Raw genomic sequence first — 53,623 nt, 5'->3', positions numbered from 1 at the left:
TGGAGCGGGTAGAGGGAGTCGAACCCTCATCTGGTCCTTGGCAAGGACCCATAATAGCCGCTATACGATACCCGCAATATAAGTGATGAGTTTTAATAATGATACTGCTTGCCGTGCAGAATAGTCATCGCACGATAGAGCTGTTCTGCAAGCACTACTCTAGCAAGCTGATGAGGAAGCGTCAACTGGGATAAACTCAAACGCAGGGAAGCTTTTGCAAGAATAGCTGGAGAAAGCCCCAGGGGACCGCCGATAATAAACACTATCCTATCACCCATTTCACCAACCTGCTTAATGGCTTGTGCCAATCGCTCAGATGAGTATTGCGTACCTTCTCTGTCGAGCGCGACAACAAATGAATCGCGCGGAATCCTTTCCGCAATACGGCTCCCCTCAAGCCCAAGAACACGATTCTTCTCTGAAGGTTTTGCAAATGACTCTTCTTTTAATTCTATTATTTCCATACGCGAGAAAGGCCGCATGCGCTTGTTATATTCCTCGCATGCGGATTTCCATTGCTGCTCTTTGAGCTTTCCCACGACAATAAGCGTAATGCTATACATACTCTTTATCCTTTCTTTCCGAAATACTGCACAATAAGCCCTCCTGAAACAATAGCAAGCGCTGCGAGTGTTGCAAGTATATAATTGCCTTTTTTCTCTTGTTTTTCTGATTTTTCTGGCACTATGCCGAATAGCTCAGATTTGCGCTGTGCAGGAGTAATGCGTATATCTTCGGATGATCGTGGCAGGATTCTATATCCTGATGCTGTTTTATCGAGTATACCGGTAATATCTATGGTATCACCAACAATCGCTTCGGGTTTTTTTATCAGTGTTGTTTTGTATACATATGCTCGAAGTTCGTGCTCGGCACTCCCGATCCATACTGACGGCCACTGCATTCGCACAATACTGCCACCTACACGAGCAAGGGATCCCAAATTGCCATCCGTAATATCATTTATCTCAAGCTCTGATGCGAGTGCTTTCTCACCATGTCTTATAATGCTTATGTCCGCAGCATTCTTGAGTGTTATGAGGGTTTGTCCATTTGAGTGAGATACCTTCCCATTGCCTCGGATACGGTCACCTTCTTGCAATTTTTGGATGTTTTGAAACCCAAACCGTATGCGTACAAACGGATGGGCGCAATATGCAGTGTTCTTGCCCAATATTCCGGGAACAGCGGCAATAGTACATTCAATGCCCGGCTGTGTTTGTTTTTTTGTATCTGTTATTTTAGAAGGAACTTTTTTCTGCCCCGAAATATCATCTTCATTATCCCATTCATCATTCCGCTCATCATAGATACCATCAACATTATTTTCTACTCCCGGAGTTGCATGCTTTATCCAAAGCCAATCTCCTTTTGTCGTGCGCGCATAACTCATGCCCGATGGCGCGTCGTCAAAATCAATCGTATCAATTTCTTTCTCGGAAGGCGAGAGGAGGACAATACGGTCATACTCATTTGATTGGCTAAAGGGCAATTCTTTTTTCGAAACCACAAGCAGCGCCTGCGCATTAATCTTCGTACCCGGTACAAATACATAGCGCTTTGTGCTTTGTTCCGACAAGAGCATCCAACCGGAAATATCTGCCGATACCATGCCGATATTTTTGAGTTCAATGTATTCACTGCTATCAGAACCCTTGGGATTGGGCATAAGTTCATTCAAAACAATGGGGTAGACACCATCTTCTTGTATGAGCTGCTGTGGTTGCTCTTGTTTGAGAGCAGTAATGTTTTTTGATGCAGTAATTGATAAGCGTTTTTGTATCATTTCTTCATGCTCCTCATCTAGAGCTTTAGCTATAACCGTAACTAAGCCGCTCTGCAAAAAAACATGGGAAACATACAGGCCTTCTGCTTGTGTACCATCACCAAAATCCCATACAACGCGAAATGGATCATTATCAGGATCAAATGTATCGGTTGCATCAAAAACTGCTTTTTCTCCCTCAATAATATTTTTTGGCCACTCTATTGAGAGAGAGGGTGGTTGGTTTGGCGTGACAATAGCGTTTGTGGATCCCGGTGTCGCGCGAAGCGTCCACACATAACGTCCCTGCACATCGCGAGAATAGCTTAAGTTGTTTTTGGCATTGTCTGAATAACGCACCGAAAAATGCGCCTTCTGTGAACCCGGTTCATAGAGTTTTAGTGTTTCTCCTCCGATATTGTTTAATGCTATTCCAGAACTATCTCTGCCGATAACACCGTATTCTTTGGACTTAAGGATAATCTTACCTAATGTATTTTTGGAAAATATAAACTCTCGTTCATCTTCATCTACCAAACGCCAGCCAACTAGATTAATGTCTGTCGCACTATTGTTGTAAAGTTCAATAAATTCGTCTTTGGGGTCATGGGAAGATGGGTTTGGCAGAAGCTCTGAAATGATCACTGATAATTCTTGCCTTGATTGAACTTCCTTTGATGCCGGTTGTTCGGATTGAGTGTTTGGTTCTCGAGTAATTACATTTGCCGCTCCTCGAGTCGGTGTGGTTGTTATAATAAAATCATTGCTGTTCATGTGAGTATTGTACCCATCTGTTTTTCGCGCCAAGGAGTATGGGTTCACTGCGCGCAAAGCATTATCTCCCAGGATACCATCATCCCAACTTCCGTAGGAAACACTATCGATCACGTCTTTCTGCGAATCAAGAAGGGAGATTTTATCACCCAGATTTTTTTGCATTCCTCCCGATGTTTCTATGGCAAGATATTTTTGACTACCGCTTCCCTGGAGAATGCCTGCAAGTAAAATTGTTTTTCCTGAACCATTGGTAATACTCCATCCCGAAAGATCAATGGCCTGTGATGTCACGTTGTACAGTTCAATCCACTCTTTTTCTTCATCAGACGGATCAGAAACAAGCTCATTGATAACTACTGATCCCTTGCTTGGCTTTACTGAGGATTGCTGAGGTTGCGAGGGTTGTTGGCTTTGCAATGGTTGTGGCTGCTGTATATTTTCTTGTGCGAACGCCATTCCGATTGTGTTCCCTGTTGGATGCTCCTTCCAATTTGAAGCTGTATAGTTTGCTAATGTTGGATCAACTCGCTCTAAAGAGTGGTCAGATGCGCTGATGTAGGTAAATTGCTCAATGGTTGCACCGCTGGCGTTTTTTAATCCAATGATTTCTCCGCCTTCATTAAGCGTTGTCCATGAACTATCGATAAGTATGCCTTGGTACTGCGGGTAATCTGCCGCTGTGTTTACAGCACCATCCGCAATAACAGCATATACTTGCGGCTGTATGATAAGTCCTCCACGGAATGCCGCTAATCCATGATTTGTGTCGCCTTCAAAAAATTTCCAACCCGTCAGATCGACTGCGCTTGATCCTTTGTTATAGATTTCAATCCATTCGTGATCGGAAGATTCATACGCAGAAATTTCTGTAATCACAATATCCGAATCTGCTGCATAAAGTACATGGGGCATTAAAAAAGATGAAAGAAAAAAGAAGAAAAGAAAAAATTGTAAAACAATATTCATAAAAACGCATTAGGCACATAAAAGACAGTATATCACAAAAACACCTCCGCAGCGGGCGGAGGTGTTTTAATAAAACAACATTGCCTAAAACTATACCACTATTCCTGTTAGAATTTTTTGTTCGAGTGCGTCAAGAATGCCGCGCGCAGCGGTTAGATTTTTCTGCACTATCTTTTTGTCATTATCAGTAGGCAGTCCTTCAATACGTGCAATATGTTCCCTGCTGCGCTCAATAAACTTATTCGTTTGACTGATACTCGCATCAGTTTGAGTTTTTAACCATTCATTAAGTGCAGTATCAAATTTCGATACTGTAATGTTTTTTGCCGCAAAAGCCCCGGCGCCAATGCGCTCAAGAACGATTCCGCGAAGGTTATTGGGTTGAACAAGGAGATCTTCGCGACGTAATGCTTTTTGTGTTTTTGCTTCTACCGCCTCAGGTGTCCCACCATTTTCTGGCGGAGGTGGTGGTGGCAATAATTCTGGCATACTAGAAATACGTCGCAGTGATTCAAGCTTTACATCGCGAGGCTGTTTTGCCACAGGTTCATATGCAGTATATGCATCACGAATATATTGCCGCATTGTATCGCGCGTTTGCGCATCTGCATTGCGAAGCATTTCACCAAATCTTTCTGAAAAATCTTTGTACGTAAGTTTGGGGGGAATATTTTCCGCTCCTAAGCGCTCAAGAATAAGCCGAGCTAAGTCACTTGAATTAGCCGCATCACGGATTTCAGCTTGAGTCAATGGCGTAAAGCGTTCATTTCCTTCTGGACCAGAGGGCGCCGGTTCGGGACCGATTGGCTCTAGATATTGTGCACCTTCCTGAAGTGGCCCGATAGCTCTCTCGTATTGCTGTGTTGGAACAGGAGTAGGGGGTTCTTGTTCTCCTTCTCCAGCGCCTCCCTCACCCAAAGCACGCCTGCCGCCATAGATCCCTCGAGCACCCCCCTGTTCTTCGCTGTCAGTAGGAGGTGTTTCCGGTCGCTCGGCAATGCGCCGTTGCCCATAAATATCTCTTGCTTGTTCTGAAGGTGCTGTAGGCGCAGGCTCTGGGCCGATTGGATGTTCATACTGACGAGCATCTCGAGGTATTCGTTCTTCGTTCTCAGGGCGTGCCACAACACCATCCTCAATCCTCACATTCTCGCTCAACAATTCGCGGATGCGCGCGCGACTACCTTGAGCAAACGTACCGAATTCTCGAAATGTCTGCGCTGCCATACCAGCTGCCGCTACACCAAGCCCACCAAGTAGGTGTGAATATTCGGCTAAATTACCCGGAAAACCTGAGCCGACAAAAGCGCCTTCGCCAACTCCCGCCACAAGCCCATGCACTTCTCCAAAATTACCCATCAGGCTTTGTAGAGGGCTCATGACGGTATTGCCTGCCCAGCGAATACCATCAAATCGCGCTATCACAGAATGGGCTATACCATTCTTATCTAAGTCTTGAATGCCAAATGGAATACCCTGCAAGAGGCCTATGCCAAGTGTCGCGCCGGTACTTATGAATCCACGAACACGCTGATTACTTTTGCGAATATCTTCGTATTCACGATCGTTGCGTAAAATATCTTCTTCATTATCCTGCATGTCATGAACAAGTGTCATGGTGCGCTGCCGGAATTCTTCAGCATCAATCTCCCCCCGGTCAAAACGGTCGCGCAAATCCTGCCCAACCACCTCGAGGTTGCCGCGCATATTGCGCCCTGCTTCCATATCAAGGCGGCGTAAGCGTTCCTTGCCGCCAATCTGCGTTTGGATGCGCCCCGTATCAGGATCTCGCTCCCTTCTCATGCCTCCAAAATACTGAAACGCTTCGATCGCTCCGCTAATTGCCATTTTTTTACCCATCAATGCAAGCGCCGGGGAAAACGCAATACCGGGAGTTCCTGCCAGCATACCTGCACATGCCGCCATAGAAAGGCCTCCGACTACTTTTCCGGCAATTTTTACTGTTCGCCCCAAATCTGTTTCATGGAGCCATTGATTAAACCCTCGAAATGCACTCAACATTCCTCTGCCATAGCGGTTTTCCAGCACTTCCTGTTCCTTGGTGCGCATCTCTTGCAGCCCCCTCATTACGGCATCCATGTATTCCTTAGTTTCTGCAGCCTTCTGCGCATCTGAAAGTTCTGTGCTCGGCGGAGTAGCTGCGCGCGCTTCAAGTCTTCCCGGACGCTCCTGCGTAATACGACCTTCTTCTACACGATAACGCTCGGTAGCGGTTCGATCGACTTCGCGAGGTGCACGCACATCAGGCCGCGCTTGGGGTGGAGGCGGTGTTTCATATTCATTCGGTGCGCCTTTGATCGCGTTCCATATTCGTTCAAATGGATTTCTCCCTGCCATATATTTTTGAAATAGGGTTATTTAGAAGCCTTTACGCGGCCTTTGGCGCAAACATGGTAGCAAGCTGTACTTTGTAGAGCACTGTTTCTTCAGCGAGAAGCGTCATATAATCCGGCAGTTCCTTACCGGCAAGCATTTCATTCACTTTTTTCAAATCCTTCTTTTCGAGTCCTTTTTCAAGCTCTTTTTGCTCCTGAGGGTTAAAATTATCCAAAATGCGGGCAATGACACGATTGTAAATGGTATCCATGATGACCGTCATCATTTCTGCGCGGTCTTTGTCCGCTATATCCTTCAAACCGATGAGTTCAAAAATATCCCTATCGATAATTTCAGGTCCGAAGGGTAGCTGTGCCGGCAGTTGAAAGGTTGTTTGTTGCCCTTGAGTAGACTGTTGTTGGGCATTCTGTTGGGTTGCCATAATGATATCAAGATGAATAATGTTCGCTTGGTGTTGCGAATCTATACTAATTTTATCATATTTTTATTATTTTCACAAGGTTGTCGGATATTCGAGTTGTCTTTTGAATAAAAGATGGATACACTTGAAGTACTATGTTGTCCCCACGATTACAATTTTGTGGCGGCGCCGGAGGGGTAACCGGCGCATGCTACCTTCTCGAGCTTGGATCGGCAAGCGTTCTTGTAGACTGCGGCCTTTTTCAAGGAGGAAGGTTCGCGGAAGAAGAAAACCATAAGCCTTTTCCATTTGATCCTTCAAAAATTAATACGGTCTTTATCACTCATGCGCATGCGGACCATATCGGCAGACTGCCAAAGCTGTACAAAGAAGGTTTTAGAGGAACGATCATATCGACTCCGCCTACTCGGGACCTGGCGGAAGTCATGTCTCATGACGCGTATAAAGTCATGGGGCATGAATTGGAATACCAGCGTGGCGAACTGCTATACGGGAAAGAAGATGTCGAGGGAATGCTGAAGCTTTTTACACCGCATGAATACAATGCGCCTTTTTCCTTTGCACACGGGTGCACTGCCACACTGCGTGATTCAGCGCATGTTCTGGGTTCAGCAATGATTGAAATGGACTGCGACGGCACCAAAATCGTTTTTACCGGCGATCTTGGCAATTCCCCGTCACCACTTTTGAAAACCATTTATCCTATCGAGCATACCGACTACATGGTCATGGAATCTGTGTATGGTGACCGAATCCACGAACCGCATGAAGAACGGAAAAAAATCCTCGAACGAACAATTGAAGACGTGTATAGCCGAGGTGGAACCGTTATCATACCATCATTCGCCCTTGAACGAACCCAGGAAATCCTGTCTGAACTTGATGAACTGGTCGAACACAACCGAATTCCGCGCATACCCATTTTCCTCGACAGTCCGCTTGCGATTAATGCGACGAAAGTGTATGAAAAATACATGTCGTATTTCAACGAAACAGCGCGCCAAGAACTTTCCCATAACCACAATTTATTTGATTTTCCCGGCTTGAAGCTTACGGCTTCCCGTGAAGAATCACGCTCGATTAATAACGTTACAGGGCCCAAAATCATCATGGCAGGCAACCCTCATGGCGACGGCAGCCGCATTCTCTACCATTTCCAACGGTACCTTGATGATCCAAACTCTGCTATTGTATTCGTGGGATACGCGCGTGTCAGTAGTTTAGGCCGGCAGCTTGTGGATGGACAGCGAGAGGTCTCTATTATGGGTAAACGCATGCGGGTGCGCGCGCAGATTCGTAATATTGCCGGGTATTCAGCGCATGCCGATCAATCACAACTCAAAGAATTTGTCCGCCGGTTTCACAAGCCGATCAAAAATATTTTTGTTACCATGGGAGAGCCTGCGTCCTCGGAAAGCTTGCGCCGTGTGATTCGCGATGAACTGGGTATACAGGCAAGCGCACCTCTTCTTGGTGACACAGTTATTCTTAACGAAGAACAATAATTTTATTACGCTCATCATGCACGTCTATGCCCGATCAACAACTATCAAGTGAAGATATCATCAAACCGCTTGCACAAACGTATTTAAAATACAAAATTTGCGTATCCGGTTCGGCGGATACGACCTATTGCGGAGAAAAAGCCCTTGAATATGCTAAAGTCATCGGCACTGAAATTGTGAAACGCAACGGTGTACTTGTCACAGGCGCAACAACGGGCATACCCTACTGGGCAGCCATCGGCGCAAAAGAAGCGGGAGGTATTAGCATTGGCATCTCACCTGCCGGGTCTGAACTTGAGCATGTGAAAAAATATAAACTTCCCGTAGATTATTTCGATCTGATCATGTACACCGGGTTTGAGTATTCGGGACGCAATCTTCTTTTGGTACGTACCACGGATGCTGTGATTGAAATCTGCGGCCGCATCGGTACGCTTAATGAATTCACTATCGCATTCGAGGATCAGAAACCGATTGGCGTACTCGAAGGCTGCGGAGGCACATCGGAAATGATCCATGAAATCATCAAACAAGGACATCGCGGTTCAGGGAAAATCGTCTACGATACGGATCCGATCGCCCTTGTCGAGCGCCTCATTGAGCTTATCGACAAAGACAAAGTGGTTCCCATTTCAAAAGAAGACTATGCCCTGGCGAATAAAGCAGCGAAAAGAATAACGAAAAGGAAGGGGTAGGAGCTATAAGTATGAAAAAAATGTTGATTTACATCGGTGCGGACCATGCGGGATTTGAAAAAAAAGAAAAGCTTAAAGCCGCTTTGGAAAAGCTGCATTACAGCGTAGTTGACATGGGCGCAAAAGAAAAAAACGACTCGGATGATTATCCGATTATTGCAAAAAAAGTTGCATTGGCAATGAAAAAAAGCAAAGGCGCTCAAGGCATCCTTCTCTGTGGAAGCGGACAGGGAGTCTGCATTGCAGCAAATAGAATAAAAGGCATCCGTGCGGCAGTAGCGTGGAATCCGCAAAGCGCAGCCGCATCGCGCAACGACGATGATGCGAATATCCTTTGCTTGGGAGCGCGGTTTTTCACTTCTACACAATTACTCACTATAATACTTTGCTGGCTGAAGACTCCTTTTTCAAAACTCTCCCGCCACAAGCGCCGTATCCGCCTCATTGATACCTTTCCAGCGCGATAAAAGTAGAATCCTTGACAACAAACGCCTCCCTTGGCATTCCACCAAGAGAGGCGTTTATTTGCATTCAATTGTGGCAGTCCTCGGTTCGTTGCGCTATTGCTAGCACAACAGATCTCTAAACTGATACAAAGAGCGGTATGGTACTGAGGAGAGAGATTTGTGATACTACCCGGAGGCAGTATCAGTAATACCGTCCTACTCTTTGATTTAGATTCTTTCTTGTGGAAAGAGAAGACTGCCGCAGCTGCATGCAAAAGCTGCAACCTAACAATACTATCACGTTCAAGTTTCTGCTTCAATGTAACAATAAAACGACGAGAAATCTGTAGAGGGGTTCGAATAGCGCGATACAGAATATGCGTTATGCTTTTTGCATCGCTTTCGAGTCCGATGCGAATCGTGTTGGTTCCTCGCTCCTTATAAGGCCGTAGCCTCTATGGCGCGAAGAGATGCGATTCATCTCCCTCCTCTACATATTCCTCGCCGTTTTGACTGTGGCGAAGATTAACGAGACTGTTCAAGGTTTGTTAAGAGTTGCTCAGCTTGTGAAAGATCACCCTCAGATATGAGGTGTTCCGCTACATAGAGCTTGGTATGGGCATGCGTCTTAGTCCATGGCAGTAATGCCAGAAAACCTGCGCGTGCGCTGGCAAGATATGCATAGCTTACCGGGCCGCCAAGCGATACTTTCAACTCTTTGATGCGGTCAGTAATGGTTGCGGCTTCAGATGCGACGCCAGTTTCGGAAGCTTGTTCAACTGCTTCTGCGCTGCGAGATCGTAGTGACTCGCGTGCCTGTTCGATCTTATCTGTGCGTTCTGAACGCTCTGTTGCCTGAATGTTTTCTTGAGACCTGACAAACTCAGGGGTCTCAACGACATGTGCAAATACGCGCTTTTCAGCCCGTTTCCCCGGATCAAATGTGAGTTCAAATGCTTGTTCCATAACAATATCATTGAAGGATAAGGCCTCCTATTCCCATGTATAAGCATATGGTTATACTACGCTTATTGCTTGCAAGTATAGCACAAAAGAATGGTTTTGTCAAGTGGTAAGATGACGAAATCAACCTCATTGACAAAAACCCTCTTTTCTGCTAGGTTTCTATACGTAATGCCAGACATGAGTACCTTCACAACGCATATTTGTACATTATCGTTTTGCAAGCTCCGCCTTGAAGTAGACGGCGATACAATCCACATTCAATTCATTGAATTACCTGAAGAGCATTCAGGTGTGGCACTAACATCATTACTTACGCCTAGCGACGCAACCGATCTCGTTCACTTTGTTTTTCATCGCGAACGCTTGGGCGTGGATTTTGCATCACTCTTTTTTGAGTGGAAAGATACCATAGAATTGCGGCGTAAGTACTTCAATGTTGCCATCGTGCCGCAAACATGTCGAGCGAACTCTCCTACACTAGAGGGCCTACTGGGACATCTCCAAATTGTTTCGATGCGCTACCTCAAAATCATCGGATCGCATTGCAATTCGACCGATCGTGAGCTTCTTGCTTTTTTTGAGCTATTGGAAGAAGCAATCATTAAGCTCGCATGACCTCGCATGAGGTCTTTTTTTATTGCCGGTACGCTCCTTCCGCCCAACGTTCCTGTTTCTTACCTAGCGGCCCAGTAACACGCTTTGGAGCAACCGGAGGCGCAAGAAGAGAGTGAATCCTCGCTAAAATACCCTCAACGCGAGTCTCTAGAGTTTTAAGCTCTTCTTGTGAAATAACCTCGCTTGATCTCTCTGCCTGCAATTCAGGGTATATTTGGTTCAAAACGCTTTCTCCAAGTCCGGCAAGCTCCTGTTCAATTGCCTTGAGTTCAAATGTAGCCGCAACATCACCCCTTCTCGCTTCTTGGCGAGTTGTACCAAGTTGAACGCCAAGCTTTTCTTGTTTTCCGGATAATTCAGAAATCCATTGTTGCAATTTCTGCATCCGTTCCATTCGGAGTTGCGCAACCTGACGCAATTTCGCTTCTACCTCCCGAATAGTATCGCTGAAAAGCCTTAATGATTCATCTGAGTTATAAATATTAGCAATCTCTTGTATTGCCCGCTCCATGCGCGCCGCACGCCGCTTTGGGCCACCCTTAGCCCCTGCCGCCCGGTCAAGAGCATCCTCAACGCTTTCGTGGTCTTGTTCAATGCCCTTAGCAATGCGCTGTATAGGGTCCTTCAATGAACGAAGTGTCTTCACTTCAGCAACACCCATCCTATCAAGCTCGGGTCTGCATGTTTCCTCAATAGTAAGAAGCTCTGCGGGCTCTTTGAGTTCAATAGAAGGTTTCGGCATAGAGTATTAGTTACTTTGATTATTGAATAATTATAGCATAATTTTTTATCTTCTGCAAATCAGGGTATACTGAGATACACTATGCTTGTTCGCCATCCATTCCCTCCACACATACGAAAAAAAATCATTCCTGCAATTTTGGCGCATTCAAAAAAAGAATTTTTACATAAGCTTTTTTTAATTCAAAAATACTACCCGGCAAACAGGTTTCAGCTTGATGTTCTTGATGGAAAATTTATTCCCTATGAGGCATGGTGTTCTCTGTCTGAAATTAAAAAAATGAATCTGAAAGGCTTTGATGCACATCTGATGATTGCACATCCCCAACGATCGTTCAAAAAATGGAAAAACGCTGGCGCGGATAGAATCTTTTTTCACTATGAAGCCGTATCAAATCCACTACCGGTTCTGATGGAGTTAAAAAGACTTCGCATCAAAGCGGGGATTGCACTGAATCCGGAAACACCACCCGATATACTACCATTGCTTATACCCCTTCTTGATGCTATACTTCTCATGGGAGAACATCCCGGCTATGGCGGTCAACCATTCCGCAAAAGCATCTTAGGCAAGATTAAACACGTAAGAAAGCTAGCTCCAAAGATCCCTCTTATTATAGACGGCGGCGTCACCTCCCAAAGTGCCTCCCTTCTCTTGAAGGCAGGAGCAAACCAACTTGCATCGGGGCATACGGCACTCTCTCCATTTGAAAAACTATGAAAAAAATTTCAGTTATTATCCCTGCATTCAATGAAGAACGGTACATTCAAAAAACGCTTTCCGCGCTTCAACAACAAACATTTCCTCGCGAATTCGTAGAAATTATCGTAGTCAATAATGTGAGTACTGATCGAACGGAAGAATTTGCCCGCATGGGAGGGGCTGACATTGTCGTAGCTGAACCAACAAAAGGAACAAACCGCGCACGTCAAACAGGGCTCGAGCATGCAAGTGGAGATGTGATTGCATTTCTTGATGCGGATTGCATTCCTCCCCAATGGTGGCTCGAAAAAATCTACGAAAAACTACATCAGAACCGTGATTCATTCGTAGCACTCGCCGGCACGTACAAATTTGCCGAGGATATCACTGAGCCGCTCTATATCTATGAACAAATCTATACGTGGCTGGTGCTTCCAACGCTTAATTCCCTCATGGGCAAAGTATTTAAAAAAGGCGGGGTGATTATCGGCGGCAACTTTGCGGCATTCCGTGAGACATTTAATAAAATAAATGGTATCGATACGTCATTTACGTTTTTTGGCGATGATGCAAGTATTGCAAAAAATCTGGGAACGCTTGGTCTGGTAAACTTTGATCCAACGCTCTATGTCACCACATCCGCACGGCGTTTTGAACGCGAAGGGCTTGTCAAAACAAATTGGGAATACGCGAAAAACTATTTCAAAGTCATGTTGAGTTGATGTGCTCATCCACGATTCAAAAGTAAAACGCCTTGAGAAGATTGCGAATACGATCCGGCAGGATATTATTTTAATGCTTCTTGAAGCAGGATCGGGACACTCTGCAGGACCTTTAGGGATGGCGGACGTATTCACTGCGCTCTATTTTCATATCCTTCATCATAGACCAAAACAACCTGATTGGCCCAAGCGCGATCGACTTGTGCTTTCATGCGGACACATTTGTCCCGTACGTTATGCTGCAATGGCGCGTGCTGGCTATTTTTCCATCAAAACACTACAAACACTGCGTAAACTTGGTTCTCCCCTCCAAGGACATCCTGAACTCACCAAACTTCCCGGTGTCGAAAGCACCAGTGGCCCCCTGGGACAGGGGACGTCACTTGCTGTTGGCATGGCACTTGCAGCACGCATGGACAAAAAGGCGTATAGAGTGTACGGGATATTTTCCGACGGGGAACATGATGAAGGCCAAACATGGGAAGCAGTGTTGTTTGCCGGCAAAAACAAATTATCCAATTTCACTGCTATTGTCGACAGAAATAACATTCAAATAGATGGCGTAACAGAAGATATTATGCCGCTTGAACCACTGGCAGACAAATACAAAGCATTCAATTGGCATGTACTTGAAATTGATGGCAATAATATTCGAGAAATAGTTGATGCATGTGAACAAGCAAAGCGCATTACAGAAAAACCGACAGTCATCATCGCGCATACCATTCCCGGACGCGGTGTTGATTTTATGGAAAAGGATTACCGCTGGCATGGCATACCGCCAAACAAAGAACAGGCGACGGTCGCCCTCAAAGAACTGCGGTCATTGCGCGGAAGGATTATCAGTGAACATGAGTAATATATATGGTCAACAAGGCTCTATTATTAAATACCAATCTTTTCTCTAAAGATGTCGAACAGATTCCAACGCGCAATGGCTATGGGGATACTCTTCTTGAGCTTGGGAAAACAAATCCTAATGTGGTAGTGCTCACAGGCGATCTGGCAGAATCAACGCGTGTGCTGGAGTTTGCAAAACGCTATCCAGAACGTTTTGTTGAATGTGGTGTTGCAGAACAAAATATGACAGGTATTGCGGCTGGATTGGCTTTATCAGGGAAAATCCCCTTTATCTCAAGCTATGCGGTCTTTTCGCCTGGTAGAAGCTGGGATCAGGTGCGCGTGAGCGTTGCAATCAATAGAGCAAATGTTAAAATCGCCGGAGCTCACTCGGGCATTTCGGTGGGTCCGGATGGCGCAACTCACCAAGCATTAGAAGACATCGCCATTATGCGCGTCCTACCAAATATGATTGTTATTGTTCCGTGCGATTATGAAGAAACTCGAAAAGCAACGCTTGCGGCGGCGGCATTTCAAGGGCCTGTCTATTTCCGATTTGCGCGAGAAAAAACTCCTGTTATCACAACAACAAAAACTCCTTTTACAATCGGAAAAGCGGAACTATTTCGCAAAGGAAGGGATGTGAGTATTATTGCCTGCGGACCGCTGGTGTATCAATCACTTGTGGCTGCTCAAGAATTATCTCTGCAAGGTATCGATTGCGAAGTCATCAATAACCACACCATTAAACCGCTTGATGAAAAGACGCTAATGGCTTCCGTGCGCAAAACACAATGTGCCGTCACCGTCGAAGAACATCAAACGGTTGCCGGCGCAGGAAGTGCCGCGTGTGAGCTATTCTCTCAAAAGTATCCTATTCCTATAGAAATGATTGGCATGCCAAACACATTTGGCGAATCAGGACAGCCACATGAACTGCTTGAGAAATATGGGATGTCGGTCAAAGCAATCAAAGCGGCAGTAAGGAAGGTGCTAAGACGAGAGAAAATGGTATAAAATAAAAAGATAATGGTTGACGTAAATGTCACTATTTTCATTTCGTCTACCATATGCTATTATTGTTAGATGAGGAAAAGGAAATGGACAAAAGAACAGCTTTATGATGCAGTTATTCGATCTCGTAGCTATCGTCAAGTACTAACAGCGCTTGAATTGAGAGAGGCAGGAGGTAACTATTCTCAAGTTAAAAAATATATAAGTGAATACGGTATTAATATTAAGCATTTTACTGGGAAGTTATGGAGCAAAGGCCTTCATGGAATAAATAGACCTCAAATACCACTTGAACAAATTTTAGTAAAAGGTAGTCTATATCAGAGCTTTAAACTAAAAAAACGCCTCTTTAAAGAGGGTCTTAAAGTGCCTAAATGCGAAGAATGTGGCTGGGCTAATATTTCTAAAGATGGGAGGGTTCCTCTAGAATTAGACCACATCAATGGAAATAGAATTGATAACAGGTTCGAGAATTTAAGGATTTTGTGTCCAAATTGCCACAGTCTTAAGCCAACTCACAGAGGAAGAAATTGTAAAAAATACACGTCAAATTAATAGATGAGCTCGGGTGGAGAAATTGGTAAACTCACAACACTTAAAATGTTGCGCCGCAAGGCTTGCGGGTTCGAGTCCCGCCCCGAGCACCACAAACGAACTTTTTTTCAAAATCGTAATCACTAGCGTTCCCCGCGCGCTATCGTTCGATTTAAGGATTCTGGTCGCGGGTCGTGATGTTTGGGTTTACTTTTCCAAGCATTATCGCGCTTTTGATTTACATTTGGCTCGCGCCAAAAATCAGCGAAAAAATGCCCTATGATTATATGGTTCCACAAGACAGATACGCGGCTGGACCGTAAGTGTGCGGCATACAGCCCTGAAATGCGCCCCAAATATATTCGGACAACGTTTTAAATGTAACCAATTAGCTAAGGCAGACCGGAAGGTACTGATTGTCTAAAAAATGGGTACTTGATATCTCCTCTTCTTTATTCATTGAGATTAGTATATCCTGTCTCGTCTTTTTTATCGAGCTTTGAAGAAAGAAGAACAAACGTCTTTGATCGCTGATCATATTCAAACACCTCCTCAATATACGCATGTTCGCATGCCATACATTCATCGCCGTACTGCTCCCCGCGTACAATAATCTCGGGGATATGATTTCCGTTCTGATCGGAAAAAATAACATCTGCCCGAAGATAGTTGCGCTCGAATGCGTAAAGTAAGTGAAGCGCGTCTCTATCATATTGAAATATATATGCCTGAATATCTTGCCTTCCTCCGGTCGCGTACACAATAATCTCCGGAATTGTGTCGCCGGTCAGATCAACTGCGTGCGGAGTGCCGCCGATATAGGGTCGATCAATTTTTTGCTCACTATACTTCAACATCGATCCGCCTTGATCAACGATCATGATTCTAAGATATGCGTGGTTTAAGGGATCGTCAAGCATAACGATCAATTCATTAACCCGATCGTTATCAAAATCTCCGAGAATGGAGGTAGCGGGGGTTACGATATCAAATTGACTCATCGCTGACAAAAAATTCTTCATATTCTTCGATGCTGAAATAATATCCGTGAGATAAGAAGGAAAAATAAGATCCCAAAAGCATTCTTGTTCGTATTTTTTGCAGAGGGTGTACGGTTCCTGAAAAAAATCGCTGTAATAATAATGATCTTGCCGCTCGTAACTTACGAGCATGTCTTTTATCATGCCGTTGACGATATTCTCAATATCGACAGAACGCATATCGTTTGATTCCTGCAGATTGCCGACCTCCTTTCGTAGCGCAGCATCGCCGGGCTGTCGTAAAACAGCGCCAGCGCTGAACGCCGCAATGGCTACCAGGGGAAGGAACAACGTAAGAAATAAAAAAAGCTGAATCGGATGTTTCGTACTCTGCCGGTCAACACTTCGCTGATATGTGTCGTATACCTTTTCACTGTACGCTGGGTCTCCGCCGCCGTTGTAACGCGCTATTGCCTCTTTCCATGGTCTCCAAAAACGTGTCTTTTCATGGGTAATGCCTTGAGCAATATGATAGAGCCATCGGATACCCCACCGGATACTTTCTGCTGGCGAAGCGCCGTTTGCCTTTCCTCCATAGTTGACAACTGCGAACTTTCCCTTCTTCCACTCTTTCTCTTGCGCTAAAATACCTTTTTTACTGAGCCACCCGTCATTATTTAATGTGTGAATTGCCGGATTTCTTGGGTCGGCGACTTGCATCACGTCGGGATATGATGGATAGTCCGCTGCTTCGTAATACCCCATCTTGCTTTCTACATAGACCATCGCTTTCACAAGGTTTGGATGGAGGAATTCGGGAGGGGGATACGCATCGTTGAATTCCTTGTTCCATGTATTGACCGCATCAAGAATGTCGCTATCGAAACGATTATAATCGTGCGTGCCGTCTGGTCCGCGATAGGTATATCTTTGGACATCTTTTTTGCTGTAAATAATCATTTGTTTTTTTATACCAATCCGCAAAGCGGTGATCTTCGGTGCGCCGTCAGCATGAATATCAATGCGCGATACGAGCGCATGATCAGAAAACTCCTTTTGAAAAATCTTTTCGGCACCTTTCAGTATCTTTCCGCACCAATACCAATCCTTGTGCGCCGTGCGATCCGTGTTTTTTTCTAGAGTACCGTCAATCACAAGTTTTAGATCGTCATCATCATCATTTGCTTTTTCGGCTCTGGCAGCTATTGAAAGTGATGAAAATGCCGCTGTCGTATGCCCAAGAAAAAGAAGCCAGGGTGTACGATCTCGCTTCTCTGCCTTCAATGTTGTAAGTTCAAAAAACTGCTGATCAAGGGAAAAGATGGTAATATGATCAAGTAGCGGCTTGCTATGGGTAGTAAAAGATAATGAATGCGCGATCGCTTCAAAGTACATGACGACATATACAGTAAGCGTATTTCCCTTCAGCACGTTGCCGTTCCAAAGATCGTCAGCTCGCAATTTTTTCTTTTGTGGGGCTACTTCTTGATCATCAATACGGATAGTCAGACTGTCTTTTTTAAAAAACTTGCGCAGATCAAACGTATTCTGCCACCAACTCTTTGCGGATGCCGTTATTTCAATCACATAAAGACCCTCATGATCAACGGTGAAATGTTCCTCCATTGATGGAGTGACGATATCGTTTATTTTTTTTTGATAAATCGCTCTCATAATCATCGCTCTTTTTCAAAAAAGAAATGCCACTGTTTAAAAAAGTTCAGCGGGGAATAGGTGAATATCAATACCTCTATTTTATATTAAAATTTGAAGTTTTCAATACCAAATTAAAGTTGTCAAGAATACTAGGAATGACCGCAAAAAAGTGGTATACTTACAAAAGCTAGTTATTAGCAACCACTCTTCTATGACCAATACGACCAAAGATACGCTTTCTCTTACTCTGCAGATGGTTCTCTTTATCCTCCTTGTTCCCGTGCTCTATGCTACGGGGCTTAATTTTGATCGAGCCTTCGGTTGGGACATGGACACACCACTCCTCTTCCGAATATTGACGGTAGTGATTATTATCAGTGGCGCGGTGCTCTTTATGTGGACACTCCGAAGTCTTTTCATGGCAGGGCATCATATTCCCTCTTCGGATAATCCTGCACCGAAACTGGTTGTCACAGGACCCTTTCACTTTGTGCGCAACCCTCATGCGCTTGCCATTGGTATATGGCTTTTTGGATTTTCACTTTTTTTCAGCTCTGTTGGTTTCATGCTTACAACCTTTGTACTATTTGCTCTCATTCTGTATGTCATGAAGTTTGGTGAAGAAAAAGAACTTGAAGAACGTTTTGGCAAAGAATATTCCGAATACAAACAAAAAACACCGTTTATTATCCCACGCATTTCACAAAAATAAAACCACATACCAGCGCCATATAAAAGAATGCCTTGTTAAAAGGGCATTCTTTTATATACGCATTTTTTTAATCTGCAACGGAGAAAACCTCTTCAATAGAAGTAGTACCTGCCAACACTCTTAGCAATCCATCTTGGACCATCGTGATCATTCCATTTGCAACCGCTACCTCTTGAAGTTTATATTCTGAGACTGAACCCGAAAGAATAATTTCTTCGATTTCTTTTGTCATCGGCAATACTTCGTAAATACCTAAGCGCCCCTTATACCCAATGCCATGGCAGTCATTACAGCCCTTGGACGCATAAAACTTAGCGTTCGAAAGATCCGCTACAATACCGCTTGTTGGCGAAATGGCGCCAAGTAGCTGCTTAATTCGATCAAGCGTTTCGGTGTCCGGTTGTTGTTCAATTTTGCATGCCTGGCAGAGCTTTCTGATAAGGCGTTGCCCGATCATTGCATTCAGGGCGGGAGCAAGAAGAAAACCTTTCGCTCCCATGGCTATAAACCGTGGTATAGCGCCGGCAGCGCTATTAGTATGAATGGTTGAAAGCACCATGTGTCCCGTAAGCGCGGCATTAATGGCTATTTCTGCAGTTTCCAAATCACGAATTTCGCCAACCATGACAATGTCGGGGTCTTGGCGCAAAATAGCCCGCAAGCCGCCAGCAAATGTGTATCCCTTCTCCGTATCAATTTGGCTTTGACTGATGCCGCCAAGCTTGTATTCAACGGGGTCTTCAAGAGTAATAATTTTCAATTCCGGCGAATTAAGATAGTTCAAAATAGCATACAGCGTTGTTGTTTTGCCGGAACCTGTGGGGCCGGTCGTAATAACCATACCGTTCGGCTTATCGATTTCTTTTTTGAGCTGCTTATGCGCATATTCGGATAGGCCAAGCTGTTCAAAACCAAGGCCTGCGGAAGATGATCGAAGTAAGCGCATGACAACACTTTCGCCATAACTCGTAGGAAGCGTTGAAACACGAACATCAACCTTGTCATCCTTCAAAAAAATGGTAAATCGCCCATCTTGAGGCCTATCACTAACATTAATCTTTAAGCCTGAAAGCAGCTTCACTCGCGCAATAAGCTTGGCCCATACACCATGGGGAAGAAGTGCGATATCGTGCAGAATACCATCAATGCGCAATCGCGCTTTGACGTCTTTTTCTTCTGCTTCAATATGGATGTCTGATGATTTGGTATGAAATGCTACAGCTACAACAATTGTTATAATTTCCGACATGCTTGCTTTTGCAAGAAGATCGTTAAGCTTGCGAATATCCGAATATTCATCTCCGGCGTATTTACTGAGGTCTTCCTGGGTAATCTGCACACCGGCAACATGGGGTTTGATTTTAGGAATCTGCGCATAGAGCTTCATAACAGAATCAAAACTTGCCTGCGACATAAGAAAAAGTTCGACCTTACGATGCTGCACTTCGCTGAATGTCTGAATAAACTCCTTAAGGCCTTCTGCGGCAGGGTCGATTGTTGCAAGTTTTACACCATCTGCAGATTCCAAAAAACATACCAGAAAAAACTTTTTTGCGTCTTCTTCTGAGATTAATTCCATGCTGCTTGGCGGCACGGGCTTGCCATATAAATTAATATATGGCACGCCAAGTGCGAATGCCTGCATCTGTACTTGGCGTTCTTTCTCCTTGAGCGCTATTTCTCCCATTTTCTGCGTGAAAGACTCACCAGATTTTTTTGATGTAATCGTAAGATCGTTCTTGTGTGAATCGTCTGTCATACTGAACAAAAACCACCCCGGTAAAGGAGTGGCTTGTTTAAATACGTTATTCTACTATCGGCGCTTTATCAGATCCGACAGCTTGCTCAAATTCCTCTCGTTCAAGAGTCTCCTTTTCTAATAGTAATACTACTATATTTTCCATTTTTTCTCTAGAGGAGCTAATTATATCTTCGGCTTGTTTTCTGGCGGCTTCAATAAATCTCGATATTTCTTGGTCAATAAGCTCTGCTGTTTTATCGCTATAATCCCTGTGCTCTGTAAGTTCCTTGCCAAGGAAAATAAGGTCATCCCGTTCGCCAAATGTGCGCTGTCCCAGCTGCTCACTCATGCCATATTCCGTCACAAGCTTTCGTGCCAATCGAGTTGCTTTCTTCAAATCACTACTTGCTCCCGTAGTTACGTCGCCAAAGAAGATATGCTCTGCCATGTATCCGCCAAGAAGTACTGCCAATTCGCTGGTAAATTCTGTTTTTGTCTTAAAGTGCTTGTCTTCAGTAGGCATATTAAGCGTATAACCGGCCGCTTGCCCGCGAGAAATAATCGATACCTTTTGTACTGGCGGCGCACTTGGCAATGTATGGGAAACAAGCGCATGCCCCGCCTCATGATAGGCGGTAATCTTTTTTTCCTTTTCAGACATCATATGGCTTTTGCGCTCGGGACCCAGAAGTACCTTTTCAATACTGATAAGAATATCCTCAAGCGTTAATTCCTTCCTGTTTTGGCGCGCTACGAGAATGGCTGCTTCATTCAGAAGATTCGACAGATCTGCTCCGGAAAATCCCGGTGTTCGCTCAGCGACCCTGCGAAGTGAAACACCTTCCGCCAAAGGCTTATTGCTCGCGTGCACTACTAATATTTCCTCGCGCTCGCTAATATTAGGCAAGTCAATAACCACACGCCTATCAAAGCGTCCGGGGCGTAGCAATGCAGGATCGAGAACGTCCGGCCTGTTTGTTGCCGCAATCACGATAACATTTGCGTTCGGCTCAAATCCATCTAGCTCTACAAGAATTTGATTGAGTGTCTGCTCGCGTTCATCATGAGACCCTCCCAAGCCGGAACCGCGTTGTCGGCCGACGGCATCTATTTCATCGATGAAAATAATACTTGGCGCAGCTTTTTTTGCCTGAGCAAACAAGTCTCTCACGCGGCTTGCACCCACACCAACGAACATTTCTATAAATTCAGAGCCGGAAACATGAAAGAAGGGGGCTTCAGCTTCACCGGCAACTGCTTTTGCAAGCAATGTTTTGCCGGTTCCCGGCGCACCCACAAGCATAACCCCTTTTGGAATTCGCGCACCAAGATCTGTGAACTTTTTTGGATCCTTCAGAAATTCAATGATTTCCTGCAGCTCTTCTTTTGATTCTTTCGCGCCGGCAAAGTCCTTGAATGTGATGGTATTTTTTTGGTTTTTCGTGTCAAACCGCCGCGCCCTACTCGATCCAAACGTCATCGCGCGATTATTTGCGCCCTGCACTTGGCGCACCATTATATAGATGAAAAATGCGAGTATTGCAAATGGGAGCACAAATGTAACAAATGCATTGAACCAAAAGAGACTTGCCTGATCCTTCACTTCGACTGTTACTTTTTTTAACTTCTCGGTATCGACATTATAATTTTTGAGAAGCGTGCTAAGTGATTCGCTCGGCTCTTTGTGGAGAATTTCCCGCTTGGCATCCTTATTGAGGGTGATATGGATTGTGTCGCCTTCAATGATAATTTCTTTTATCTCTTCTTGTTGAATTTGCCGAACCATCGTTTCGATACCGATTTTTTCTTCTTTTTTGATCGAGCGCGATGAGTACAAGCTCAAAAAACTCCCTACTACAAAGATAGCAAGAAGAAATACAACAATATTTTTTACAATTCCCTTCATAACTCGTAATCCTTTTTACCAAATTATTCAGCGGGAGCACTTGTAGCATCTTCCTGTGCCGCCTCTGATGGTTGGGGATCAGCTTGTTCGATTTCGGATGCTTCTTTTTTGGCAACCTTCTCCTGTACAGGCTTAAGACTTAACCCAAGGCGGTGCTCCTGAGGATCGATTGAAATAATAGTAAATTCTATATTATCACCAGGCTTTGCAATACTCATTGGGTCAACGGGGCCTTTTGCAGAGAGTTCAGATGAATGTGCGAGTCCATGAATTTGCGGATCAAGCTCGACAAATAAACCGAATGGATTTACTTTAAGAACTTTACCCATTACTTTCTGGCCGATTGCATAGCGATCTTTTACGCGCATCCAAGGATCTTCGATAAGGCGCTTCATGGAAAGAAAAATCTTTGATCGTTCAATTTTAATAATCTGCGCTTTGATCTTTTGTCCCGAGTGCACAATATCTCTCGGGTCATCAATGCGCTGCCATGCAAGCTCTGAGATATGGATCAACCCCTCCAGTCCCTGACCGAATTGCACAAATGCGCCGAATTCTGTGATAACCGACACTGTTCCTTCGATAACATCGCCAACATTATAACTTCCCAATAAATCTTTCTGCTGTTCTTCCCATGCTGCTTTTTCTGAAACAATGAGCTTATCTTCTTCTTCGCCTACATCTATAATTTTTGCATCAAATAACTCTCCGATATATGATTTAAGCCGATCAAGAATTTTATTTTTATCGCCACCCTGTATGCGGGGATAATGTTCTGGAGAAAGCTGCGAAACAGGCATGAATCCTGATACATTGCCGCATGCAACGAGCAATCCTCCTTTATTTGCTTCAATAATTTTTACTTGAGTAATCGTACCAGCATCCATGAGCACGCGAAGCTTATCCCATGCCTTCTTATGTCCTGCTGAACGAAATGATAATTCAATTAACCCCTTTTCATTTTCAAGATCAATGACTGTTGCCGATACTTCGTCACCGGATCTGAGTGAAGAATACTCACCCGATTCATCAACAAGTTCAAATCCGCGTGCAACACCCGTTGCAACGCCCTGTAAATCTACAAGTACCTCATTTTTGGCAACACTTAAAACAGTACCTGTGACAAGATCGCCTTCTTTGGGGAGTTTTGCACTATGAGTCTCGAGAAGCTCTTTAAAACCACCTGCTTCTTTAGTTGCTGTAGTTGCTGTTTGAACCTGTACGTCCCGTACTGGAAGTTGAATATCCATATATTATGAATGAAATTAACTGCCTGCGAACTCTTCGCATGCAGTTCTTTTCTTCGTTAAAGAGAAGAAAAAAACGAGTAAAAGTTAGTTCCTCTTACGATATACTAATCCAATCTCAAAGTCAAGCCTATTTCGTCGTAAACATGACAATAAGCAAGGCGACAATATTAAGTATCTTAATCATTGGGTTAATTGCCGGGCCAGCCGTGTCCTTATAGGGGTCACCAACAGTATCGCCGGTAACAGCTGCCTGATGAGCAAAGGAACCTTTGCCGCCATAGGCGCCATCTTCAATATATTTTTTTGCATTGTCCCATGCACCCCCACCCGATGTCATAGAAAGAGCAACAAATACTCCTGTTACGATTGAGCCCACCAGCATGCCTCCAAGCCCCTCGGCGCCAATAAGAAACCATACAGCCAATGGTGCGAGTATGGGAATAAGTGCGGGTGCGATCATTTTCTGTAATGCCGTTTTTGTGACGATATCTACGGCGCGGCTGTAGTCCGGCAAAGCAGTGCCTTCCATAATTCCTTTGATCGTGCGGAATTGCCGGCGCACCTCTTCCACTACTTTTTGAGCTGCAGCACCTACTGCTTCCATTGAAAGCGCTGCAAAATAATAGGGCAGCAAACCTCCGATAAATAAACCGATAAGCACCCTATGATCGTCAATCAAGAATTGTGTAGCCCCGCCAAGACTATGCGTATAATCAGCAAAAAGCACAAGTGCTGCCAGAGCAGCTGATCCGATCGCATACCCCTTAGTAACCGCCTTCGTTGTATTGCCTACAGCATCAAGCGGATCGGTAACTTCACGCACCTCTTTTGGTAAGCCGGCCATTTCGGCAATACCGCCTGCATTATCGGTGATTGGACCATACGAATCAATTGCTACAATAATACCTGCCATGGAAAGCATCGCCATTGCCGCAATAGCAATACCGTAAAGCCCTCCAAGTGTAAATGCCGCATAGATTGCTACACATATCACAATAACCGGTGCAGCAGTCGCTTTCATGGAAACTGCAAGTCCGGCAATAATATTTGTTGCATGCCCTGCTTGAGAGCTTTGTGCAATCAGTTTGACCGGGGCAAAGCTTTGTGATGTATAATATTCGGTGATCGCGACAAAAAGCCCGGTAACAACAAGTCCAATCAGTGCGCAGAAATAAATATTCAGCGGTGAATAAATGCCATTCCCTTCAAGAAGTTTGAGTGTTACGGGATACAGCAGCACTGCTGCGAGTAATCCGGTCACAATCAAGCCCTTGTAGAGGGCTCCCATAATATTCTTTGACGATCCAAGTTTGATAAAAAAACTGCCGACGAACGAAGCAATAATTGCTATACCGCCAATAACAAGCGGAAATACAATTGCGTTATCAAACCGATAAAAAATATACGAGCCTAATAGCATAGTCGCAACAGCAGTCACGGCATAGGTTTCAAACAAATCAGCTGCCATACCCGCGCAGTCGCCGACGTTATCACCGACGTTATCAGCAATCACTGCCGGGTTTCGTGGATCGTCTTCTGGAATGCCGGCTTCTACTTTACCGACAAGATCAGCTCCCACATCAGCGGCCTTGGTAAAAATACCTCCGCCTAAGCGAGCGAAGACCGAGATAAGACTGCCACCAAAACCAAGCCCGATAAGCGCACTAATATCTTTTGTTACAGCATAGAATGCCGCAACACCAATAAGTCCCAAGCCTGCAACAAGCATTCCTGTTACCATGCCCCCTTTGACAGCTACATCAAGTGCTGCAGCCAAACCTTTTTTGGCAGCTTCTGCCGTGCGGACATTCGCCTGTACAGAAATAGTCATGCCGATATATCCTGCGGCACCAGACAACAACGCCCCAACCAAAAAACCAATAGCAAGCGTAGAGCCAAGTGTAAACCATAACAAAAGGCCAACAATACATGCTACAATGGCAATAGTACGGTATTGCCGATTTAAATAAGCTGAAGCGCCCTGCTGAATGGCGCGAGCAATTGATTGCATTTTTTCATCTCCTGCCGGACGTTTTAACACCCATGAAATGAGAAATGCTCCATAAACAATGGCAAGGACACCCATGCCAATTGAAAAATATAATGCTTGTTGCATATGTAATTTTTATGAATTATTCTTTGTTGGATTCTTCCGGTATTTGCTCTTCTGCCTGAGGTGCGCTCTCTTCTGACTCAATAACTTCTCCCCGATCCGTCTCTCCTCTCACTTCAATATTCCAACCGGTCAACTGCGATGCCAAGCGAACATTCTGTCCGCCCTTGCCAATTGCAAGTGAAAGCTGGTCATCTTTTACCAATACGCGAGCAACATTTCCTGCTTCATTAAGGGTAATGGATGATACTTTTGCTGGTGAAAGCGCGTTGGAAATATAGAGCGAAGGGTCTTCATCATAGAGAATGACATCTACTTTCTCGCCGCCGAGTTCCGAGATGATCGTCTGAATGCGGCTGCCTCTCTGGCCAATGCATGAGCCGATTGGATCGATAGTTTCTTGATGAGAATGCACAGCCACCTTTGATCGCTGCCCTGCCTCACGGCTAATGCCCTTGATTTCAATTGCTCCATTGCTAATCTCCGGTATTTCCGATTCAAACACCGACCGTACCATGCCTGGATGGGTGCGAGAAAGAATAATTTCAGGACCTTTTGAGGTTTTTTCTACGGATACAACATACACCTTAATACGATCTCCTTGATAATATCGCTCACGAGGATTTTGCTCCACATTCGGCAAGATAGCAGTAACCTTCCCCATATCCACAAGGACTCTATGCTCCTCTTTTCGCTGCACCGTACCAATAATAATAGTGCCTTCCTTATCTTTAAAACTTTGAAATAAATTACTTCTCTCAGATTCTAGAATTTTTTGAATGAGCACCTGCTTTGCCGTTTGTGCCGCCATACGGCCAAACTCGGCTGATGTTTCGAGTTTTGTTTTGATTTCATCTCCTATCTCGGCATCCGACTTCAACGACTCTCGAGCAGATGTAATGCCAATATCTGTTTTTGGATTAAAACGAGGCTTTAGCTCTTCACCTTCCGCAGGTTCCTGGGGTGCTTCATCTTTTTCGATTGGCTGGGGATTTAGCTCTTCTTCGGTCGGATCTTCAACGACCGTTTTCACATCATAGATATTCCATTCGCCGTTTTTGATGTCGAATTCTACTTTGACATTTTGCAGGGGTTCTGCAAAATCTTTGCGGTACGCAGACGCAAGCATGGACTCTACCGCTTCAATGACATCTTCCTGGGGCAAGCCCCTCTTATCACAGATTTCTTTGATTGCCGAAGCTATTGGGTTATTCATAATAAAAAATAAAAAGTAATAAAACAAAAAAGGATAGTATAACCATCCTTAATATTGTAATTATACAACAGTGGTTTTGTAACGTCAAGCTGCTGCGGATTGCGGCGTTGATGAAGGGGGTGATTTTTTTGGTGATGCAGATGAGCTGCTTTTGGGTATAAGAGGAACATTAATTTTTATATATCCCTTTTCTTTCTTAATTCGCATTGTCCCGCCACGATAGATATGGTGGTATTTTGGAATATTCATTGATTCGGGAATGGGGAATTGATAGGCATCTTTTGACACAAGAACGGAGTACATGCCGGGTGGCGTAAGAAAATTGAAACGTCCGTAATAATCAGTAAGTCGCGTACGTAATACTTTATTTTCTTTTGCATCGATAATGCTAATCGCCGCAAGCGGTACCGGTTCAAGTGTTGCTGCACTAAATACAATACCCCATGGTTTTTCTGTACGGCCCATAATCGTGAGCTGAAAAAACACATAGATGCCGTTCAGTACAAAAAGCGTCCCATTCACTACGCCCGGCGTGTAAAATGCAAGCGCTGCGCTTATCACAAGTCCAACAATAAGCGATCCGGACGAATGCTGTTTCAAAAACTGATTGACTTGTTGAACGGGTGTTAGCCCCTTGACTCGTTCGCGGCTTGGCGGATCGAGCGGAATACTCATACTCATCACTTGGTCGGGGTTGGAGATGGTAATATCCTGTTGGCGATAGATATTTGCATATTCGCCATCAACCGTTTTGGTAACAATGGTTGATGGAAATGTATAGGGCGGTTTTGCAATGGAAAGCGAATACGTGCCCGGTGTTGTAAGAAAACTAAAACGCCCATGCTTATCCGTGACTTGCGTTTCCACAAGTTTATTGGTTTTTTTATCGAACAGGCGGACGACTGCAAGGTCAATCGGTTCTTTTGCTGCGGCATCATACACCACTCCCCATGGCTTTCGGCGCTTACGGAAACCGAGTATTGAAAATAGCCATGAAAAGAGGTGATTAAGATAGTGGTACCAATTGACTGTGTTTGTCAAAACAGCCGGATTTGCTACGGCAACAACCGGAGCGGCGGCTACAGCTGTCGTTTGAAGCGCCGACTGCGCCACTTCAACCGTTTCTTTGACTTGTTCATTTACTGCTGCAATGATTTTTGAAACTTCGCTCACGGGCAATGCTATTTGATTAAGGATAATTGCTTGAAGTTTATTTGTAACAACAGTATTAAGTGTAATGATCTGCACTTGATCATCGATATATACAATTCGCATCTGTACTTTTTTTGCACCCTGATCGCTCGGCACGGTCAGTTTTCCTGAAAAACACAAACGCGATTGTTCATACGCCAGTGGATATGTTTTTGACCCGATGGAAACATTGATTCCTTTTACTTTTTTCAGAAACGCATTAGGTGAAATACAGAGCGATAACTGTGTTGATGGTGCAATATAAATATTGCCCGCCAGCTCAGAAGGGTTTACCGCTTCTTCTTGCTGGTGAATACCCAAATCGTCGCTATCAATAAGAGACTCTACGAGACGCAAGCGGACAGACGGCATGACAGTGATATCCACTTGCGGTTTTTGATCGAGAGATTCTTCCTGTTTTGCAGTACCGCTTTTACCGAAAAGTGCAAAAATTGAAACGCTGTCTACTTCTGTTGTCGCACATTTTGCTGCCATATCAAAGACGGCCTTCTCACATGTTCCCGTTCCTGTTAAGGGGTCAAAGTGGGCAATACACATACTTCTCGAGGGATTCATCGGATCAATAGAAATATTCATCGCATTCAGAATGGTATCATCCCAGCACATGGTCAGCTTCATGGGTGAAGGTAGTTTGATAAGACCGTTACTATTCTCATCCAGAACGCTCACTTCTTTAATTTGATTCGGTAGCGGTTTTGCTCCGGGAAAACCGGGAACAACAAGTTCTTGCTTAAGAAGCTTCTCTGCCTGACCCTGATTAAGCGGCGCAATGGTAATACTATCAGGGGTATGGAGAAGTTGAGAGAGGGTGGGTTGTTGGCCGGGAACAACCGGTTCCTCGTCTTGCACAGCTTCTGCCGCTGCGCCTGTCACCACTTGTTGCACTACGGTGCTTCGCGCAAGATCAATGAGCTGCTTTTGAACACTCGGATCTTTGAGGCGCTGAATGATGGTCTTTTGCAACGCATCATCAACATCCGAGGAAAGAGCAATTTCTTTAGCGTACCGCTTACGCAATGCAATCAATCCTTCAGCATATGCTTTTTGGGCAAGTTTATTGAATTCTTTTTGAATGGTTGTTATTTGCTCATTGCTCCGTTCTCGAAGATTGCTTGCAAAAAATATATCGCTCTTACTGATTGTTTCCGCAACTGCACCGGGCGCTATCTGTTGGGGAGCTATGATTTCAATAATGCGTCCGCCCAAACTTTTTTTGACAACCAAGACGCTACTGAAATCCGTTGCTCCAGTCACATCCCCCAACCGAGCACCATCAAAGGAATAGAGTTCTATTTTTTGCAATCCTGATTGAACAACGAGCTTGATTGCGGCAGATAATTTTACAAGCTGTTGAGGGGTTGCGCGTTTTACTTTTGCAGCTAACAATTTTTTCGATTCTGCTGCGAGCTGTTTTTCCAATGATGAACTAAGTGTACCCATAAGCCCTTGATCGATGTCCAAAGAAATTGCCTGCACTTGAGAAAGTGATTTCTTTTTAGTTGAGGTAAGGCTCACTTTTGACTGGTCGGTTCCAAGAGCAAGCCTCTTGAGGCCATACCATGCATCGCGGGCCGCAAGCTTTATGTGGTCAAACAAACCAAGTGGCTGACTCTGTGTCTGCCGATCAGCACTCGGACAGAACCACACAAACATTTCCGGAGCATGTTCTGCATTTTTTATTGCTACTTGCTGACAGAGAGACCCCGTCACGGGAGCAGACGTGGAAATGGTCAATCTTACTGAATTTTGAGAAACATTCGGAGCAGCCTCTGAAGCGCCGGCCGGAGGAGCGGGTACTATAGGTGCTATTTCCGGTGTGGAGCCACTTGAAGTTCCAACAAAAAGTGAGGATTGGGCTTGGTAGGCGGCAGGCGCTGCAGGCTGCGGGCCTTGAGCGCTTCCAGCTACTGCACTTGATCCTCCACTAGTGCCTCCGCTCACAGGAGTTACTGTTTCGGAAATTTGGTTTCCCGACTTAACAGGCGGTGCCGGCGGCGGTGCCGCTGCTTTAATCTCATCAATGGCTTTTGCTGCGGCAGTATTAACCGCCGTATCAATTTCTTTTTTCACCTCTTCTACGGATTGTTTCAATTCCTGTGCAAGCTCTACTTTAGCGACCCCAATAGTGGCCGTATTAGAACTCTGCCGTTTATCCTTATCTTGGACAGTGCATGTAATACTATATGTTCCGGCTTCGCTGAAGAGATACTCTTGCGACGCGCTTGAAGCCATGCCTGATAATTCCTTAATCTGTCTACCGGTTTCATCAAGTTGCACTGCCTTCCAGCTATATGTATAAGGCGTAACGCCGCCGCTTGCAGCACAGGAGAGGCTTGCCGGCAGGTCGGTGGTGATTGTTGTGCGGTCTTTAGGTGGAATGACAGCCGCTTTCACTCGCAATAATTCTTTAAGCGTAATGGTAAAGATCGGACTTGTGATAGATTTCCCTCGCGCATCAGAAATAGTACAGGATGCTTCTTTTGTGTAGAGCTTTCCTTCATCACGATAGGTATGGATTGGATTATTGACAGTAGAAGAGCTCGTGTCTCCAAAATTCCACAGATACGAATAGGGAGCAACACCACCTTTGGATGTACAACTGCCATAAATATCCAATCCCTTCCCCTCAACAGGGTAATCGGCAATCGCTCTTACAAGTGGAGTACCTGCGTCGCCGCTTAATTTAATGCCTGCATCAAGAAATGAAAGCGGTTCAACAATACCCACTTTAGCTGACGCAGTTGTTTTGTTCGCTTTGGCGTCTGCCACGGTACATAGAGCACTGTAAAGACCAGCTTTTGTATATGTGTGCTTTACGGTTGCATCTTTACCGGTTGCTCCATCGCCAAAATCCCATACGAATGCGTAGGGGGGATTGCCTCCACCGGCTGTGCAGATGAATGACGCATCAAGTTCAATGCCACTTGCCGTTGCACTTGCGCTTAGCAGCTCGCTCGCCTGCACCGGCACCGATCCACTTGCAGTTTTACCAACCGAATCTTTCACTGTACACAGAGCTGAGTAGCTGCCGGCAGATTTATAATTATGAGTTGTGCTTGATTCTGTACCTGTTGCGCCATCGCCAAAATCCCATGCATACGAAACGTAAGACGTTGTGCCGCCTGATGCGCTACATGTAAATGACGCTAAAAGATTTGTAGTTTTTGCAGTCGCGGTGACCGATAATTCCTGCACCGGTTGAACTGTTACCGAACCGCTTACTGACTTTCCTGTAGAATCCTTAAGTGTACAGGTAGACGTATAGCTTCCCGGTGCAGCATAAATATGGGTAACCACTATACCCGTACCGGTTGATTTATCACCAAATGACCACACATGAGAGCTATACGGCGATGCTCCACCGGAGCCGGTGCAAGAAAATTTAACGGATAAGTTTGTAACTTCCCCGCTTGCCGTTGCTGATAATTCAGCAGGAGGAGGTGGCGGAGATGCTGCTGGCTGCTGTGCTGCCGGAGCTGGTGCCGTGGATGCTGTTTGAGTTGATTGTGTGCCTGTTGTTGCGGTCGATGTGGTGCCAGACGTGCTTGTGCCAGTTCCGCTTGTGCCTGTGCTCGATGCAGTCCCTGTTCCACTACTTGTTGCTCCACTAGAGCTCGCGCCTGTTGATCCGCCTGTAATACCGCCGACAGAGGGCGTTCCTCCCGTTACGGCTGCTTGGGTCGTAGCCGACGACGTGGAAGATTGTCCCGTCTCAACACTTGCGATAATAGCCGTAACTCTATAGAAGTATGTGGTCGATGCTGTAAGAGCAGTATCCGAATATCCCGTCGTGGTGCCGCTCGATACGCTTGGATCGCTGCCAATGCGTGTATACGTACCATCCGTCGATGAGCTGCGGTACACATTGTATCCACTAGCCCCCGTTACTACATCCCATGCAATACTTACTTGCGATGAACTCCCCGCTGTCGCACTGACATTTTTCGGCGGAAACGATGAAGTAGCATAGGACAGGGCGCCGCCTCGCGCATACCCAATACCCACGTGTGCTGCTGCGCCACCTGTCGGTTGAGCAACGATCGAAAATGTACGCGTGGCGATATTTGAGCTATTTACCATTTGATTATTGCTGTTTCCCCCTGTGGCATTTTTTCCGATTTTTACCATGACATACTCTTGTGCGGCAATCTGTGTAGCCCCGCCTGTCGGGTAGGTAAATTGGATGGTTTTTGTTGTTGTGTTGATAGCAACTCCCCATTGGTTGTTTCCAGCGGCGGCAGCGAGTGTATAGTCAGTTTGGCTTGCAAGTGTTGCGCCATGTGAAAGATCAATATCTCCTACGACAAGTGCGTCCATACCTGTTGCCGCAACAACATTCCGCAAATAGAGCGTAAGTGTGCCGTTTGAAATCGTGGATGGCGTTTTGAACGTAATGGTGTGGTCTGATGGAATACTTGCCGTAGAAGGCTGGAGAGTATAGGTGACATTTATCAGTTCAGCAGCAGACGCAAAACGACCCGCAAGCGCAAGGCTTCCAAGGACGAGAAAAAATCCTGCTATCTTAAGCATTCTCATACATAGTAGTATACAACAACATTCTGATAGTTCAACTCTTTTTTCTTTTTCCTTTCAATACCTTTTGGTACACATCAAAGAAAACAAAAAATCCAATAATGACTATCAGGAGAGCAATGAGCCCCGCAATACGCGGAGTTCCCGCATATTCGCTGATGCGCAGCAATGGCGGCACGATTGCCACCTCGTGCCAAGAAGCAGCCATCAAAGAAAATGAATTGGTGCGAACACTATCATCGGCATTTTTCGATTTAATAGCTAGGTTAAATACACCGGGGAATTTCGGGACTACAAACGATGTTGCATAGCACTGCCGTGAAGAATCTTTGGCCAAAAAATATTGGTCTGACTGCAAGGCATCGGCAAGAGCAAGTGTAACAGTATCCGTGTTTTTATCGAAAAAAGAGACCGGAATGCAAATATCAAGAACGGATGAGGTCACGGCATAAAATGTCTGCCCTGCCGACGCAAGCTGTTTCCAACCGCCTCGAACCTGATCAAAAAAAGTCAAATGCAAATCATCTGTTCTGAACAAATAGCTCTCCGGTCGCTTGAATATTTTTGTTGATTGCGACACAACAATAAGATCTCTGCGTTTTTCTGAAGAAATATCCCTGCGCTGTTGTCCAAATACAGAAAAGAGTGTGGCGTGTGACACTTCTGCAATAATCACATTACTTGAAGTATCAATACTAGACTTCAATGCTATCCAGCTTTTGAGTGAGCTTTCCCAATAGTATACTTTGAGACTCTCTTCATTGATAGTTTGAATAAGTGAATCATTATAGCGAAATGTCAGCTTGACCGGCTTTTCAAATTTCTTTACCCGTTCGCCTTTGGCATTCTTCACCTGTATTTTATAGACAATACCCCCTACAGATTCGTATCCGGTTGGAGTTCGCGCATCCTCGTCTATAATCGCTGTTTGCGCAGCAGTGATAGGCGTAACAGCAACTTCAGCCTCTTCGGTAAATGTGTTCGATGGAATATCCACAGTAAATGCAGATGTGCCCCCCGATGAATCCTGCATGACTGCTGATGTGCGCTGCGCCTCATCCTGTTTGACAACAACTTTTGACTCCTCGGCAGGAATCGAAACAATAACCGCCGGCGCCACGGGCACTCCACCCACTGCCACAGGCGCTGAATAACTGCCAAACGCAGCCGAAGCCGCGGGGAGCATCCCTGATGAAGCAGGGGAAACAGGAATAATTTCCTGTACGATCGGTACCTGCGGAGCAGCCGCTTGAGTGGTGGGTGAGCTTGGTGGTAAAGATACCGGGACTTGTGGTAATTCTTTTACTGTTACTGCAATGAATGAACCAGAAGATACGCCTCCAGATTTTGTGAGCGTAAAAAATGTATAGTAATACACTTGTCCGGCAGCAAGCCCACTATCGGTAAATGTCTCTGCTCTGCCGTTAAAGACGTTTTGTCCATCTGTGACTGACTGTGGAAATAACGCGGTGCTTCGTTGAATTTTGACAGAAGCAAAATCAGTGACGGGAGGATTTTGCCATTGCAACGTAATGGAATTCACCGTTGAACTGCTGCGGATGCCGCTGATATTAGGGACCGGCTGTAGCGGTTTTTGCACTTCGGCTGGCGCAGGAGGTTTTTTCTCACTTGCTGTAGCCGAAACTTTCTCTTTTGGCGTTTCTTTTGGAATTTCTATCGGTGTTTTCGGTTGTGTTGGCGTAGGGGCGAAAGGTTTTGCCTCTGCAATAGGTGCAACTGGAGCTATCGCGGGCGCTAATGACATAACCGTGCCTGGCGGTGTTTTGACTGTCGCAACATTCGAATATCCGCTCAACCCGCAGGTGTTGTATGCCCGTACACGATACTGATAGGCTATGCCTGCTTGAATTTTATTATCTGCGGCCTGGATAGCGTTCTGCGCCCGCAGATCAAGGATTTGGTCAAAGGAAGAGTATCGCGTTGCAGTGGTGTCTCCGACAGCTACGGTAATTTCTTGATTTCTCTCGATAGTGAAGCCATTCTCATTGTCAGCTGCATCTTCCCATGTAAGCTTCACAATACCAGCACTGTTTTCCGCTTTTAGAGTAGTGGGAGTAGAAAGTGTGCTTTGACATACTAAACTTACCACATCATTCGATACAATCGGTACAACGACTGAGCTTGATGCTGAGCCTGCAATGATATCAATTACATGCCCTCTCGATACCGGCATGCCGTTTAGCGGCTGCTTCCATACTTGTTTGGATATTGGAATATCATGGAGTGCTTGTTTTCCTATGATCACAATTACACGCTCTCCGGGTAAAATAGGGGTTGCATTGGCAAGTGGATATGAAAATGTCACTGTTTTTTGTACGCTGCTAATAGCAGCTCCCCATGTATTTGTGCCAGGTGCACTATATACACCTTGTTGGACCTCTCTTCCAATTGGGCCGTAGAGCAAATCAATGTCGGTATAATCAACGGCATTGGTATTAGAAATTGCATCATTAAATGAAATTTGAATCACGCCCGAAGTAACACCAACTGAAGTAATAAATTGTACAACATGATCCGATGGTTCCAGTGTTTTAAGTCGTGAAAGCGCATCGCTCAAATTTGTAAGGCCAGATGCAAAAACACTGACTGGCATGAAAATTATTATTCCCAATACCAATCCAACATATAAAAGGAGTCTTTTTATTGTATTAAAAGACATAGACAACAATACGTAGCTGATAACATTTTACCATAGTAACTACGAATTGTATCTTTTTTTCCTTAAAACGTAGCGTACACGTTGTAATACACAGTATCGCTATAGGTTCCAGGACTCACGGAATAATCAACTTTTGCTTTGAATGTAATTGTAACAACATCATTTGTCGCCTCTGCTGTTTGTGTTACAACGTCGGTCCACGATGTTGAAACAGCCCCCCAGCCAGTGGTGGTTGCATTAGTATGACTATAGTTTGTTTCTACGGTTGTCGCTTCTCCTGTTCTTGTTGCGGACAGCCCATAGCCTGTTGCAGTACCTGCAACACTGCCATCTGCCACGGTAGCTGATGTAACAATACCCGTACCACCGGTTCCGGTAAGCGACGATGCATAAAGACCTCCTGTGCCATTGCCTGGAACACCCGTGCCATTGCCTGTTCCATGGATGCGGAATACATAGCCGGTTGGCGCATTCGTATCAATTGTCACCGACCCACCACTTGCAGTGCCGACTGTATCTTGAGTAAGTGTAAGTGAAGCGCTGGGCGCGGATATAGTAGCAGTGAGATAGGGACTCACAGTTCCTGAAGCTCCGGCAGTATCATCACTAACAGTAGTAAGAACCATACTGCCGGAATCTGTGGCTGCTACAGCAGCACCTTGGGTAATAGTGATCGTTTTAGATCCCGCTGATGGATTTGTGATAGTACCAGCAGTACCCGTACCACTGCCCATATGAGCTGCGGTGCCTCCGTAGATATAGAATATTTGAGCACCTACCGCATCGGTTGTAGCGCCTGTACACTTTCTAAAACCGATTTCTCTGACGCTACCAGTACTGTCGTTCACAGTTTGGGCTACTGCCACAATGACACCAGATCCGCATGTTGGAAAATCGCCAGTTTCCAATGCCGTATCGACAACTGCATTAACAGCCGTGACGGCAGAATCGGCCGTAGTAAAACCATCATACCTAAAATCATCAGTTGACCAAGTTGATGTTGCGCCACCTGCTAAAAAGCCTGCTTCGAACTTAAAAATAATCGTATTTGCAGCTGCTTCATTCCATGCGGTTGCAGTTGTTATGGTAAACGTATGGTCAGAGGTAACGGTTTCCTGAATGCGTGACATCTGATCCTTCATTGATGTAATGACGGCCGCATGCGCTGCCATAGGGGCAAGCGAGGAAAACACTAAGCCAGTCGATGCTGTGAACATCGCTGCTTTTGAAACAAACCGGAGGAATTTTTGTTTCATATTTTGGTTGACTAAAACTCTTAATCAAAGAAGAGTTCCTATAATTTAAGAACTCCTCCTTTTCTAATAAAACACCAGTAGACAAGTTTCTATTTTTTCAGTGCACTAGACGATGAAACTGCACGTTTAATAAGCAGTACAAGTATAACAATGATAATTAAGGCAATAATAAGCCAGAGAACAAGAAGTCCTGCGGGCATAACCCATAGTTCAATACTTGCTGCTTTTGTACCTGCACCACCAAGATCTGCACTGAACATTGCCGTATATTTCCCAAATGCAAATTCTCCTACCCAGTCAAAATCATACTGACGCGTACTGCCCGGTAAAATATTACCACCTGCATCTTGAGTTTTAATTGGCAATTCCGCAACGGTACTGCCAAACATATTTTTGATTACCACAGCACCCGTAGGCCTAAAGTGTCTATTGCCACCGTTATGCAATCGTGCAAAAAATTTCACCGGCAACTTATCGAAATTTGTTTTTCCACTCTCGGTCTTAAAACTTACAATATCTGCTTTTTCAATAGATTCACCTGCAATATCAAGCGCGACATTCACCGTCAACTGAGGAACAATTGCCGCACCGGAACCCGATGGTGTTGTTGCTGGCTGACTCAATGAAATCGCAGCATAGTGCCCGCCGGGCGGCGCATTTTGAGGAACAGTGACAATAAACCGTATATCTTTTTTTTCACCCGGTTGAAGCAAAATGGTTTCATCGAGCTTTATCCAATTTGCTAATGTAGAATTTTGTGTAGGTGCAACAATACTGGCAAAACCTTTTTCATCACTAACACTTGGAACGGCTTCATAGATTGTTGGTGTAAGAGTCAGAGGTGACTGTTCATTATTGACGACCTGAAAGAAACCTGCAACCGGCTCCCCGGGAAGAGTTGAAAGTTCAACAACAGTAGGGGCTATTCTTAGAGCAAGAGCTTGAGTAGCAAAGAGAAAACTAAACAACATTGAAACAAAAGCGAGACAAAGCAATCGAGTTAGTTTCATATTAAGCATGGGATTATAGGTTATGGTCTAAGGTGCTTTAATGCTTTAAAACGTAGCGTACACGTTGTAATACACAGTATCGCTATAGGTTCCAGGACTCACGGAATAATCAACTTTTGCTTTGAATGTAATTGTAACAACATCATTTGTCGCCTCTGCTGTTTGTGTTACAACGTCGGTCCACGATGTTGAAACAGCCCCCCAGCCAGTGGTGGTTGCATTAGTATGACTATAGTTTGTTTCTACGGTTGTCGCTTCTCCTGTTCTTGTTGCGGACAGCCCATAGCCTGTTGCAGTACCTGCAACACTGCCATCTGCCACGGTAGCTGATGTAACAATACCCGTACCACCGGTTCCGGTAAGCGACGATGCATAAAGACCTCCTGTGCCATTGCCTGGAACACCCGTGCCATTGCCTGTTCCATGGATGCGGAATACATAGCCGGTTGGCGCATTCGTATCAATTGTCACCGACCCACCACTTGCAGTGCCGACTGTATCTTGAGTAAGTGTAAGTGAAGCGCTGGGCGCGGATATAGTAGCAGTGAGATAGGGACTCACAGTTCCTGAAGCTCCGGCAGTATCATCACTAACAGTAGTAAGAACCATACTGCCGGAATCTGTGGCTGCTACAGCAGCACCTTGGGTAATAGTGATCGTTTTAGATCCCGCTGATGGATTTGTGATAGTACCAGCAGTACCCGTACCACTGCCCATATGAGCTGCGGTGCCTCCGTAGATATAGAATATTTGAGCACCTACCGCATCGGTTGTAGCGCCTGTACACTTTCTAAAACCGATTTCTCTGACGCTACCAGTACTGTCGTTCACAGTTTGGGCTACTGCCACAATGACACCAGATCCGCATGTTGGAAAATCGCCAGTTTCCAATGCCGTATCGACAACTGCATTAACAGCCGTGACGGCAGAATCGGCCGTAGTAAAACCATCATACCTAAAATCATCAGTTGACCAAGTTGATGTTGCGCCACCTGCTAAAAAGCCTGCTTCGAACTTAAAAATAATCGTATTTGCAGCTGCTTCATTCCATGCGGTTGCAGTTGTTATGGTAAACGTATGGTCAGAGGTAACGGTTTCCTGAATGCGTGACATCTGATCCTTCATTGATGTAATGACGGCCGCATGCGCTGCCATAGGGGCAAGCGAGGAAAACACTAAGCCAGTCGATGCTGTGAACATCGCTGCTTTTGAAACAAACCGGAGGAATTTTTGTTTCATATTTTGGTTGACTAAAATTAAATAACTAAATTAAAAATATTAAAAAATATGAGTTTTTAAAAAACTTCTCAATGCTTTTTCCACATAACAATATAATTATAGCACATAATTAAAAGGAATAAAAGTAGAGGTTGTTGATTAGTAGTAAAATCATAGGATCAACACACATCGTATGGCAGTTCAATATTTTCAATATGTCGTATGGTTGAAGCAGTATCCCGGTATTCGATAGCAATAATATCGAAACGTATATAGGGGGAATGCCTATGTCTATGATGTAAATAAGACTTAATTGCTTTCGCAATTCTTCGCAGTTTTTCACAACTCACCGCTTCTTCGGGATAGCCGAATCTCTTCGCGGTGCGTAACTTTACCTCAACAAAAACAATATCATTACCATCCTGTGCAATGATATCTATTTCGCCTCCACGAATCCTGTAGTTCTTTTCTAGAATTGAATAATTCTTTTGTTTCAAAAACTCACATGCAAGCTGCTCTCCGAAAGCACCCAGTGCATAGGCTGTTGCGACCATATAGGCGTCACATTATGCGCCGCTTTTTTTGGGCAAATATTTCTCCAAGCGTTGTCTTTCTGCAAGTTTCACCTTAAAATCGGTATATTCGATCATATAGAACCGAACTATAACGTATATCCAGATGATCAAACCCAATAGCCAGAGGAGAACCCACCCGCGAGCCGCAAGAATAGGGATACCTTCAAGTGCAAAGAATGTCCATATGATACCCAGTGATCCCATTGTTAAGAGGAGGCTTTGAATAAGATCATAGAGCTTTTTATCAGCCTTTGTGAGTTGGCGCTTATTCTGAGCTGCATACACGCGTAGGGCTATTTTAGAAGCAATCAAAAGGAGAAAAAACAGCAGAAACCCTAGAGCAAAGGCCTTGCTGAGGGGTGTTGGGCGTATCGACAGCCAAAAACCAATATCTGTAAGTTTAGTAACATTAATCATACTTTTTTGAATATAAGGGCATAGTGGTAGGGTCCCGCTTCAAAACCATTTACAAATTGTAAGCCGAGCGGTATTGCAAGTGTCATCACTGTATCTTGGGAAACGCGGTGCGTCAATGGTGGTCCAAAGGGGGTTGCAATCATTTTCCAATCGATAACAATAAACGATGCTCCGGATTTGAGTATGCGCGCTGATTCTTTCAAAATCGATTCATGATTAGTGTTTTGAAACAACACGTTAATGAGCATAGCAAAATCGCATGATGCGTCTGATATATCAGCCTTCCCTACTTTTTCAAGATCCGACCAAACAAGCGTAACATTATCTATATTTTGAAATTTCATGTTTGATTCTACTACCTGAAGCACGTTTTTCTGTATATCTACGGCAAATACCCTGCCATTCTTCCCAACTGCACGAGCAAGAGGGGCAATAAATAGTCCGGAACCGCCACAACCAAGGTCCGCCACTGTCCAACCCTCATGAATTGAAAGCTTTGATACGATACCCTGTGCATCCAGCACTGAGGTACCTCCTTTGAGCATGGGTTCAAACATATATACTGTAATTAGTTGTTATTATAAAATCTACTTAGTCTCGGATAATTATAGCACAGTTAAAATGCAATTATCACTAAAGAAATGCTTTAATAGGTCGGTACGATCGCCTATGCACAGGGGAAATTCCATATTCTGCTAGGGCTTTGACGTGGCGTGCGGTCCCATACCCCTTATGGAGATCAAAACCGTACTCTTGATACCTCTGACCCAGCTCTGTCATATATGCATCTCTCTCAACTTTAGCAACAATAGATGCAGCTGAAATAATCGGCATGATGCGGTCACCCTTGATGATATATTCATGTTCTACCCCTAACGTGCACATACGCCGACCATCAATCCAAAATTTAGAGGACTCTCCTATGGGCAAATCTCGCAGCACTTTTTTTACAAGACGCTGAATGGTTCTTGCAAATCCCCTTGATAACCCAAGCGAATCAATATCATCAGATGAAAGATACTCGACATGAATGATTGCGTTTTCTCGTATAACTGCTTCTGCTCGCTTTCGCTGGTCAGCAGTCATGAGTTTAGAATCTCTGATGACGATTTTTTTGAAGTCCTTCCTATCTACAGATGATGGAAAACCAACGGCTGCAAAAACAATTGGCCCAGCCCAAGAACCCCTTCCAACTTCATCAATTCCTATCTGAATCATTTTTGTATACAGTTCTATAACGAACGACTAAATTTTAGTGTTCCTTATGAGATAGTTTATCAGTAATTGCCTTGAAACCATCAACAAATTCGATTGGTAGTACAAATATCGTTGATTTTTCTGAAGCTTCTATTGTTGTAAGTGTACGAAGCGATAATCCACCACGAACTGATGTGAGATTTTCCGCCGCTTTTTTCATATTTTCTGATGCTGTAAGTTCACCTTCTGCTCGAATAATTACCGCCCTGCGTTCTCGTTCGGCCTCTGCCTGCTGTGCCATCAAACGCTTCATATCTGATGGGAGTTCTATGTCTTGAATTTTTATGGAACTCACCTTGATCCCCCAACCGGATATTTCCTTCTCCACAATCTGTTCAATTGCATCTGAGATCTTATCCCGCTCTGAAAGCAATACATCAAGCTCAACGCCACCGATCACATCACGAAGCGCTGCCTGAGCATACTGAGAAATTGCATATGTATAATTTTTAACTTCTAAGACGGCTTTTTCCGGCTGCAAGACGCTAAAGTAAACAACGCCATTAATATATGCCGGTACATTATCCTTGGTTATAACCTCTTGCTTAGGTATATCTATTGTCGTAAGACGTAGATCAACAACTAGCATGGTCTGAATGCCCGGAAATATCCAGGTAAGGCCGGCATTTCGCGTGCCTGAATATCGTCCAAGCGTTAAAATAATGCCCTTTTCATACTGATTAAGAACCCTAAAACCCATAATTATAAGGGCTATAACGGCCAGTATTCCCCAAAAAATGAAGCTTGCCATAGAACTAATGGTTATGACTAATAAGACATTTTTTCAAATGGGCCAGGAAGGATTCGCCTACAAGTCTCGCCTCGCCGTCGCTTCGGCGAGCTCGCAGGACGCCCCTCGCGGTTTGGCGTGCTCGCCAAACATCGCTGCGGTCTTCGAATCCTCACGCAGTCCGAAGCAGTTCGGACTGCTCTGTCCACTCGAATTACTCATGGGCCAGGAAGGATTCGAACCTTCGACCGTTCGGATATAAGCCGAATGCTCTAACCAGCTGAGCTACTGGCCCGTTAGACTAAATGTATTATCATTAGTATATTCAGTATAATGGATTGGGTCAAATATTGTGCGTTTGCTCCAATATGATAAAATGAAGATAAAGTAGCCTTAAAAAGTAGAGGTTAAGTTTTATTTACTATGCCTGATGAACTGCAAAAAACATATTCTCCACAAGACATAGAGGATACTATCTATAAGCGGTGGGAAGAGTCTGGTTTTTTTAATCCTGATGCATTACCAGACCGAGAGACCCCGTTTAGTATTATGATGCCTCCGCCTAATGCCACGGGTGTACTCCATACTGGGCATTCGCTTGGCCTTGTTCTTCAGGACTTAATGATTCGTTACCATAGAATGATTGGCGATAGAACGCTCTGGCTTCCCGGCACTGATCATGCATCAATTGCCACTCAAAATAAAGTGGAAAAACTACTCGCCGTAGAAGGCATAACCCGGCATGACTTAGGAAGGGAGGAATTTATCAAAAGAGTAACTGCTTATGTGGAACAATCCCGTTCAACCATAAGAAATCAGATACGTAAGATGGGAGCTAGTTGCGACTGGAGTAGGGAGCGCTATACCCTTGATGAAGGCCTTTCGCATGCAGTAAATGAGCTCTTTGTTCGAATGTATAACGATGGCCTTATTTACCGTGGATTTAGGATAGTCAATTGGTGCCCTCGATGCACATCAACACTCGCAGATGACGAGGTAAAGCACCGCGATGTCCAGGGAATGCTTTATTTTATCAAGTATCCCATGCATGATGGCGGTGATGCAATCACTATTGCGACCACCAGGCCGGAAACAATGCTTGGCGATACTGCTGTTGCTGTGAATCCTACTGATACCCGATGGTCGCAATTTGCCGGAAGAACAGTGCGCCTACCCCTTGTAGGCCGTGAAATTGTAGTCATTGCAGATCCTTATGTTGATAAGGATTTTGGGAGTGGTGCGCTCAAAGTGACACCAAGCCACGACCTCAATGACTTTGAACTTGGTAAAAAGTACCATCTGGAGTTTGTTAAGATTCTCGATGAACATGGGGCTATTACTCTTGTGGACATTCTCAAAGAGGGTCTTGATACGTCGCAAATCAACCAGTTTAAGGGTATGGATCGGTTTGATGCGCGCGAGCGTATTGTGACCGAACTTGAGGCACAGGGTTTACTCGAAAAAAAGGAGGAGTACCACCATGCTGTAGCCATCTGCTACCGATGTGACACTGTCATAGAACCGTTGATTTCCCACCAATGGTTTGTTGCTGTTGATAAAAAAATCCAACGATACAATGCCTCGCTCAAAGAGCTTGCTCTCGATACGGTTGCTTCCAAGAAAACTCAGATCGTGCCAAAGCGCTTCGAAAAAACTTACAATGCGTGGATTACCAACCTGAAGGACTGGTGTATCTCACGACAAATCTGGTTTGGACACCAACTCCCCGTGTGGTATTGCACCAAGCAGAAAGGTGGTTGTGGAGAAACAATCGTCTCAGTAACGCCAACTCAAGCATGTACAGCATGTAAAAAAGAAGTGCTTATTCGCGATGAAGACACACTTGATACGTGGTTTTCGGCAGGACAGTGGACTTTCGCGACGCTTGGCTGGCCGAATGCAATACATACTGATAAACATGGAATATCAAAAAAAACCGGCGACCTGGCCACATTCCACCCGACGTCAGTGCTTGAAACAGCATATGATATTATCTTTTTCTGGGTTGCTCGCATGATTATCCTCACGCGCTATGCCCTTGGAGAGCAGCCCTTTGATACCGTCTATCTTCATGGACTTGTGTTGGATGCGGAAGGGAAAAAGATGAGTAAATCAAAAGAAGAGCAGAGCATCGACCCTTTGAAATTCATAGTATCCCATGGCACTGACGCACTGCGCATGGCTCTTCTGATTGGTACCACTCCGGGAAACAATCTTAAGCTAGGAAAGGAAAAAATTGAACGGAATCGGAACCTTGTTAACAAGCTCTGGAATGTGAGCCGCTTCATTCTTACGCCAATACAGCAGGGAGAACATAAAAAGCACGACCATACAAACATTGCTTTGACGCTTGCTGATCGCTGGATTATCAGCAGACTCAACCGCACCATAGCTGACGTTACGGCAGATATCGACCAGTATCGTTTTGCACAGGCTGCACAGCGCCTTACCGATTTCACATGGAATGAGCTTGCCGATTGGTATATTGAGATATCTAAAATCGAACAAGGAAAACATGATCTCCTTGTGCATCTCCTTGAAACACTTCTTTCCCTCTGGCATCCGTTTATGCCCTATGTTACTGAGCATATCTATCAGCATCTCACGCCTGCAATCATTGAAATAGAAAGTAGATCGCGCTTTCATATCAAACGAGAACTCAAGTCAACTCTTCTCATGATCCATCCATGGCCAAGCGTGGACACAAAACATATTGACACCAAAAGCGAGGCTGCGTTTTCTGTACTAATGGCGATTGTCCAAGCAATCCGGAATGCTCGAGCAGAAAACACCATAGCTCCTGCACAAAAAATTCAGGCAGTCTTTTTTACGCCACTGACGAACTTTATTGAGTCGAATATTACCATAATCAAGTATCTTGCACGACTCGATATTGTTACTATACTTAGTGAAGGGGATCGCCCAACAAATGCTATTTACATAAAAGAGGGTGATATTGATATCTACTTACCACTTGGACTCTTAAAGCGTGAAGAAGAGCGGGAACGGCTCGAAAAAGACATCGCTTCACTTAATCCCGCAATTGAAAGACTTGAACAACAGCTTTCGAACAAGGATTTCCTCGTCCGCGCGCCAGAACATATCGTGAAACACGAACAGGTGAAACTCGAGGAATATAAGACAAAACGCGGCAAGATTGAAGAACAACTTCGCACGTTTGCATAAATATATGAAAAAACAAGATCAAATCAATGAACTCCTCTCGCGTGGCGTTGCTGAAGTTATCGGACGTGAAGAGCTCGAAAAAAAACTCAAGAGTAAAAAACTTCGCATAAAGCTTGGCATAGATCCCACGAGCCCCAATCTGCATATCGGACGCGCAGTTGCACTTCTTAAACTCCGTGACTTTCAGCAGCTTGGACATACGATTGTACTGATCATTGGAGATTTTACGGGTGTGATCGGCGACACATCAGATAAAGATAGTGAGCGTCCCATGCTTTCGCCTGCAGTGGTGAAAAAAAATCTCGCAACCTATAGAGAACAGGCATCAAAGATCCTTGATATGAGCAAGGTTGAATTTCAGTTTAATTCGAAGTGGCTGAAAAAACTTGGGTTCTGGGAAATTTGCGAACAGGCGGATGTATTTTCCTTGGCTGAATTTATCGCTCGCGAAAACGTTGCGAAACGCCTTAATAATGGGACGAGAATTTCTCTGCGTGAAGTGCTCTATCCGCTTATGCAAGGATACGACAGTGTTGTTGTCAAAAGCGACGTCGAAGTAGGTGGTACCGACCAGCGATTTAATATGCTTGCGGGCCGCGATCTGCAACGCCACTACGGCCAAGGAGCACAGAGTGTAGTAACTGTGAATCTTATTACCGGCACCGATGGACGAAAGATGAGTTCAAGTTGGGGTAATACCATCAATCTCACCGACACTCCCGATGACATGTATGGCAAAGTCATGAGTATTCCCGATGAACTCATTATTCCCTATCTCATTCATTGCACGCGTGTACCATTGAATGACGTAAGCGCTTTTGAAAAAAATATGCAATCCAACGCCGCCAACCCGCGCGATATTAAGATGATCTTGGCGCGCGAAATCGTAACGCTCTATCACGGAACAAGCAAGGCCCTACGTGCGGAAGAATCTTTTGTGCAGCTTTTTCAGAAAAAACAAATCCCTGAATCGCTGCCAACACTACGCATCAGCCATGCTCACATACCCCTTGCTGATCTTCTCATTGAAGCAAGATTAGCATCAAGCAAAACAGAGGCGCGCCGCCTTATCGGTCAGCGCTCGGTGAGTATTAATGATGTGTTGATTGACGATGTCCACCACGAGACCATAATTCCGCAAGATGGTATCATACTAAAAAAGGGGAAGCGGCACTTTGTAAAAGTCGTTACCAAATAACCATTATGCTTCTGATCATTATAGTAAGCACCTACGCCCTACTGCTCGCGGTATGGGCTCTGTTCAGCCTCATCATCATTTTCCATATACTGAAATATATTCCTATTTCACTAACGGGGTGGCTTATGATTATCATTTATTTCTTAGCAGCTACAAGCATCCTTGGGTGGACATGGGGCGCGGTAGCTCCACTTATTGATTTCAATGAGTTTTCCTTTCCTGTCTTTTCTACTCCCCAATCTTTTTAACCCTCTATGCTCCCCCTCCTATTTGAAAAAACAATTCTAAAAGTGCGGTCACATCCCATTGTGCTTTTTTTTGCAGTGCTGCCACATATCATTCTCCTGATTGCTCCCCCCGTCGCCATATTTCTTATGGGATTGTTCGGCATCAGTATTCAGCTGCCGGAAACGGAATACACACAGCTTATTACAGCACTCATCGGCAGCCTCTACTACCTCTATATCACACTCTTTATTTTCTATACGCTGTTTGATTATTTCCTTGATTTGTGGATCATTACCGACCATCACATCATTAACGTCGAACAACAATCCATGTTTATGCGAACAGTATCCAAAGAAGAACTCGATCGCATACAGGATGTTACATCGGAAATCAAAGGATTATTCGGTACGATTTTTAACTATGGCAATGTCATAGTCCAAACAGCCGGCGCACAAGAACATTTTGTATTTGAAAATGTACCTGCACCACAGACAATTGTTGATGTCATTTTGCGGAGCGTAAACAGCCGCAAACAAGAACTTATTGAACATCTTGGAACAGAAGCAAGCGCAAATACTCGGCAAGGGCTGTAGGTACGCTACGCTACGGATTTATTCATCTTGCCAATTTTTTGCTTCAAGGCCGGCGCGCGCTGCATCCATTTGCGCTTCTTGCTTACTCGACCCCTGCCCGCTTGCTACAAGCTCGTCGCCCAAAAACACACCGACTCGAAACCATTTTGCATGGTCAGGACCTTTTTCTTCGAGCACATCATAGCGTGGCGTCACGCGCATTCTTTCTTGTGCAAGTTCTTGGAATTTACTCTTAGGATCCACATCGAGCCGCTGCGCCAAAATATTCGGCAGCTGAACAAGTACGAATTTTTTAATAAATTTTTCTGCTGTTTTGTAGCCACGATCAAGATACATGGCACCAATAAGCGCCTCAAGTGCATTGGTAAGGATATAGCTCCTCGCTTTACTTGACGTATCTTTTGATTCTCCTTTGCTCAAGTAGAGCAGGGGTTCCACGTTCAGCTCGCGTGAAATCTTTGCAAGCATTTTGCTATTCACAAGGCTTGCGCGCCAGCTCGTCATATCGCCTTCGGTTGCATGGGGAAAGTTTACAAACAAAAAATCAGTAACGACCAATTCGAGCACTGCATCGCCAAGATACTCCAGCCGCTCATTGTGTCCAAGATGAAATGAAGGATTCTCATTCAAATACGATCGGTGTACAAGAGCTTGTCGTAATAAGTCTTGGTTTTTGAACTTTACGCCGATGCGTTTTTGTAACTGGACAAAATCATTATCTTGCATACTATTCTTCCCCATCAACTTCATCTCCCTCTTGTTCTGTTTCTGTTTCATCCTTTTTTTCGTCTTGTGCAGCTTCTTTTGCTGCTTCTTTTTGTTTTTTCTTTTCTTCGTACACGGCTGCGAGGCGTTCTTCTTTTGCAGCAATATCATCGGCAACATGTTTGTAAATCGAACCAAGAACGCCATTTACAAACTTTGATGATGACGCACCTCCATAAGCTTTTGCGAGTTCGATGGATTCATTGATAGCAACACGCGCAGGAATATCTTGGTCGTATACCATTTCATAAATGCCCATGCGTAAAATATTTCTATCAATGGTCGTGATTTGATCGATGGGCCACTCCGGAGCATAGTGGATAATCAGCTCGTCGATAGCATCAATGTGATCAACAACACCATTTACAATTTTTTTTGCAAAACCTTCGTCGTCAAAATCGGGTGCAAATTCGGAAAAATTATACTCCAGGACTTCAGGGAGCATTACCGGGTCCTTTCCTCGAAAATCCCATTCATAGAGGGATTGGACCGCCAGTGTTCGAGATGTGTACCGATTAGACATAAGAAGGAACAAATAGTCTTAGGGTGAACTGTTATGAAGCCTTTGGACTTTCTTTTGCGGCAGATTTCTTTTCTTTTGTAGCTGAGGTATTTTCGCTTTTCGTTTTGACGCCCTTTGTCTTCATTGGAATAATGTCGCGACCCTTATAGGAACCGCAATAGGGGCATACGCGATGTGGTAAAATAGGTTTTTTGCATTGCGGACATTCTTTCAATGTCTTTGGTTTTAGAGCAAAGTGTGCCGCTCGGCGGCGTTTTGACGATCGTGACAAGCGTTTACCGGGTAATCCCATACTGTTATAAACGTTTAGTAATAGTAAAAACCAACTAGAGCATTTTTCATACTCCTTATAATTATAGCACTTTTCTTATACTTTGCAAGTGCTGGGGTATTGGAGAGAAAAAAAGAGCCCACTAAGCAGGGCTGTAATAGGCGAGTCGGGCAGAGCTTTCCCGAAAACTTATTTGTATCTCACATGATTGTTTGTCATCATCTTTTCCAACCAGAATGAGCATTTCTTCGGCTCTATCACCACCATGCGGATCGTGTTCCCAGCGGCATCCGTTACAAGAAAATTCAATGCCCTTAATACTGCCGTTATCGGAGTATGAGAGCGTGAGGGGTTCGCGAATGATTTTTCCGCCTGCTGTTGGGAAGGGGAAAAGGGCATTTTTAATCTCTGTGATGGTAAAAAAATGCACAATGCGATATGTCTTAGTTCCAGTATCACTACTCATGGTGAATGTACACGCGCCAACTCTACCACACCCGCGACTCCTGTCAAGTCTTGACGGGACACAATTTCGCACATACACTAACGCCATGTACCTTAAGTGCTCATGACCAAAAGATTATCAGATCAGGAATTGCTCAACCAAGACTTACGCACGCTCTATCCGAATGAAGACCTCTATCATACGCTCTTCCAAAATGGCGAATACAATGCCATTCATAGGATACTCACAGCGCGGAATCATAACGAAAAAGAAGAATTAGATCGACTGCAAGAAAATCAAAAGAAAGGCAGGGTAGATTCCTCCCTTACCAAACGCTATGAACAGAGCGCAAGAGTAGACCGCTTTCTCAAAGATCTTTTTAACTTCATGAGCAGCCTGCACTGCAAACCCCACTAGAGGGTTTTTCTTTTACATGATTGTTACGGACGCAATTTTATCTCCGCTTTCTTTGAAGCGCATAAGGCGCACCCCTTGCGTATCGCGTCCTAATTTTGGAACAGTGTTGAGCTTAAAGCGGATCACTTGCCCATTGGAAGAAATGCTCAATAGGTCGCCGGCGGTATTTTCTGGCAACACAGCAGGGATAACCGATGCCATCACAATAGCACCGGTCTTACCGGTAATGTGGGCGGTTTTAATACCGGACCCTCCGCGATTTTGTATTTTATACTCTTTCAATGGCGATTGCTTGCCAAAACCATTTTCCATCACCACCATTACATGCGCCCCTTTTTCTCCAGCTGCCACAACATCCATACCAACAACAACATCATTGCGTTTAAGCTTCATGCCGCGTACGCCAGCCGCCGTGCGCCCCATCGGACGGACGGTTGATTCTTTGAAATGAATCGACTGACCGGCGGCGGATACAAGAATAATCTCATCAGTTCCTGTTGTGGGCTTAACCCATTCCAAGAAATCTTCTTCTTTCAATTTTAAGGCAATAAGACCCGATCGGCGTACTTGAGTAAAATCTGTAATGTCTGTTTTTTTGATCAATCCATGCTTGGTCGCCATCACAAGGTATTTGTATTTTTTGATATCTGCAAGCGAGATAACGGCTGATACTTTTTCTCCTGTTCCAAGCTGGAGAAAGTTAACGAGCGCCTGCCCCTTGGATGTGCGTGATGTAACGGGCACATCATAGGCTTTGAGCTGGAACACGCGGCCCCGAGTGGTAAAAAACAAAAGATCGTTATGTGTCATGCAGCGGAATAAATTTTCTACAATATCTTCTTCTTTTGTGGTAAGCCCTACGACACCTTTGCCGCCACGAGCTTGCAGCTTGAATGTATCAGGAGGGAGACGTTTAATATATCCATCTTGGGTAAGGACGATGAGCGCCTGTTCATTGGGAATAAGGTCTTCGGTGCTAATCATATCCACGCCGGATTTTACAATACGCGTTTTGCGTTCGTCTGCGTAAGAATCCCGTATTTCTTTGATCTCATCTTTTATCACTGACATCACTTTTTTTGGTGAGGCGAGAATCGATTCAAGTTCTTTAATCAACGCTTTCTTTTCTTTGAGCTCTTGCTCTATTTTCATGCGCTCTAAGTTGGCAAGCTGTGAGAGTCGCATTTCGAGAATTGCAATCGTCTGACGCTCACTGAGCCTGAATTGCTTCATGAGATTTACCTTGGCGGCATCTTTATCGCGCGATTGCTTGATTGTTTTGATAATCTTGTCAATCTGTTCAAGCGCAATATGCAATCCCTCCAAAATATGTGCGCGTTCTTGTGCCCGATCAAGATCGAACTGCGTGCGTTTTACAACGACATCGCGGCGATGCTTAAGAAACTCATCAAGAACCGCCTTGAGGTTCAACGTGCGCGGCTGAATACCATCGACAAGCGCTAAAACATTAAAATGGAACGTATCTTGCAGTTGGGTGTACTTAAATAATTGGTTGAGAATTTTCTTAGGGTAGGTATCTTTTTTTAGTTCTATGACTACGCGAACTTCGCCCTTGCTCGATTCGTCGCGCAGATCTCTGATGCCCTCTATTTTTTTCTCGCGCACAAGATCAGCTATTTTTTCCAAAACGCTTGCTTTATTTACCTGAAAGGGGACTTCACTAATAATAATCTGACTCATGCCATTTTTTGTTTCGGTAATGTCTGTTTTTGCGCGTATCACAACGCCGCCGCGCCCAGTGGCGTATGCTTGCTTAATTGCTTTGATGTCATAGATAATGCCGCCGGTGGGAAAATCAGGGCCTTTGACAAATTCAGTAAGATCATCAACGGAACATTGTTTACAATCAATAAGATGGGTAAGCGCATCGCACAATTCCCCAAGATTATGGGGCGGAATGCTTGTTGCCATGCCAACGGCAATGCCAACCGTGCCGTTCAACAGAAGGTTTGGAATGCGGGATGGCAGCACAAGTGGCTCTGTTTGTGTTGCATCGTAATTGGGAGCAAACTGAACTGTCTGTTTCTCAATATCCGTAAGCATTTCTTCTGCAATCTTTGCAAGTTTTGCCTCAGTATAACGCATTGCTGCTGCTGAATCCCCGTCCATTGAGCCAAAATTGCCCTGACCGGCGACAAGCTGGTAGCGCATTGCAAAATCCTGCGCCATGCGCACCATCGCATCATAGACAGGCGTATCGCCATGGGGGTGAAAGTTACCCAATACCTCACCGACAACCGCTGCCGATTTGCGAAACTTCCCTCCAGCCTTCAACCCAAGTTTCCACATGACATACAAAATACGCCGATGAACCGGCTTGAGGCCATCACGCACATCAGGTAATGCACGTGAAATAATAACAGACATGGCGTAATCGAGATACGCCTCTTGCATTTCATCAACAATATTGCGATTAACGATGGTGCCGATGGGATTCAGATCCAGAAGCTGTTGTTGTTGTTTATTTTTTGACATACTGGTAGGTATTATTTTTTTTATCGAGCTCTTGAAGGACATTATTCGCATCGGCGCGAATAACAATTTGCGAAAGATCCGACGTTTTTTGAAGTATAATGGTTTGTGAAAGAGTCATTGTTTCTTGGGGTTTCAATGCGCGCAAAGCATACCGTTTACCGTCAACATCAAGCTGTGTCGGCGTACTTGAAGCAATCCCGCCATTTGAGACAGTAATATCTTTGATACATATGCCACGCGCCTGTTCACGAGGAACAGTAGTGAGTACACCATCGAGCCTACGGCAATATTCCATCGAACCGACATCAATCATGAGATCGGGCCACCTGGGTATGCCGTCTTCAGCTTTTGTGTATTGGCCAATATGGCACTTCTCTTTACTAAACAACAGGGCATGGCACTCGCTTCCATCAGTGAACGAGCACACGCCGTAGAGAGAATTATTAATCCCTGATCTCTCCGCATAGATGCCCCCCTTGCGCGTACAGTATGCTTTCGATGTAAGCGGTTTTTGCTGCAAACCGTTGACATCTGCCGTAAATTGTTCCAGTTGCTTTGAAATATCCTCAAAGCCCTTGTTGCTGAGTGGCAGTGGCTGCGGAATTTGCGCGTCCTGAGGTTTTTCCTCGCGTTGTTGTTGCTTATCAAGCGCGGTCTCGAATTCTTTTTGTATTTCTTTCAAGTTTTGCATAAATGCTCCTCCGGTGCTGTCCCCCTTTTTTCCGACTGCTTCCGAGAATCCCCAGATTGTATCAAAAAAACTTGGAAGCCATATCAATACAATTCCAGCCATACAGAGAATCACAAGCAGCCACATCAGCATATTCTTATTATTGTCGGGAATCATGGCTGTTTAGCTATGCGAGATTAAGAAGAACGATTTCTGTTTTATCTGCCGGTAAATCTTTTTTTGCAAGTTTCAGCTTGTCAATCGCTTCGACATCCTTCACGCCATATTCTTTGAGAAATACTTCAATACTATCCATTTCAGATTTACTATTAGCTGTTTTATACTGCATGGGGATGACGATTCGGGGCTCTATTTCATTGATAAGCGCAACGGCTTTTTTGGCATCAAGCACAATATGCCCACCGACAGGAATCATGAGTACATCGACATTGCCAAGCTCTTCCAGTTCTTGTTCGGTGAGTGCCCGATTGACAGCCCCCAGGTGAACAAGAGAGCATTCATCAATGCGCAACGCACTAACAAGCGTCTTTTGGTCAATGGGAAGGGTATGGACAAATACGCCGCCAATCTCGTATTCGCCAGGGTATTGAATGATAAACGGTTGTGTATCATGCGTTGGTTTAAAGCTTTCACTATTGTTGTACTCTCCGCGTTGAGTGCTGATAATGCCAATATCCGCAGCAATCCTCGGCGACCGCCAGCCAAGAGAGGTATCATAGGGATCAATAGCAAGAATACTATCGTTTAATGAGCTTTGAATCTTAAAACAACTATGTCCGTACCAATGGATAATCATAAATCTTTTGCAAAATTAAAACTTTGAGCAAGCACCCATTTCACACTGATTGTAGCATAAATATTCTCATCGCGCAATGGAAGCGCCCCGCCCCTTGTCTCAAAAAATCAGTAATGATACAATGAAATACTTTATAAGAATCTATGTATATATCAATCGTCGGAACGGGGTATGTAGGGCTCACAACAGGTGTCTGCTTGGCTGATTTCGGCCATACCGTTACTTGTGTGGATATTGACACAGAAAAAATTGCGCAGCTTCAGAGCGGATCATCGCCGTTGTTTGAAACAGGGCTCGAAGAGCTGATGAAAAAAAATAGCGCAGAGAATCGCTTGTTTTTCACAACGGATGTTGTTCGGGGAATACAGAATGCGGATGTTGTTTTTTTTGCCGTTCCGACTCCCGAAGGTGAGTACGGCAAAGCAGATCTTTCTATGCTTTTTGATGCTGTCCGCAGTTGCGTACCAAGCGCAAAAAATGATGC

General features: G+C 44.7%; 44 protein-coding genes, 3 tRNA genes and 1 pseudogene. 17 read left to right on the top strand and 31 right to left on the bottom strand.

Going from position 1 to position 53,623, the window contains the following annotated elements; translation table 11 throughout:
* From AAB400_01245 to AAB400_01225, 5 genes are all read right to left on the bottom strand, one after another.
* Positions 1–75, bottom strand: a tRNA-Gly gene (locus AAB400_01245).
* Between the two features lie 17 nt (positions 76–92).
* A complete protein-coding gene (rlmH, locus tag AAB400_01240; GenBank protein MEK7648520.1) occupies positions 93–563 on the bottom strand; it encodes a 23S rRNA (pseudouridine(1915)-N(3))-methyltransferase RlmH in 471 nt (156 codons plus the stop codon).
* Positions 564–568: 5 nt separating this feature from the next.
* On the bottom strand, positions 569–3,508 hold the full coding sequence (locus AAB400_01235; GenBank protein ID MEK7648519.1) for a lamin tail domain-containing protein: 2,940 nt from the start codon (positions 3,506–3,508) through the stop codon (positions 569–571).
* 90 nt (positions 3,509–3,598) lie between these two features.
* Positions 3,599–5,866: a hypothetical protein gene (locus AAB400_01230; protein MEK7648518.1), complete on the bottom strand. Its 2,268-nt coding sequence runs from the start codon at positions 5,864–5,866 to the stop codon at positions 3,599–3,601.
* 31 nt (positions 5,867–5,897) lie between these two features.
* Complete coding sequence (locus tag AAB400_01225; GenBank protein ID MEK7648517.1) at positions 5,898–6,287, bottom strand: hypothetical protein; 390 nt, start codon at positions 6,285–6,287, stop codon at positions 5,898–5,900.
* Between the two features lie 134 nt (positions 6,288–6,421).
* On the opposite strand from AAB400_01225, the gene AAB400_01220 reads away from it, so the two are divergent.
* Genes AAB400_01220 through AAB400_01210 form a run of 3 tightly spaced genes read left to right on the top strand, consistent with a single transcriptional unit; the run spans position 6,422 to position 8,954 of the window.
* Positions 6,422–7,792: an MBL fold metallo-hydrolase gene (locus tag AAB400_01220; protein ID MEK7648516.1), complete on the top strand. Its 1,371-nt coding sequence runs from the start codon at positions 6,422–6,424 to the stop codon at positions 7,790–7,792.
* A 26-nt stretch (positions 7,793–7,818) separates the two neighbouring features.
* Positions 7,819–8,487 carry a hypothetical protein gene (locus AAB400_01215; protein MEK7648515.1) on the top strand — a complete coding sequence of 223 codons (669 nt, stop codon included), beginning with the start codon at positions 7,819–7,821 and terminating at the stop codon, positions 8,485–8,487.
* Positions 8,488–8,498: 11 nt separating this feature from the next.
* Complete coding sequence (locus AAB400_01210; protein MEK7648514.1) at positions 8,499–8,954, top strand: RpiB/LacA/LacB family sugar-phosphate isomerase; 456 nt, start codon at positions 8,499–8,501, stop codon at positions 8,952–8,954.
* A gap of 504 nt (positions 8,955–9,458) precedes the next feature.
* On the opposite strand, the gene AAB400_01205 is transcribed toward AAB400_01210, so the two are convergent.
* Positions 9,459–9,899 (bottom strand): hypothetical protein, encoded by a 441-nt coding sequence (locus AAB400_01205; GenBank protein MEK7648513.1) that lies wholly within the window; start codon positions 9,897–9,899, stop codon positions 9,459–9,461.
* A gap of 177 nt (positions 9,900–10,076) precedes the next feature.
* Here AAB400_01205 and AAB400_01200 point away from each other — a divergent pair, with 177 nt between their 5' ends.
* Positions 10,077–10,514: a hypothetical protein gene (locus tag AAB400_01200; protein MEK7648512.1), complete on the top strand. Its 438-nt coding sequence runs from the start codon at positions 10,077–10,079 to the stop codon at positions 10,512–10,514.
* A 19-nt stretch (positions 10,515–10,533) separates the two neighbouring features.
* Here AAB400_01200 and AAB400_01195 read toward each other — a convergent pair whose 3' ends face one another.
* Positions 10,534–11,256 (bottom strand): hypothetical protein, encoded by a 723-nt coding sequence (locus AAB400_01195; GenBank protein ID MEK7648511.1) that lies wholly within the window; start codon positions 11,254–11,256, stop codon positions 10,534–10,536.
* Between the two features lie 81 nt (positions 11,257–11,337).
* Between AAB400_01195 and AAB400_01190 the strand changes: the two genes are divergently transcribed.
* From AAB400_01190 to AAB400_01165, 6 genes are all read left to right on the top strand, one after another.
* Positions 11,338–11,976, top strand: coding sequence for a hypothetical protein (locus AAB400_01190; protein MEK7648510.1), 639 nt, complete (start codon positions 11,338–11,340; stop codon positions 11,974–11,976).
* Positions 11,973–12,680, top strand: coding sequence for a glycosyltransferase (locus tag AAB400_01185; GenBank protein MEK7648509.1), 708 nt, complete (start codon positions 11,973–11,975; stop codon positions 12,678–12,680). Before AAB400_01190 ends, AAB400_01185 begins: the two co-directional genes overlap by 4 nt.
* Positions 12,681–12,753: 73 nt before the next feature.
* Positions 12,754–13,539 carry a transketolase gene (locus tag AAB400_01180; GenBank protein MEK7648508.1) on the top strand — a complete coding sequence of 262 codons (786 nt, stop codon included), beginning with the start codon at positions 12,754–12,756 and terminating at the stop codon, positions 13,537–13,539.
* A 5-nt stretch (positions 13,540–13,544) separates the two neighbouring features.
* Entirely contained in the window at positions 13,545–14,537 is a 993-nt protein-coding gene (locus AAB400_01175; protein ID MEK7648507.1) for a transketolase C-terminal domain-containing protein, read from the top strand.
* A gap of 69 nt (positions 14,538–14,606) precedes the next feature.
* On the top strand, positions 14,607–15,089 hold the full coding sequence (locus AAB400_01170) for an HNH endonuclease signature motif containing protein (GenBank protein ID MEK7648506.1): 483 nt from the start codon (positions 14,607–14,609) through the stop codon (positions 15,087–15,089).
* A 7-nt stretch (positions 15,090–15,096) separates the two neighbouring features.
* Positions 15,097–15,181: transfer RNA gene (locus AAB400_01165), tRNA-Leu, on the top strand.
* 339 nt (positions 15,182–15,520) lie between these two features.
* On the opposite strand, the gene AAB400_01160 is transcribed toward AAB400_01165, so the two are convergent.
* Positions 15,521–17,722 (bottom strand): hypothetical protein, encoded by a 2,202-nt coding sequence (locus AAB400_01160; GenBank protein MEK7648505.1) that lies wholly within the window; start codon positions 17,720–17,722, stop codon positions 15,521–15,523.
* 193 nt (positions 17,723–17,915) lie between these two features.
* On the opposite strand from AAB400_01160, the gene AAB400_01155 reads away from it, so the two are divergent.
* Positions 17,916–18,416 (top strand): isoprenylcysteine carboxylmethyltransferase family protein, encoded by a 501-nt coding sequence (locus AAB400_01155; protein ID MEK7648504.1) that lies wholly within the window; start codon positions 17,916–17,918, stop codon positions 18,414–18,416.
* A 67-nt stretch (positions 18,417–18,483) separates the two neighbouring features.
* Here the strand turns inward: AAB400_01155 and AAB400_01150 are convergent, their stop codons facing one another.
* The 16 genes from AAB400_01150 to AAB400_01075 form a co-directional block, all read right to left on the bottom strand.
* Positions 18,484–20,175, bottom strand: coding sequence for a GspE/PulE family protein (locus AAB400_01150; protein ID MEK7648503.1), 1,692 nt, complete (start codon positions 20,173–20,175; stop codon positions 18,484–18,486).
* A 46-nt stretch (positions 20,176–20,221) separates the two neighbouring features.
* Positions 20,222–22,063: an ATP-dependent zinc metalloprotease FtsH gene (gene ftsH / locus AAB400_01145; GenBank protein MEK7648502.1), complete on the bottom strand. Its 1,842-nt coding sequence runs from the start codon at positions 22,061–22,063 to the stop codon at positions 20,222–20,224.
* Positions 22,064–22,086: 23 nt separating this feature from the next.
* On the bottom strand, positions 22,087–23,313 hold the full coding sequence (locus AAB400_01140; protein MEK7648501.1) for a S1 RNA-binding domain-containing protein: 1,227 nt from the start codon (positions 23,311–23,313) through the stop codon (positions 22,087–22,089).
* A gap of 127 nt (positions 23,314–23,440) precedes the next feature.
* The gene (locus AAB400_01135) at positions 23,441–25,429 is read right to left on the bottom strand and encodes a sodium-translocating pyrophosphatase (protein MEK7648500.1); all 1,989 of its coding nucleotides are present in this window, start codon (positions 25,427–25,429) and stop codon (positions 23,441–23,443) included.
* A gap of 16 nt (positions 25,430–25,445) precedes the next feature.
* Positions 25,446–26,642, bottom strand: coding sequence for a transcription termination factor NusA (gene nusA / locus AAB400_01130; protein ID MEK7648499.1), 1,197 nt, complete (start codon positions 26,640–26,642; stop codon positions 25,446–25,448).
* Positions 26,643–26,726: 84 nt separating this feature from the next.
* Positions 26,727–32,390: a PKD domain-containing protein gene (locus AAB400_01125; protein MEK7648498.1), complete on the bottom strand. Its 5,664-nt coding sequence runs from the start codon at positions 32,388–32,390 to the stop codon at positions 26,727–26,729.
* Between the two features lie 31 nt (positions 32,391–32,421).
* Positions 32,422–35,067 (bottom strand): hypothetical protein, encoded by a 2,646-nt coding sequence (locus AAB400_01120; GenBank protein MEK7648497.1) that lies wholly within the window; start codon positions 35,065–35,067, stop codon positions 32,422–32,424.
* A gap of 62 nt (positions 35,068–35,129) precedes the next feature.
* Complete coding sequence (locus tag AAB400_01115) at positions 35,130–36,323, bottom strand: hypothetical protein (GenBank protein ID MEK7648496.1); 1,194 nt, start codon at positions 36,321–36,323, stop codon at positions 35,130–35,132.
* Between the two features lie 89 nt (positions 36,324–36,412).
* A complete protein-coding gene (locus tag AAB400_01110; GenBank protein ID MEK7648495.1) occupies positions 36,413–37,333 on the bottom strand; it encodes a hypothetical protein in 921 nt (306 codons plus the stop codon).
* Between the two features lie 45 nt (positions 37,334–37,378).
* The gene (locus AAB400_01105) at positions 37,379–38,572 is read right to left on the bottom strand and encodes a hypothetical protein (GenBank protein ID MEK7648494.1); all 1,194 of its coding nucleotides are present in this window, start codon (positions 38,570–38,572) and stop codon (positions 37,379–37,381) included.
* Between the two features lie 158 nt (positions 38,573–38,730).
* On the bottom strand, positions 38,731–39,105 hold the full coding sequence (locus AAB400_01100) for a YraN family protein (protein MEK7648493.1): 375 nt from the start codon (positions 39,103–39,105) through the stop codon (positions 38,731–38,733).
* A 12-nt stretch (positions 39,106–39,117) separates the two neighbouring features.
* Positions 39,118–39,543, bottom strand: coding sequence for a hypothetical protein (locus AAB400_01095; GenBank protein MEK7648492.1), 426 nt, complete (start codon positions 39,541–39,543; stop codon positions 39,118–39,120).
* The gene (locus tag AAB400_01090) at positions 39,540–40,100 is read right to left on the bottom strand and encodes a class I SAM-dependent methyltransferase (GenBank protein MEK7648491.1); all 561 of its coding nucleotides are present in this window, start codon (positions 40,098–40,100) and stop codon (positions 39,540–39,542) included. The genes AAB400_01095 and AAB400_01090 overlap by 4 nt, the downstream gene beginning before the upstream one ends.
* A 76-nt stretch (positions 40,101–40,176) precedes the next feature.
* Complete coding sequence (locus AAB400_01085; protein MEK7648490.1) at positions 40,177–40,761, bottom strand: ribonuclease HII; 585 nt, start codon at positions 40,759–40,761, stop codon at positions 40,177–40,179.
* Between the two features lie 34 nt (positions 40,762–40,795).
* Positions 40,796–41,551, bottom strand: a complete 756-nt coding sequence (locus AAB400_01080; GenBank protein ID MEK7648489.1) for a slipin family protein — start codon at positions 41,549–41,551, stop codon at positions 40,796–40,798.
* Positions 41,552–41,751: 200 nt separating this feature from the next.
* A tRNA-Ile gene (locus AAB400_01075) sits at positions 41,752–41,825 on the bottom strand.
* Between the two features lie 128 nt (positions 41,826–41,953).
* Between AAB400_01075 and AAB400_01070 the strand changes: the two genes are divergently transcribed.
* The 4 genes from AAB400_01070 to AAB400_01055 are packed head-to-tail and all read left to right on the top strand — an operon-like array spanning position 41,954 to position 46,735.
* Positions 41,954–44,716, top strand: a complete 2,763-nt coding sequence (locus AAB400_01070) for a valine--tRNA ligase (protein MEK7648488.1) — start codon at positions 41,954–41,956, stop codon at positions 44,714–44,716.
* A 4-nt stretch (positions 44,717–44,720) separates the two neighbouring features.
* Complete coding sequence (gene tyrS, locus AAB400_01065; GenBank protein ID MEK7648487.1) at positions 44,721–45,914, top strand: tyrosine--tRNA ligase; 1,194 nt, start codon at positions 44,721–44,723, stop codon at positions 45,912–45,914.
* Positions 45,915–45,919: 5 nt separating this feature from the next.
* On the top strand, positions 45,920–46,162 hold the full coding sequence (locus AAB400_01060; protein MEK7648486.1) for a hypothetical protein: 243 nt from the start codon (positions 45,920–45,922) through the stop codon (positions 46,160–46,162).
* Positions 46,163–46,168: 6 nt separating this feature from the next.
* Positions 46,169–46,735: a hypothetical protein gene (locus AAB400_01055; GenBank protein ID MEK7648485.1), complete on the top strand. Its 567-nt coding sequence runs from the start codon at positions 46,169–46,171 to the stop codon at positions 46,733–46,735.
* 18 nt (positions 46,736–46,753) lie between these two features.
* Here the strand turns inward: AAB400_01055 and rnc are convergent, their stop codons facing one another.
* The 4 genes and pseudogenes from rnc to AAB400_01035 form a co-directional block, all read right to left on the bottom strand.
* Positions 46,754–47,461, bottom strand: coding sequence for a ribonuclease III (gene rnc / locus AAB400_01050; protein MEK7648484.1), 708 nt, complete (start codon positions 47,459–47,461; stop codon positions 46,754–46,756).
* 1 nt (position 47,462) lies between these two features.
* A complete protein-coding gene (gene nusB, locus AAB400_01045) occupies positions 47,463–48,023 on the bottom strand; it encodes a transcription antitermination factor NusB (GenBank protein MEK7648483.1) in 561 nt (186 codons plus the stop codon).
* 139 nt (positions 48,024–48,162) lie between these two features.
* A pseudogene (gene rpmF / locus AAB400_01040) lies at positions 48,163–48,315 on the bottom strand (50S ribosomal protein L32).
* Positions 48,316–48,436: 121 nt separating this feature from the next.
* Positions 48,437–48,760: a hypothetical protein gene (locus AAB400_01035; protein MEK7648482.1), complete on the bottom strand. Its 324-nt coding sequence runs from the start codon at positions 48,758–48,760 to the stop codon at positions 48,437–48,439.
* Between the two features lie 102 nt (positions 48,761–48,862).
* Here AAB400_01035 and AAB400_01030 point away from each other — a divergent pair, with 102 nt between their 5' ends.
* Positions 48,863–49,156 (top strand): hypothetical protein, encoded by a 294-nt coding sequence (locus tag AAB400_01030; GenBank protein MEK7648481.1) that lies wholly within the window; start codon positions 48,863–48,865, stop codon positions 49,154–49,156.
* Positions 49,157–49,168: 12 nt separating this feature from the next.
* Here the strand turns inward: AAB400_01030 and gyrA are convergent, their stop codons facing one another.
* The 3 genes from gyrA to AAB400_01015 are packed head-to-tail and all read right to left on the bottom strand — an operon-like array spanning position 49,169 to position 53,139.
* Positions 49,169–51,652, bottom strand: coding sequence for a DNA gyrase subunit A (gyrA, locus tag AAB400_01025; protein MEK7648480.1), 2,484 nt, complete (start codon positions 51,650–51,652; stop codon positions 49,169–49,171).
* The gene (locus tag AAB400_01020) at positions 51,639–52,475 is read right to left on the bottom strand and encodes a CARDB domain-containing protein (protein MEK7648479.1); all 837 of its coding nucleotides are present in this window, start codon (positions 52,473–52,475) and stop codon (positions 51,639–51,641) included. Before AAB400_01020 ends, gyrA begins: the two co-directional genes overlap by 14 nt.
* 34 nt (positions 52,476–52,509) lie before the next feature.
* Positions 52,510–53,139 carry an MBL fold metallo-hydrolase gene (locus tag AAB400_01015; protein ID MEK7648478.1) on the bottom strand — a complete coding sequence of 210 codons (630 nt, stop codon included), beginning with the start codon at positions 53,137–53,139 and terminating at the stop codon, positions 52,510–52,512.
* 143 nt (positions 53,140–53,282) lie between these two features.
* Here AAB400_01015 and AAB400_01010 point away from each other — a divergent pair.
* Positions 53,283–53,623 (top strand): 3-hydroxyacyl-CoA dehydrogenase NAD-binding domain-containing protein (locus AAB400_01010; GenBank protein ID MEK7648477.1); only part of this gene is annotated, 341 nt, incomplete at its 3' end.

The organism is Patescibacteria group bacterium (genome assembly GCA_038065255.1).
Classification (GTDB): domain Bacteria; phylum Patescibacteriota; class Patescibacteriia; order JACQRZ01; family JACQRZ01; genus JBBTRI01.
The sequence above is the reverse complement of the archived record's forward strand: the minus strand, read 5'-3'. Positions and strand labels throughout refer to the sequence as shown.

Coding starts and splice junctions, on each gene's coding strand:
- AAB400_01020 (MEK7648479.1), bottom strand. CDS start 52,475: ATGCTGATGTGGCTGCTTGTGATTCTCTGTATGGCTGGAATTGTATTG.
- AAB400_01115 (MEK7648496.1), bottom strand. CDS start 36,323: ATGAAACAAAAATTCCTCCGGTTTGTTTCAAAAGCAGCGATGTTCACA.
- nusA (MEK7648499.1), bottom strand. CDS start 26,642: ATGAATAACCCAATAGCTTCGGCAATCAAAGAAATCTGTGATAAGAGG.
- AAB400_01055 (MEK7648485.1), top strand. CDS start 46,169: ATGCTCCCCCTCCTATTTGAAAAAACAATTCTAAAAGTGCGGTCACAT.
- AAB400_01100 (MEK7648493.1), bottom strand. CDS start 39,105: ATGGTCGCAACAGCCTATGCACTGGGTGCTTTCGGAGAGCAGCTTGCA.
- AAB400_01175 (MEK7648507.1), top strand. CDS start 13,545: ATGGTCAACAAGGCTCTATTATTAAATACCAATCTTTTCTCTAAAGAT.
- AAB400_01160 (MEK7648505.1), bottom strand. CDS start 17,722: ATGAGAGCGATTTATCAAAAAAAAATAAACGATATCGTCACTCCATCA.
- tyrS (MEK7648487.1), top strand. CDS start 44,721: ATGAAAAAACAAGATCAAATCAATGAACTCCTCTCGCGTGGCGTTGCT.
- AAB400_01030 (MEK7648481.1), top strand. CDS start 48,863: ATGACCAAAAGATTATCAGATCAGGAATTGCTCAACCAAGACTTACGC.
- AAB400_01120 (MEK7648497.1), bottom strand. CDS start 35,067: ATGTCTTTTAATACAATAAAAAGACTCCTTTTATATGTTGGATTGGTA.
- AAB400_01150 (MEK7648503.1), bottom strand. CDS start 20,175: ATGACAGACGATTCACACAAGAACGATCTTACGATTACATCAAAAAAA.
- AAB400_01170 (MEK7648506.1), top strand. CDS start 14,607: ATGAGGAAAAGGAAATGGACAAAAGAACAGCTTTATGATGCAGTTATT.
- AAB400_01060 (MEK7648486.1), top strand. CDS start 45,920: ATGCTTCTGATCATTATAGTAAGCACCTACGCCCTACTGCTCGCGGTA.
- AAB400_01230 (MEK7648518.1), bottom strand. CDS start 5,866: ATGGCAGGGAGAAATCCATTTGAACGAATATGGAACGCGATCAAAGGC.
- AAB400_01070 (MEK7648488.1), top strand. CDS start 41,954: ATGCCTGATGAACTGCAAAAAACATATTCTCCACAAGACATAGAGGAT.
- AAB400_01205 (MEK7648513.1), bottom strand. CDS start 9,899: ATGGAACAAGCATTTGAACTCACATTTGATCCGGGGAAACGGGCTGAA.
- AAB400_01210 (MEK7648514.1), top strand. CDS start 8,499: ATGAAAAAAATGTTGATTTACATCGGTGCGGACCATGCGGGATTTGAA.
- AAB400_01200 (MEK7648512.1), top strand. CDS start 10,077: ATGAGTACCTTCACAACGCATATTTGTACATTATCGTTTTGCAAGCTC.
- AAB400_01195 (MEK7648511.1), bottom strand. CDS start 11,256: ATGCCGAAACCTTCTATTGAACTCAAAGAGCCCGCAGAGCTTCTTACT.
- AAB400_01015 (MEK7648478.1), bottom strand. CDS start 53,139: ATGATTATCCATTGGTACGGACATAGTTGTTTTAAGATTCAAAGCTCA.
- AAB400_01085 (MEK7648490.1), bottom strand. CDS start 40,761: ATGATTCAGATAGGAATTGATGAAGTTGGAAGGGGTTCTTGGGCTGGG.
- AAB400_01125 (MEK7648498.1), bottom strand. CDS start 32,390: ATGAGAATGCTTAAGATAGCAGGATTTTTTCTCGTCCTTGGAAGCCTT.
- AAB400_01235 (MEK7648519.1), bottom strand. CDS start 3,508: ATGAATATTGTTTTACAATTTTTTCTTTTCTTCTTTTTTCTTTCATCT.
- AAB400_01185 (MEK7648509.1), top strand. CDS start 11,973: ATGAAAAAAATTTCAGTTATTATCCCTGCATTCAATGAAGAACGGTAC.
- AAB400_01090 (MEK7648491.1), bottom strand. CDS start 40,100: ATGTTTGAACCCATGCTCAAAGGAGGTACCTCAGTGCTGGATGCACAG.
- AAB400_01180 (MEK7648508.1), top strand. CDS start 12,754: ATGCTTCTTGAAGCAGGATCGGGACACTCTGCAGGACCTTTAGGGATG.
- gyrA (MEK7648480.1), bottom strand. CDS start 51,652: ATGTCAAAAAATAAACAACAACAACAGCTTCTGGATCTGAATCCCATC.
- AAB400_01155 (MEK7648504.1), top strand. CDS start 17,916: ATGACCAATACGACCAAAGATACGCTTTCTCTTACTCTGCAGATGGTT.
- AAB400_01035 (MEK7648482.1), bottom strand. CDS start 48,760: ATGAGTAGTGATACTGGAACTAAGACATATCGCATTGTGCATTTTTTT.
- AAB400_01225 (MEK7648517.1), bottom strand. CDS start 6,287: ATGGCAACCCAACAGAATGCCCAACAACAGTCTACTCAAGGGCAACAA.
- AAB400_01220 (MEK7648516.1), top strand. CDS start 6,422: ATGTTGTCCCCACGATTACAATTTTGTGGCGGCGCCGGAGGGGTAACC.
- rlmH (MEK7648520.1), bottom strand. CDS start 563: ATGTATAGCATTACGCTTATTGTCGTGGGAAAGCTCAAAGAGCAGCAA.
- AAB400_01080 (MEK7648489.1), bottom strand. CDS start 41,551: ATGGCAAGCTTCATTTTTTGGGGAATACTGGCCGTTATAGCCCTTATA.
- AAB400_01110 (MEK7648495.1), bottom strand. CDS start 37,333: ATGAAACTAACTCGATTGCTTTGTCTCGCTTTTGTTTCAATGTTGTTT.
- AAB400_01095 (MEK7648492.1), bottom strand. CDS start 39,543: ATGATTAATGTTACTAAACTTACAGATATTGGTTTTTGGCTGTCGATA.
- ftsH (MEK7648502.1), bottom strand. CDS start 22,063: ATGAAGGGAATTGTAAAAAATATTGTTGTATTTCTTCTTGCTATCTTT.
- AAB400_01190 (MEK7648510.1), top strand. CDS start 11,338: ATGCTTGTTCGCCATCCATTCCCTCCACACATACGAAAAAAAATCATT.
- rnc (MEK7648484.1), bottom strand. CDS start 47,461: ATGCAAGATAATGATTTTGTCCAGTTACAAAAACGCATCGGCGTAAAG.
- nusB (MEK7648483.1), bottom strand. CDS start 48,023: ATGTCTAATCGGTACACATCTCGAACACTGGCGGTCCAATCCCTCTAT.
- AAB400_01135 (MEK7648500.1), bottom strand. CDS start 25,429: ATGCAACAAGCATTATATTTTTCAATTGGCATGGGTGTCCTTGCCATT.
- AAB400_01215 (MEK7648515.1), top strand. CDS start 7,819: ATGCCCGATCAACAACTATCAAGTGAAGATATCATCAAACCGCTTGCA.
- AAB400_01140 (MEK7648501.1), bottom strand. CDS start 23,313: ATGGATATTCAACTTCCAGTACGGGACGTACAGGTTCAAACAGCAACT.
- AAB400_01105 (MEK7648494.1), bottom strand. CDS start 38,572: ATGAAACAAAAATTCCTCCGGTTTGTTTCAAAAGCAGCGATGTTCACA.